The sequence below is a fragment of the Winslowiella toletana genome (assembly GCF_017875465.1).
Classification (GTDB): domain Bacteria; phylum Pseudomonadota; class Gammaproteobacteria; order Enterobacterales; family Enterobacteriaceae; genus Erwinia; species Erwinia toletana.
The window spans coordinates 57,672-115,342 of the sequence record NZ_JAGGMQ010000002.1 but is presented as its reverse complement, the minus strand read 5'-3'; the positions used below and the strand labels follow the sequence as shown (position 1 = coordinate 115,342).

Genomic DNA, 57,671 nt, shown 5'->3' with positions numbered 1-57,671 from the left:
CCTATCATGGATGACTTCATTCGCCACCGGGATACTCATGCTTACGCCGCCCCTGAAAAATGCGCAGACGACGCTACGTGAATTTTCGGCCCCGTCACCCCGCCAGACATCTCAGATTTCGCACAGCGCGATCACGCCATCGATTGATTACCGGCTGGCGCTCGCCGTGCGTCGTGAGCTGGCCAGCGACGACTCCCTGCCCCGCTACCTGCTGGCGCCGGAGGTGGTGGTGCTGCTCGGTGCCGTTCCGGACCTGCACCGCCGTATGCTGTTTGAGTTCATCTGGAACACCGGCGCGCGCATCAACGAGGCGCTGGCCGTCCGTCCGGACGACATCGTGCTGGACAGTGTCCGGCCTCACGTGCGCCTGGTGACACTGAAGCGCCAGCGCAACCCCAAGCCCGGCAAGCCGCCCGCCAGTGCACAGCGGCGGGTACCGTTGCTCGATGAAGGATTCGTGGCACGCCTGCGCGATCACCTGGTAACCTTCTGCCCTAACCGCCGCCGGCCGGTGTGGGAAGGGCGTGGCGGGAAGCCGGTCACTGACGACACTGCGCGAAACTGGCTCAGCGGTGCCGTAGCTGCCATCGCCCGCCAGGGGATTTCCCTGTCGCTGCCGGACCCGACGCCCCACACACTCAGACACAGCTACGCTATGCACCTGCTGTACTGCGGGATCATGCCTGCCGTGCTGCAGGGCTGGTTAGGTCACGCCGACTTTCGCAACACGCAGATTTATATCCGCGTAATGCACATGGAAGCGGCTGCGGCAGGCAGCCGTCATGTCAGCTTTGGTATGGATGCGGCGGAAGCTGCGGCGCTGCTTGGCCCCTGAATCCCATTAGTCCAATACGGCGTAAATACATTTCTGTCTTTACGTTGTATTTGCGTCGCTAATTTTTCTTCTGCAAATTGATACCGTTCTGTTCTCGTACTTTCTCTATACATAGCTGTCATCACAAAAACGACAGTGCATAAATGTCATATGAATACACTGTAAATACAAAATTGTATTTACAGTGTAACACTATTGACTTTACGCAGGTCGCAGGTTATAAAGATGATGTTGGCTTTACGATGTAAATACGATGGTGTATTTACGGTGTGTGCATATTTAAGGGGCGAGTATGATTGTTGTTTTTGGTTCACCAAAAGGCGGCGTGGGAAAGACCACACTGATCGGCAACCTGACGTCACTGCTGCTCTCCCGGGGCCGGAGTGTGGTGGTGCTTCGCGCGGATAAAAATGAGGAGCTGTCTGACTTCTTCTCCCGTCGGGAGGAGGCCGGGCTGCCCATCTGCCCGCTGCACTCAGCCTGGGGAGACATTTCTGGTGAGATGAGGCGCCTACAGAAAATGGCTGACGTCGTACTGGTCGACACTGCCGGTCATGACAGCATGGAGTTCCGCAGTGCGCTTACGGCTGCAGACGTACTGCTGTCGCCGGTTCGTCCGTCTTCACAGGTTGAAGTGGACAACATGAATAAGGTAAATGAGGTTGTCCGGTATGTGCAGGCGCATGAGAATCCGTCGCTGAAAGGGTATTTTCTCTTTAACCGCTGTAAACCCAAAGCCACTGACGCCATCGAACTTGCCCGGTCTCTCAGCGCCAGCCCCGATTATATTCCGGCACTTCGTACTTGGATCAACCAGCTTGATGTATTCGAGTCTGCCTTTAACCTGGGAGCCGGTGTGCATGACGTCAGCAGTGCAAGTAGCCTCAGTAAAGCCCGGGCACTCATCGAATTGATGGCTGAAGAAATCGGGCTGTAAAGCATTTGTAAATACAATGCATTGATGTATGCTTTACGTTCTTAGCCCGTGTGTTCCTAATACCGCATACTGATACGACCTATAGGACTGCCAGTCTGGGCCGGGCAATGCCGGACTTTCCGGCAATAAAAATTCACTATTTTTACGTTGTATTTATTTTGTATTTACGTTGTAAACTAAAGCGGAGAGATGTGATGGTTAAACTCAAGATCCCCTCGAAGGCTGCGGAGCCCGCAGTAGCGCCACAGGTGGCTGTTCAGCCTGAAGAACCCCGTCAGCCGGCGCAGGTGAAAGGCAGCACTGCGCGCTTTATCCGTCAGGGTGATAGCCGCCCGGTCAGGCGCACACTTCCTACTAACTTCCGTCTTCCTGCAGATATTATTGACATGCTGGAAGAGGAGGCACTTCAGACGGGGCAGAACAAAACGACCATTCTGAAGGCCGCCATCCTGGCCTACTGCACAAGCATGGATCAGAACGAAAAAAACCGCTGGCTGCTAGAGGCACCCCGATACTGAGAGCTGCATTATTAGTATGTATGGTAAGTGTAAATACGAATATGTATTTACGTTGCATGTACAAACCCGTATTTACAAAGTATTGCTTTCAGAGTGAGGATGTTCGTAAAGGAAAGGTCGATGAAGCGAATGATATCGTTAGTAGCCGGATTTTTCGGCCTGAAAGTACTCAGCGCGCCTGAAAGAAAAAGCGCTGCTGAATGGGGGTTCCTGCTGAGCACACTGTTTATCGTGCCGCTTTTTTTCATGCATGATGCCAGTGAGCTTGTCAAAATCGGCATGCAACTGCTGTGGGGCGCCTGCGTTTCGCGCGCAGCCTTCCTGGCTAACGGCGGCTGGAAGAAAAAAAATCCTGATCAATGAATGAATAGCGCAAATGTAATGATGAAATTCAAGAATTACTGACACAGATGCGTGCGCCGGGGATTGTATTCAAAACGTTTACCCAGTCAGCAGCTATGTTTAGGGGCCCGTCCGCAGGCGCCATTCGGCCTTTGATGGCTGGCTTCATCAGCTTTCGCGTAAGGACAGGGTTCTGCGCGGACGATACTTCCGCGGAAAGCGCCCGGATATACCCCTGATCATTGTGGATGAGTTATGGCAGCAGCTTTCCTGAGAATGCAGGGTATCAGGCAGACGTAAAGTATGCTGTGCCCTGCAGGCCCCATCTACATTACGCGTGCCACCGGTATATCACTCCAGCGCGTGGTCCACGCCGGTGAGAGCATGTCCCGCTTCATTTTCCATTCCGTATTCACGCCCTGACCGGCAAACCACACACTGCCGAGCCCGGATTGATTGATCCCGTCCAGAACCTTCATCAACTGTGCGCTATTCGCACGTGGCTTATCCTCATCGAACAGGTTGAGCTGACTGACGCCGTTCGGCGTAAAGTCATCGAGCATTATCCCGGCCTTCATGTAACGTCGTCCTTCAAGCCATATGCGGTCGAGCGAACGCATGGCCACCTCAATCACATCGCGCGTGTCCTGCGTCGGAATAGTGAGGCTCTCGCCGGCACTATTGCCATAAAATATCTCCCCCTGCGCATGCGGCGAGGTGCGGATAAAGACGCTGATACGTCGGCAGAACTGACGCTCTTTTCTGAGCTTCTCCGCGGCCCGGGTTGCATACTGACACAGCGCCTCCTGCATCAGCATCTTTGACGTAATTCTCTCGCCAAAAGAGCGGCTGCAGACAATCTGCTGTTTCGCCGGCACAAACTCTTCGAGTGGAATACAGGATTCACCGTTAAGTTCCCGTACAGTACGCTCCAGCACCACGCTGAAATTCTTACGGATAAGGGCAGGGTGAGCGCGTGACAGCTGCAGGGCGTTTTCAATGCCCATCAGATTAAGGCGCTTGCCGATGCGCCGGCCGACGCCCCATATTTCCTCCACGGGCTGGTTCGCCAGCAGGGTGGCGGTGCGCTTCGGATTACCCGGCGTCAGCGCTAATACACCGCGGAACTGCGGCCACTCCTTGCTGGCCCACTGTGCTGATTTGGCCAGGGTTTTTGTCGGCCCCATACCCACGCCGACGGTAAGGCCGGTCGTAGCCAGCACATGTACGCGCAAGCGCCGGCCAAAATGTTCAAAGTCTTCACAGAAATCAATGCCGGTCAGGTCCAAGAACATCTCGTCAATAGAATACTGTTCCACGCGAGGCGTTATCTCTTCCAGCGCGGTCATTACGCGTTGAGACATACAGTAAGTTAAGTGGAATGCAACATTGAGTGAGTAAACTTTAATCAGTGATAATGCTGCCAGAGGTGAACGCAATGCTGATTCCACCGGATGAACATTTCCTGTTACTGGCCGAGCGCTGGCTGAAACTGTTATCCAATCTGGGACGAGCGCAGGCTACGCTCACAGCCTACCGCAGTGCCCTCTACCATTATTTTGCGTTCTGCAGCCAGCGCAGGATCGAACCTCTAAAGGCCCGGTTTGAAGATCTGGCCGCTTACATCAGCCCTCAGCTACCCGGTATGCCTTTTCCCGCGGCCAGCGCCACGCTCCAGCTCCGCCTGTCTGCGATTCGCCTCTGGTATGACTTTCTGATGTATCTGGATCTCTGCACCGTCAATCCGCTTCCCCGCTCCGGCACGCCTGGCATGCCGAGTGCCGGCCGGGGGCTGGTTCCCCGCCTCGTGAAGCTGCCGCATATTCCTGACGATGCGCAGTGGCAGTCTTTTCTCTTTTATGCCGCCGCTTCACCGCTCCGTGACCGCCTGATGCTGGCATTAACCTACTACGGCGCGCTGCGGCGGTCTGAAGTCACCTCGCTGAGTATCGAAGACTTCGATTTCGCGCACCGTCTTATCCGTATCCGGGCAGAAACCACCAAGAGCCGGCGCGAACGGATAGTCTGTTACAGCCCGGCAGTAATGCCCGTGCTGGCAGCTCACCTCATGCAGATGAAGCGGACCGGAATTGCCAGAGGTGCCCTGTTCCGTTCCTGGTCCGATCGTAATCAGGGTGCGCCACTTACCATCTGGACCTGGAGTAAAACGGTACGGAAATGGGCGCTGGAATCCGGGATGCCGGATATCTCAACGCATACTTTCCGACACCTGCGGCTTACACACCTGGCCCGCGCAGGCTGGAAGCTGCACGAGCTTGCCACCTATGCGGGACACCGCGACCTGGCCACGACACAGATTTATATTCATCTTTCTGGCAGGGATCTTGCTGCCAGAATGGCAGGCGCGATAGAAACGGCAGACCTCAGGATGGCGAACCTCATTTTCTGCGCGGAGAAATAGCATGAGCCCACGCACATCGATTGAAAGCAGCTGGCGTCCCTTCGACATGACTGAATACCGGCTTGAGACGTCGCTGACCTCCGCTGAACGGACGGCGCTGGTCAGCTCCCACAGCCGGTCCGGTATATTACGGATGAAGCCTGCGCCGGACCTCATCAGGCCCCTGACGGACATTGCTGCCGGAAGCGGATGCGGCAGCAAAATCACCGGGCTGGTGATGGCCGGATTGCTGCGCGAAATGCATGCAGCCGGCATGCCCTGCTGGTGCTGGCCTCAGGCACGGTGGCAGACGCTCTGCCGGGAAGTCAGGGAGGGGCGTCCGTTAATGGCCGCCTTTGCCTGGCATCTGGCAGATTTGCATGACCCGCTCAGCCTGCCCGATATCCGCAAACCCGCGCTTTATGCCTCTGCCATTTTTGGTCAGACTTTTTATCATCAGGAGCTGCAACGGCTTACCGATACGCTGACGGCGCTGGGTTATGCCCCGGCCAGCCAGAAAAATCACATATCAGGCATACTCGCAACACTGATGATAGTAAACAGGGATCCACGGCTTGAGACATTTACGCCGGACCTGTTGTGGCAGGTCCAGTCCGGCATGGACGCAGGGACCTCCCGGTATGTCGGGCGGGTTTCACACGGGCTCGCCGCGCTGGGAATTATCAGCGCCCCGATGAGGATGCGAAACTACACAAAATGGTATGAAAAACCGGTGGAAGGAATCGATCCGGCCTGGGTACACTGGTGCCGGCGCTGGCGGGAAACGTCGGTGCTCAGGCCGCGCACCTGTGAAAGCCAGTACAGCTTTATTCTGCGCTGCGGCCTCTGGCTGACGAAGGAGCATCCGCAGGTTCGGGAACCGGCAGACTGGACGATGGAAACGTGCGCCAGCTTCATCGCGGCGGTAGGCCGGATGAAAGTGGATGAACTCCAGCTGGGCACAGAAAGGGGCACCCGCAAATCGGTGCGCTCCGGCGAACCCATGATGCCGCATTCCAGGGCGCATTTTATCTATTCACTGCGCCGTTTTATGATTGATTACGAAAACTGGGGCTGGGGGCGTCTGCGCTTCAGCCCTGCCCGCCATCTTTCCACACCGGATACGTCCCTGTTCCGTCGCGGCGTCAACCCCCGTGTTATTGACGATCCGGTCTGGCTGAAGCTCATCTGGGCCAGCCTGAATCTGCGTCAGGAAGACCTGCTCACTGAAATACATTATCCACTTGCCATGCTGCAGGCGATGGCCGTCATCTGGACCCATGCGGGGGTGAGGAAAAGTGAACTGCTCCGCCTGACCACCGGGTGCATTGCGCCGCAGGCGGACGATATTGTGAAGGAAGACGGCAGTATCATCCCGGCCGGAACGCTGTGCTACCTGCATATCCCTGCCGGAAAAACTTCAAAAGCCTTTATTAAACCCGTGGCGGCCGTGGTGAAAAAATACGTCGATCTCTGGCTGGATGAGCGCCCGGCAGAACAGGCTATGCTAGCCGACGAGCGGACCGGTGAGAAAGTCCGGTTTCTGTTTCAGTACCGCGGTAAGCCAGCCGGCGGTGACATTCTTAACCGTACGGTGATACCGATGCTTTGCACACGGGCGGGCGTGCCTTCAGAAGACAGCGGCGGAACGATAACCAGCCACCGGGGACGGGCATCAGCGGTAACCGCACTGGCCAGCGTACCGCAGGGCATGTCGCTGTACGAACTGATGCAGTGGACGGGGCATTCAACGCCTCAGTCCACCATGCATTATCTGCGTATTCGCCCGACGCAACTGGCCGCCTCGTTCGTCAAAGCAGACAGGGTCGCTCACATGATCAGCGTGCTGATTGATCACGATCCTGAAGCCGCCAGCCTGACCGGACCCGCTACATATTATGATTTAGGCGATTCGTACTGCACGAATCCCTTCTGGAGCAGCTGTCAGCACCGGATGGCCTGTATCGGCTGCGATTTCAACCTGCTGAAGGACAGCGCGCGCGGGCTGATGCTGGAAAGCAAAGCCTCCGTCAGACGTTACCTTGAAGAAGTTCCGCTCACACCTGATGAGAGAGCCATCGTGGAACAGGACGCAGAGAAAATAGAACAGGCTCTTGAAAGACTGCCCCTTAAACCCGAAGGGTGAAAAGGGCCGCTTTGTGCTATGAGTTCAACTGATGGACGCAACACACTTATTGAACCGTTCTGCGGGTGATTCATAGTCTGGCGTTTTTCTCGGCCTTCCGTTGAGCTGTCTGGCAACACTGTCAAGTCTTTGCTGGCTGTGAACCGATAAGTCAGTTCCTTTTGGAAAATATTGTCTGAGCAATCTGTTCGTATTTTCATTTGTGCCACGTTTCCAGGGAGATTGAGGGTCACAGAAATAAATCTGAATGTCTGTCGCTACAGTAAATCGTGTGTGGCTGGTCATTTCAGCGCCACGATCCCATGTTAATGTTTTATAAAGCTCAGCAGGTAATTCCCGGGCTTGTCTGATGAGTGCAGATATAACCGTTATGGTCTTGTTGTCTCTGATCTTCGCCAGCATAACAAAACGGGAATGACGTTCTGCGAGGGTGATGATACAGGAGTTTTTCGAGCCCTGAATCAGGTCACCTTCCCGGTGACCTGGAATGGCTCTGTCAGCGGCCTCAGGCGGCCTTTCGCTGATAGGTATCGTGTTCGGGATTGACCCTAATCCTTTCCCTTTAAGCGATGACGTTCTGGATCTACGCACTGCTCTTCCGCTTCTGAGGCATTGCTGCAGCTCTTTTTTTAATGCTCCCCGGGTTTGTATAAAAAGCGTTTTATAAATTGTTTCATGTGACACATGCATTTCCTGATTATCCGGATAACAGCGTTTCAGCCAGCCGGCGATTTGTTCCGGCGACCAGTCCTGATGCATCTTCTCTGCAATGATTTTACACAATATGGGGCTTTCAATTAGTTTGCAGGGTTTTGGTCTCAGGGCACTTTCCCATGCAGTAGCATCCGCTTTTGCTGCACGATATTGTTTTGCACCTCCGTTCCTCTTGATCTCGCGGCTAATCGTTGAGGGAGCTCTTGATAATTTGGCAGCGATGTCCCTGATGCTGCGTTTTGCTACAAGCCCTCTGGATATCTCTTCTCTTTCATCTAGCGAAAGCGCTAACCGGTGTCGCTTTCGGACAGGGGGACGGTATCCACCAGTCTGGTGAATAGTGGGCATTACAGAAGAGTGGTATCTGTCGAACATTCTGGCGATATCATGCAGAGAATCACCTTGCTTATATCTGTCCCAGATAATCGCTTTCTGTTCGGGCGTGTAGTAAATGCGCGTTCTTCGTTTCATGGCAACGTCCCCCTTGATTAAGGATAGCGTTGCATCGACCCATTGAACTCACAGCCAGAAGCGGACATTGATAACAAGAATTGACCCAATCTACGTCACCATTCTTTGGCGATTAAGATTGTTAGTGAAATCTCCATCAGCAAAGAAAATCAATATCAACCTCCGCTTTAGGCCCTGAAAAATTCGACCGGCCTAAATGCTTTCAGTCAAGACAAATATCGCTTTGTCTTGATTCGGCTAAATAGCTGCTCGGAATAGTAGATCACTTTGAGGGAACTCAGTCCGGATTGTGCGATCTGATCAATCGCTAAACATCACAAATCACCAACCGGACTGAGCAATGCCGATCATAGCACCCATTCCCCGCGACGAGCGACGGCTGATGCAGAAAGCTATCCATAAAACGCGCGATAAAAATCATGCACGCAGACTCACCGCCATACTGATGTTGCACCGGGGAGACCGCGTCAGCGATGTCGCCAGAACGCTCTGCTGCGCACGTTCATCCGTCGGACGCTGGATTAACTGGTTTACGTTGTCGGGTGTCGAAGGCCTTCAATCCTTACCCGCAGGACGTTCCCGTCGCTGGCCGTTTGAGCATATCTGCGCATTGTTACGTGAGCTGATAAAACACTCTCCCGGCGATTTTGGCTACCAGCGTTCACGCTGGAGTACAGAATTACTGGCAATAAAAATCAATGAGATAACCGGCTGTCAGTTACATGCGGGAACGATTCGCCGCTGGCTGCCGTCAGCCGGGCTTGTATGGCGCAGGGCAGCACCAACCCTGCGTATCCGTGACCCGCATAAAGATGAAAAGATGGCAGCCATTCATAAAGCGCTGGACGAGTGCAGTGCAGGACATCCGGTATTTTATGAAGATGAAGTGGATATCCACCTCAATCCGAAAATCGGTGCCGGCTGGCAACTGCGCGGGCAGCAAAAGCGCGTAGTGACACCGGGACAGAATGAAAAATATTATCTGGCCGGGGCGCTACACAGCGGCACGGGAAAAGTCAGCTACGCAGGCGGGAACAGCAAAAGTTCGACGCTGTTCATCAGCCTGCTGAAACGCCTTAAATCCACGTACCGGCGGGCAAAAACCATCACGCTTATCGTGGATAACTACATTATTCACAAAAGCCGTGAAACACGGCGCTGGCTGAAGGGAAACCCGAAGTTCAGGGTGATTTATCAGCCGGTTTACTCGCCGTGGGTGAATCACGTTGAACGACTGTGGCAGGCCCTGCACGACACGATCACCCGCAATCATCAATGCCGTTCAATGTGGCAACTGCTGAAAAAGGTACGGCATTTTATGGAAACCGCCAGCCCATTCCCCGGAGGAAAACATGGTCTGGAAAAAGTGGAGCGGTATTAGGCGCAGCTATTTAGTATTTTCCCTCGCCGTAACTGTTAATGTTCTTTCGACAACAATAAATTACCATGACCCATTTCAACTCCAGTTCCCGGGTTGTAGACTGCTGAGACTTACCCTTCCATCTGCCCGTTAGAAGTTCTCATCTGCCCTACAGTCTGCTTTATTCGCCCAGGCACCAAAGCACGTACTTATCACAAAAATCAGAGATGACCTGACGATATATCCATAAAAAATGGTCATATCTTGACAAGATAGCGTGCTCATAAATATGGTGAACAAATGTTGAACATTTGACGGTGCCTACATGGATATTAACGCTGTAACTGACATGCTGTGTAAAAACGTGGCTATCATGGAGCCAGGTGATGGTCTGCAGGCAAAATTGCTTACAGCACTGAAAGAAGATCGCCGCCTCGTAATCAAATTGGGATTTGACCCTACTGCGCCTGACCTACATCTGGGCCATGCTGTCGTGCTTCGTAAACTCCGGCAGTTTCAGGATGCAGGACATCGCATTGTAATCATTATCGGTGATTTTACTGCGTCCATCGGAGACCCTACTGGACGGAATAAACTGCGCCCTCCACTTGGAGAGGACGATATCGTCAGAAACAGTCAGACTTATATCGATCAGTTGGGTAAAATACTGGATATCACGCGGATCGAAGTTCGACGAAATTCGGAATGGTTTAATGCGATGCAGTTTGCAGACATTATTAAACTCGTTTCCCGCGTGACTTTAGCGCAGATGATGCAACGTGACGATTTTAAACAAAGATTCCAGTCATCTTCACCGGTGCATCTGCATGAACTCCTCTATCCTGTTTTACAGGGATATGATTCTGTCATGATCCACTCTGATATCGAACTTGGTGGAACCGATCAGCTGTTTAATAATCTGGTCGGCCGGTCCCTGCAGGAAACCTTTGGTATGCCAGGCCAGGCAGTCATTACATTACCCCTTCTGCCGGGTCTCGATGGGCAGGATAAAATGAGCAAATCAAAAAATAACTATATTGCGCTCATGGACAGCCCCGAAGACATGTTTGGCAAGGTGATGTCACTGCCTGACACGCTGGTGCCAGATTATTTTCATCTTGCAACAAACCTCCCGGATGAGTCTGTTAGTCGCCTGCTGGCCGAGCGCGACAGCGGTCTCCACCCCATGACGCTGAAAATAACTCTGGCACACACGCTGGTCAGTGAATATTACGACGTGGAGGCGGCAGAACGAGCTAAAGCCCATTTCCAGCGCGTCTTCCAGCAGCATTGTCCAGCAGAGGAGGACCATGAGCCCCTTTACATCAGCGATACGCCGGACATCAGCTTGCTTGACCTCTGCAGCCGGGCCATCCTCGATGTCAGTCGTTCTGAGCTCAGGCGTCTCATCCGTGCTGGAGCGGTTCGGATTAACCAGGAAAAGCAAGCTGATGAACACCTCACTCTTGTTCCGGCCAAAGGCACGCTTTTGTGGGTGGGTAAACGTCATCGGTACATTATCCGCTAGGCTGGGTCAGACACCGTAGGGCGTCTTGGTGATTTTCACCAGCTTACCTTTTCGTATTCCCTCAAGATAGGGGCATGCAGACCCCAGTTCCGTTTCCCAGAAGTCTCTGTCCTCGAGAAGTCCAAGTATCAAAGGCAGGTGTCCATCCTGTGAGTAAATACTCCCTCCCGGTACCAATCTGGGATAGATAGCAGCCAGACACTGTCGCGTTGAGAGCAGAAGGTCCACATCCAGATACGCTGCGGCAACGGGTGAGGGGCAGGTTTTCATCGTGTCTTCAAACCACCCCGGAACAAAGGTGCAGGCGCCGATATCTCCGTAGGTGGCCACGTTGCGTCTGACTTCCTCAAGAGACCCGCTGAAATCGCCTTCCTGAAAAATGACCTCACGTCCTTCAATGCTCATGCCGTGCTTTTCATTATGTGCAGGCAATCCTTGAAAGGAATCAAACACCACAAGCTGCCTTCCCGCGAGTCCAGCAGCGATACTGAACTTCGCCGTGCTGGATCCTTTATAACACCCGGCTTCAATGATGCACCCCTCCAGGGTATCGGGAAGGGATAAAATCTCGGTGGCAAAGGCGATGATATCCTGCGTACTGTGCGGACTGATTAGCGCTTTGGTTATCAGATAATGCTGTTCAATAAAGGCTTGCTTCTCCTCTAATGAGCAGCGCACGGATGGATCCTTCAGGAAACGTTCAACCAAATTTGCGTGGGGATCAATCCCCTCACGCAACATGGCCTGGATTTCCTCAGGAAAGTAGGCCTGGTAGGGTAATGATGGCTCGTTATTCATGCAGAGTCCTTCATGTCATATTCCGCAAAAAGTCCCTGAGCTTCAACATAGGCCGACAGTTTCTGAGCACGCGTTCGCACCTCTGGTAGAGTTGCCGCACTGGCAAGCTCCCGAATTCTATTGCGCTGCAGGGCGCACCAGGATAAGGCTTCTTCCCGCCGGGATGGATAGACGTAGTGGTTGACCCGCTCAATGAGCTCAGGGCGGAGGATAAACTCACAGTTTACCAGCGCATACAGTTCATTAAGCTGATCCTTGGTTACGGCATCAGATACCGTAGGCAGGCCATAAGGTGCTGAGGTACCAAAAAGATCGGGACGGGGGCGGATGTTCAGCTTCGTGCCACCGTCACCCAGTTCCTGGAGCAGTGGGATGCGCCTAAGGGCCCTTTTATATTCGGTTGTGCCAATGTCAGGCGTAAGGATGGCGGTGGCCAGGAAGAAAATGGGTAACTGTAGCACGCGGTCTAAATCTTCCAGAATACTGGCCACAGTATCGTGTGGTGCACCAATTATGTAGCCGCAGACAACGCCAATGCCGGCCGCATCAAGAACGTTGACGGCATTGATGTTCATTTCCACCGTGGTGGCTTTGTTGTAATAGTCCAGGCTTCGCTGATCCATTGACTCCAGGCCCAGAAAGACTTTTCGGCACCCGGCACGGTACATCCTGGCAGCAAGCCCAGCATTCATGACTTCAGAACGGGCATTGCAAGTCCACACCATGTCATAGCCGGCGAGCATCTCGAGCAACTCATCCAGTTGTTCGTGTTGCAGGAGATCGTCATCATGAAACTGAATAGAGTCGTTGCCAAAACCAATCAGGTGCTTGATGTCTCCCTCAATCAGATCCACCGGCCGCGAAACGAGCTTACCATGGATCAGATAGGTAGAGCAGAAGGTACAGCGGGCCCGGCAACTCTGAGTGCAAATGTAAATCTGCTGCGAAATGCCCACGGCTTTCCACCAACGCTCACGTGATTCCCCGGCCAGACTGGTATCATCCTGTATGAGCTCATACGCAAAGGCAGGGGAAGGTATATCAGCAATGGATTTGTCAAAAACGGTGTCGCCCATGGTGGTTTTGCCGTCAGCTTTGAAACAGATCCCGCGCGCCTCTTCCCCTACGCCAAATCCTGGTTCCAGAAAATGACTTAGTATATGCCTGAGCGCGCCACCACCTTCTCCGCGTACAACGAGGTGCGCAAAATCAATTTCAGGTGCAACCGTCGGATGTGCCCCCCCCACCATGATGCAGTGCTCACTCGCATCCATCAGGCCAATCATCGCGCGCGTTCTTTCGAATGCCAGGGAATAAAGGCTGACCAGTACAAACCGCGCAGCGGCCGGTTTGAGCCAGTCGGAAATGGCCGCTGCGAGTGCGGCGTCATCCGCATAATTGTCTTCATCGAAATATTTAATATCAGGTTCAAAAGGAATTCGCCCTCGTTCAAAATCCACCTGTGCGGACCGGGCAAGATTTAGCAAACCCAGCGATGCATACCGGGCCGCAAATTTATCCTGCCGCTTGTCGGCCGCCCCCATCTGAGTGGTTCTGAAACCATGGTGCACAAGGGCAAGCCGAGGCGCTCCCCCGTTTACCGAGAAGCGTCCATTTTTGAGTAGCGAGATATCCAGCATGTTGGCCTCCTAGGCGCACAGCGGGCTGCGGTCGTTTTTGTCCCAGCGGTCGAATTTAGGATGTGGCTGACCAGCTAATTGCGAGCGGGCATTAAACCACTCCCTGACCCACTGGTGGTGATCCTGCATCACCGCCCCAGGCATCGCCCTGCTTCGCGCCAGGAACCCTGGAAACCATTCTCTTCCTGTAGGTTCTCCCGCCGGACAATAGCGCAGGTCAAAGCTCCAGCGTCCGCCGTTACTGACATTCGCGAGGGAGGCGTGCATGGTCAAAGGATGCAGGAAGATGACATCACCTGGGCTTACAGGCAGCGCCAGGAACGCTTCCCCAACGAGCGTATCGGGAATCCCCTGCAAATGAGGCTTATCACAGTGATGCACCAGCCCCTGCTTGTGGCTACCGGGCACAACAATCAGACAACCATTTTCAACGGTGGCTTCATTCACCGCGAGCCATACGCCGAGCATGTTTGTGTTATCTGCATCGGGGGTAACCACGGCCAGGTCTTGGTGCCAGAACGTTTTTCCGGTCAGCGTCAGCGTATGGCTCTGCGTCTCATCAGAAATGTTCTTCTGCGGCGGTTTAATACGCATATGCTGAACGGGGACTGAGTAAATTTCAGGGCCGATGATTTTTTCAATGGCATCCAGCAGTTCTGCATTTCGCAGCAGATTGAAAATGCTAACATCGAGATAGAGGGGAGAATCGTGAGTAATTTTGTCTTCAACGGGCAACGTAATATCAAGATGCTGGAAACAGTTGCCATCGGTCTGCTGCATGAGCGATAGCATCTTGTTCTCCGGTGTCTCATTCGCATCGTAATCGGTAATCACGCCAGCTTCCAGCCACTGTTTCGCCAGTTCGTCACAATGCCGGCTGTAGCCAGCCATTACGGGGCCCATGACCGCCGCAGGGGAAAACACGTTTCGCAGTACTGCAAATCCCTGCATTTCATAATCTGTCGCCAGACTGTCCCACGTTGAATGCACCATATCTGTTCCACCTGTACGTCATTTATTTTGTCTTCATCTCGCTGCGCGAGGCATCCTGAAGCTCATAGAGGGATTTAGGAAAGTCTTTCGGGGTATAAATTTCTGGCTCTGGCCCCCCGAATCTGGCGGTCCGTTTTTTTTCGCCGCAGAGGTGGTGCGTTAAGCGTTCCATCCCAACCAGTTGGCTACCGGTGTAGAGCGGAAAGGCATCCGCTGCTCGGTATTCAAAAATTAAGGTACTTCTGGGGGAGTCAGAGGTATTGGTCGAAGAGCGGTGAGGTGTAAAAGGGTGCAGAAAAATAGCGCTGCCCGCACCGGCTGGCAGACTTATGACGGGACCATGCTGGGCCTCATTGATCGTTTCGGTGATCATGCCTGCAAAGCTGCCATCCGGCAACGCGTGATTGAACGTCCTGTGATGCTGACCACTCAGGACCTGCAGGCATCCATTCTCCTCACATGCGTCATCAAGATATATCAGAACGCCTACCAGACTATCGTTGGAGTGCGGGAAGTAGGTATAGTCCTGATGCCATTCCACCACGGCCCCGACTTTTCTGGGTTTCATGTTAAGTTTGCTGTGCTGAAGTGCGATGTCCGGGCCAAGTAAACTGCGGACGTAATCCAGGATTTTGTCTGAGGTGGCTAAGTTTCGGAAGGCTTCATGCTGCTCAAAAGGGTTGAAGATACGGCGCGGAATGCGCCTGCCATCAACTGGCTCCTTTTCAAATTCCAGTAAACTATCATATTGCCCGGTGCGTTCCGCAGATTGCACAAGTCCGTCGATCACAGCTTTGATTTGTGCAATTTCTTGCGAATCAAACAGGGAATCGACCAGCATATAGCCGTTCTGCCTGTATTCACGGGTGTGTAAGAGTGTCTGAGGGAGTGTCATACTTAACATTGTTGTTCTCCTGACCGGGATTAAACGGTGAGCCGGTCAGGGTGACCAGCTCACAACCGGTCTTATCAGGAAACCGTACTGCCGAGGGTCAGCGTGACGCAGCGAATAAATTCAGTGGTAACGCCTTTGCGACCTTCAAGATCAACCACAGTGGTAGTACCGTATTTCGGGCAAAGCTCATAGAGCAGTTCAGGCGACACCTTCGCACCCAGCGAAGCCAGTACCGCGGATGCCGTTTCAGGTTTGAAGTTCATGCGCGCAGCATGCTCAGGCAGCGCATCACGAATACGCTGGAAGGTCCCCTGGTTGTCATTCAGCAGCTGCTGCAGATTTGTATCACTGACATGAGACAGGGCGTTGTCGAAATCCGTCACGCCTCTTAGTGCCAGTAAGCTGACGTCTGAAGCATGGTAAGTGGCAATTGCGGCCGGTCCGGTGAGGGACTGGGTTTTAGCATAGGCGAGTGAGCGGATTTCATGATGGATTTTCTCAGCCACATCCGGTGTAAATCCCAGCGCCAGGGCCATTTTTTCCAAATCGCCTGGGGGTAAGGCAAACATGACACCTTCCCATGAATCAGTGAGTTCCATCGCTTTTGCACGAATGGCATCTGCATTTTCTGCAATTCGGCTGAGTTCATTCTGGCTAACGATGGCTGCGTTAATGACGTTTGATGAGGTTGATGACTGACTGGTAACGTTATGCATATTTCTTCTCCTAAACGACATGCCCAAAAAGGGATTTCGGTAATGGATAATGAGACGGATTACGTTTACAGATGTTATGCAACTTAACAGCGTTTTCCGGCCACAGACATAACGGCAGACTGTCCTGGGCAAAGACCGTGTAAGGATCTTATGAGGTCAGATAAATAAATCGAGTTTCCGGAAACTAGTTCTAAGTAACTGTGTTAATGCGTGAGTGTCAATATGTATTTAAAAACAGTAATTTTTGTTGATGATATGTTTTTTATATGATGGGGAACTTATTTATGCAGATCAGCAAGATATCACAGCCCCTGCAGAAATAAGAGGTATTGGCAAAAAGTGCTTCTCACATAAATCCTTGATATTGTTATAAAGTATGATTATTTTCCCTCTTTGAGGGAATTCACAAAGGCTAAGCTTTCTGCTTGTAATTGCTTCATATTCAAGCTAAAAAACATGAGTTAATCTTCATGATCAGCGCCAGTTGTTGGAAAGATACAGGCCGATCGGTTTACAGCTTTTCAATGTGAGAATCTGCTATGAACAGTCAAGATAAACCTGAATATGGATCCACCTCTGCTTCTGCTCTTAAACACCAGACAGGCATTTACTTTTTCAGCGTGATTCTTTCTCTGTATCAGAGTACCGGACTTATTTATGGCTTTTGCGATGGACAGCCTTTCACAAAAAAAACTATAAGCGGGGAAAGCAGTGATGGCAGTAAGCGAGATTAGCAAAAAAGATCGGATAGCCGTTTTCTTTATTCTCACCTCTTTTTTATTAACCGTGGCCCGGGGGTGCGTGCTTCCGTACATAGTAGTTTATATCGCTGCTGTTTTTGAGAAGGATATCACTATATCGGGGATAGTGCTGACTGTCAGTTCTGTCGCTGGAATTATCCTCAGCTTATATTCAGGCAAACTGGCTTCTCTGAAAAAGGGCTATTCCGTTTTGCTTTCACTCAACCTGGGTTTTTTGGTTTCATTAATATTGATTCCTAAAGCCGATAAAATTTTTTCTTTCGCAATATTTCTTATCTCATTAAATTTATTTTATTCGTGCTATGAGATATTACTCAAAGTTTTTTTTGCCAATCAGACTAATGAAAATTATAAAAGACGCTATTTTTCAGCTAACTATCTGGCGGTGAATGTGGGCTGGGCCATCGGGCCTCTGCTGGGTGCTCTGGTGCAACAAATGGCCATGCAGGCGATCTTTCATTTAGCTGCCCTGATTTCCATTATTCCTGTGATAATTATTATTTTGAGTGCTCGAACATTATCCAGCCTGACATTTCGTCCTGCTGAGCATCTTCATGACGCCGGTATACACTCAGCAGGACAGAATAATGATCTTCCTTTAATTTGGCTAACTATCGCCTCTTTTCTGGGCGCGTTTGTATATGGCAATCCGATCGCATACCTGTCGCAATTTATGATTAAAATGTATTCACAGGAGACTGTTTCTCATATCATTGCGCTGATGATGTTTGTTAACGCTGCAACTGTCATGATCTTTCAGCACTTTACGATAAGGCTGCTCAGCCAAAAAAATATTCAACTTTTTATAGTCACCGGTACGGCCTGCTTTATTCTGGGCCTGACGTTGTTTTTTTATGCCGGCGACCGCATTGTTATCTGGTGCATAGGAATGTTCTTTTTCGCTTTTGGTGAGGTAATCTACGTACCTGCGCTGTTTATAATGACTGATTATCTGGCACCACCATCATCCAGAGGCAACTATTTTTCTGTACAAAACCTGGGCGCCACTGGCGCAGCACTAAGTCCGCTTGTAATGGGATTTATGTTCAGCGCACTCTCAGGCATGCCTCCCTTCATCATGCTTGCTGTTGGCGTTCTTCTGAGCTGCTTTATCATTACGCGGGTCAGCCTCGCACGTTCAGACGTATTGTGATAATTAGTGAGGGCACTGCCACTCTGCCTATTAGTCAATTATGATCACAAGTAACTTCCGCTTTTCGCTCATAGCAGCCATTCAAATCCGAAATAAGCCTGTAGATTTTCCATTCCACATAAACCATGACATGAGCCAGCGGGTGATGCGGGTGCTTGAGGAGCTGTCACCGGCCGTGGAGCAGTACAGCATTGATGAAATGTTCCTGGGCATCGCCGGCATCGACCGTGCCATGCCGTTTGAAGATTTTGGCCGACAGGTCCGCACCCGGGTCAGGGCCGTGACCGGCCTGACGGTGGGCGTGGGAATGGGCCCGACGAAGACGCTGGCAAAGAGTGCCCAGTGGGCCAGCAAGGAATGGCCACAGTTTGGGGGTGTACTGGCGCTGACGCCGGGTAACCCACTACGCACAGAGAAACTGCTGTCGCGGCAGCCGGTTGAGGAGGTATGGGGTGTCGGCCGGCGCATCAGTAAAAAGCTCAACGCGATGGGCATCATCACGGCGCTGGACCTTGCACGCAGTAACACCGCTTTTATCCGCAAAAATTTCAGCGTGGTACTTGAACGAACGGCCAGGGAGCTGGCCGGCGAATCCTGTATTGCGCTGGAAGAGGCGCCGCCGACAAAGCAGCAGATTGTCTGTAGCCGGAGCTTTGGCCAGCGGGTGACAACGCTGGACGCCATGCAGCAGGCACTGTGCAAACACGCCGAACGGGCCGCAGAAAAGCTGCGTCAGGAAGGCCAGTTCTGCCGGCATATCTCCGCTTTTATCAAGACCTCCCCGTTCAGCCCGGGTGAGGTGTATTACGGTAACGTGGCCGGTGAAAAGTTGCGGGTGGCCACCCAGGATACGCGGGACATTATCGCGGTCGCGATGCGCAGTCTGGAGCACATCTGGCGCGATGGCCACCGGTACGCAAAGGCCGGGATCATGCTTGGCGATTTCTGCCCGTCAGCACAGGCCCAACTAAGCCTGTTTGACGAGTACCAGCCGCGGGCCAACAGCGAAAAGCTGATGACGGTGCTGGATAAAGTGAATAATTCCGGGTTAGGCAAAATCTGGTTTGCCGGTCAGGGCGTTGATCCTGACTGGCAGATGAAACGTGAAATGCTCTCCCCTGCCTGGACAACGCGATGGAAAGATATTCCAACAGCCAGACTGGCTTAATTCGAAAAAACCGTCTTCTCAACAAAAGGGCTGTAAAAGATGGAATTGACTGCTGCAAATATTACTCTGTTAGGCATATCAGGTTCGCTGTTAGGAGTATTACTGACTTCCCTGATTAACTGGTTAATCGCCAGAGATGCACGCTCCAAATCTTTCCATGAGTGGAAACGGGAGAAACTTCTCGTAATGATTAACGGCTTCTTTGAGCAATTCAGAATGGACAGTATCACGGGTAGAGAGTCAGTATATGATTCTGATCCTGCCATTGCCTTTGACGCAGCTTACAAAAGCTACTCAGTCAGCGACACAAAAGCCTTGCAGCTTTGCCTGTTTATGAAAAAAAAAGACAGCAAAGTTTTTATGGAAAAATATGAAAAATTTAAAAAAGCCGCAGCCAGTGATATTCAGGATAATTATATGATCATGTTAAAGGGCGACCCTTACGAATACTTTGATAAAAGGGAAGATCATGAAGAGCTGACAGAAATCATTTTATTCCTGTCTTCTATAATTGAAAAGATGAAGTAAAAGTCTGAACTTAAAACATAGGTTAATACCTTCAAATCAAAATTGTAATACATATGCATTACAAAAAAACTACAAGGAGTTGATATGGGTAGTGTTAAGAATGAATGGATCGAGTGGGAAATGGAGCAGCCACGAAGAGACTGGATCATGGAGGAGTATGGTCTGGGGGAAGAAGAGGAAGGCACAGAGGCATGGCAAAAGGCAAGTGAGGACTACGACCGGCAACTTGAATCCGGAGCCTTAGATTTTGATGAAGACTGGTTCACGCCCGATGAGCTGACAAAGCAGGCTCACAGAAAATTTACCAGTACACATGACATATTTTTATTGCAGATAACAGATATTATTTCATTAATAAATAAACAGGACAGCCCACTCTTCAATAAAATGAGTATCTCTTATGCTGTTACGTTAATGGAGACCTGCCTGCAGGACATGCTGTTATCAGTAGCGGTGGCGTCAGACGATTACAGACGCAATGCGCTTAAAAATCTCACAGGCCTTAAAGACGAGAAAATACCTATATCAGACTTGCTGGACATGGACAATATCGCCTGGCTGGATAAAAAAATACTTGAGGACATCAGTAAGAGACTCTTCCACAAGATAACAAACGTTGTAAAAATATATGAGGCCGTATTAAATAAAACGATGGCCGCAGAGGTCAGGCTTACTGTACCTGAACTTAATGTCATCATGGAGTTGAGACACGATATTGTTCACCGAAACGGCAAAACTCAGGACGGTAAATCAAGAGATATATCAGCTGAAGATGCAAGGCTTGTAGTTGAGCGTATACGCGGCTTTGTTGAGAAAATTTACGGCTGGCTGATTATTAATGTTTATTTGGATGACATCTGAATAAACACCCGCTCGCGGCGGGTCTTCCAGTATGCGTCAGATTTTAACGTGGCGTTGCGCACCGGCCAGCATGCCATGGCGCCGTTCCAGCGTCGCATCAGGCGTCCACTGGCGATGGCTGCGGTTCTTCTGCGCAGACGCTATCACCATCCGCTTCAGCTTCGCCGGTGCCAGTTTACCCGCCTGCCCTGCCTGCACCAGACGTGTCATTTCACCCCGGATCAGCGCCTCGGTATTCAGGTTCGGTTTCATTCCGGCCAAACGTGACCGTCGGCGGTTAAACCTGACGGCAAAATCCAGCACGGCCCGGTATTCACTCTGCAGCTGCGGCACGTCAGGCATGACCTGCGGCTGCACGGGCTTGTGCGCGGCGCCGGTTTCATCAGCGTTAAAGTAGTGTCTGGTGGCCATAAGCCCCTCCGGATGTTGGACTGGTTTCATTATACCCTGCCTGCACAGAAAATGCGCGTTCTGCCTGTCACAGGGTTTTCACCAGAATTTTGGCCCGAATCGGGCAGCCGCGTTTCTCACGGCTGCGATCGGCCGCAGTCAGCTCGTAACCCTGCTGACGATAATGAGGTACAAGCGCGCGATCGGGTTGGCTCACGGTGACCTGCATGGCGCCATAAGCGTCCGCAAAACTTTCAGCAATGATGAGCGCCACCGGCAGAATGTAGCCGGCCAGCGGATGCGGATAAGGACTGCTTTCCACATAGCGCAGGTTAACGTTGATGCGCCGGCGACTGTGACGCGCCAGCATAATGCCGCACAGTTCGCCGAGACAGTGAATGGTCACATCAAGCCTGTCGCGACGTTTATTGTGATGGCGCAGCCAGTTGAACGTTATCTTCTGACGCTCAGGGTGACTGCGCCAGGACAGGCGCACTCTTTCACAGTCTGCCGGCGTGATGTGCGCCAGCTCAACGTCATCAACGGGCAGCACGTCACCAAAAACGATGGCGATTTGTACACGCGCCAGCGCCAGCGCTATCTCCCTGCGTTCCAGGTGCTCCTTCTCTGTGGCCATCGCTGACTCCCTGTTTATCCTGAAAAATGTAATACACTAAGTATATCAAATGTAATACACAAAGAATACACTTGAAATACTCTTGTATTACCTATTAAGTAACTCCGGTGCCCACTCCTGAGCATCAAGCGTGAAACGAATGCCCAGCTGCGGCGCCACATCAAGCGCAAACACCTTCAGATACACCTCGGTGCTTTCGTAGCGTTCATGCCCCATATAGGTCTGCACCACCTTCGGCGGCACATGATTGAGAAAGAGATGCATCGCGTAGCTGTGACGCAGCGTCTTCGGGCTCAGTGGCGACACCGCAAAGACCATTCCCGCATCGCGTGCACGCTCCTCCGCCTGCTTCAGCCAGCTCCAGGCCGTTTTGCGGCTGCTGGCGAACAGCGGCTGACGTCGGCCGGGACGAAACGTCGCCAGATAACGCCGCAGATCGCGCACAAACACGTCATCCAGTAACGGCACCACGCGGGCAATGCGCTCATCCCTCGCCGGCCGCCCGCGCCCGCGGTTACGCTGCTTGAGTGTACGCAGCCGCAGACAGGGGCGCGGCCCGTCCAGTTCGATGTCTTCCGGCGTCAGGGTCAGCGCCTCGGTAATGCGCGCGCCCGTGTTCCAGAGGGTGGCAAACAGCATCCGCTGACGTTCGTCGTGGATATAGCTGAGCAGGACCGCCACCTCCGGCGCCAGCAGGTAGTGGGGCAGGTGTGGCTGTAACAGGGCCATGCGCCGCAGCGCAATCGCCGTCTGCCAGCTCCGGGACGGCACCGCCGCCCCTTCGGTTGTCATCAGCACAAAGCCTCCTGAAATACAGTTGTATTACATACGTAATACTTTTGTCCGTCACACCGGAACCGCATTAGACAATCAGTGCAATACGTTTGTATTACATATGTATTCCCACGGTGCGCTGTGTGAATTCTGCAATCGTTACAGGGGTAAGAGGCCGCAGATTTCAATCTCCGCGTTATCGCGCTTTATGCCTTATTCTGACGTCCGCCGGCGCCCGGCGCCACCGGAATAATTCGCCACGGGCAGAAGGGCAGGGTAACAAAATCCAGTAAAGACCGGTATCCGTTACGCAGAAAAAACCACGTCAGGACAGTCTTGCGGGCAGGAAGAGGGAATAATGCCCGCACCAGGCCAGTACCGGTGCGGGCGGGCGGTGAAAAGAGGGCAGAGAGGGGAGGGCGGGTAACCGTATACCTGTTTTGTTACGTTGCACAGGAACAGGCCGGTCGGACGCTGTTTAAGCACGGTCAGGGGGTTAAGACGGTAAAGCCGGATGCTGCCAGGCGGATCTCTTGATATAGTGAAACCCTTCAGTACGGCAATCGAAACAGGGATGCACCTATGATAGAAAGATTTCTGAAAAGGGAAGGGTTAGTTATTGCTATCGGAACCATGATGATTTACGCCGCGGTCTATTTTTTTGAACGTGGATATTGCAGCGCTTTAAACATCCCTCTCGATTACATCGAAATATCAGTACCGACCGTAGCAAATGACCTGCTCTACTTATATTTGTTTATATTTCCTGTTGCTATAACGTCCATGGCGATAATGGCAAAAGCTGAAGACAAAAATAATAAAGGATTATATGCACTGGCTCCTTTTTCGTGCTGGCTTGTGTACTCAGTAGTGTTGTTCTTCTATGTGGAAAAAACATTACAGTCGGCGTTTATGTGCTGGTTTTTAGGCGGCCTTGTTTTTTGCCTTGTCAGATACAAAGATGATTTTAAAGAAGGTGATTCTCCTTTACGCGCTCAGACCGCGACAGTGATTTTGATTTCGATGGCTATGTTTTTGTTCAGCTTTACATTTACTATCATTGGTCGGTCGCATGCTGAAGCCGGTAACTTTGAGGTATACAAAAATAATGATAATAAATACGCACTATTGAAAGTATACGGAGAAAATGTATTCATGCAGGAAATAAAGGGTGGTAAGAGAGTCAGCGAGATAACCTACTTCAACGCGCAGAATATGACGGGAATGATAATAACGGGTAAATAGGCGCAGACTGTCAGTGCCCGACATCTGCAGGTATCAGCCCTTCAGCACACAAACCGGCTTTTATCGGGCAGGGTCAGACAGGCCGGAAACGCATTTGCTGCGATCCCGGCCGGTGACAGGTCAGAGATACTCTTTTACCATCTTTACCAGCTTCTCAGGTCCGGCCTGATTGGCAAGATAAAGGGCGGCGCGAAGGATAGTCGAATCGGTAATCGTCTTGCTGGGTGCCAGGTCCTGAACGGCGCCCGTCAGCTTTGCGCACATCAGCTTCTCATCCGCCGTCAGGCGTACCGTTTTCGGGGCCTCACTGGTCGTTCTGTTACGCCTGGTTCTGACATTGGTAAGGCGGCTTTCCTGTTCTGGCTTGGATGCTGCAGGCCTTTGTACCTGTGGTCGTTCAAGTTTTCCGGCCATCAGAGTGCTCCTTCTTTAATAGTCATAATTTCTTTTGCCATAGCCCGGTAGTCGTTCAGTACCAGAGCACCACGCTTATAAAAATAGAGAGGCTTACACACCACCTGGGCCTGGGCAATGTTCTCGTCGGCGCGTATACGGGTAGTAAGCACGTTATTTTTAAAGCGCTCGTTCCCTTCAAGTTCATCCTGCAGGAATGTATTCATCTTCTTCTTGGAACTGTTGAACTCGTTCCGGAACAGGCTGTAATTAGAGAACTTTTCTTCTTTAATCTCATCCAGATAATCCAGCACGGTCTCTGCACCAGTCAGCGAGAAAGAACCGCCATCTATTGGGATAATGACATGATCCGCGATATACGCTGCATTGGTTGAAGACAGGTTCAGCGCCGGCGAGCAGTCGATAAGGATAAAGTCGAACTCGCTTAACACCGGCTTGAGGTGGCGGAGCAGAATTTTTTCCCGATGTGGCCTGGCCATACTGTTTTCCATGACGCGCTCAAAAGAGGGGTCGGACGGGATCAGGAAGAGTCCCGGAATATCCTCCCCACCATTTTTGGCGGGGATAATGACATCACGTACGTTAAATTTCTGATTGCTGTACAAATCGCAGATTGTCGGCCCAAACTGAGCATAGAATTTTTTGCCATGCGTCAGCACCTCTGTCGCGTTCGCCTGCTGATCGGCATCGACAACCAGCACGCGATTTCCCATCAGGGCAAGGGCGACGGCAGTATTGGTAGTGGAAGACGTTTTACCAGGCCCTCCTTTATTACTCATTGCTGCAATGACGAATGCCTGCAAATCCAAAACTTTATCAGCCATTTACAACCTCACATGTAATTCAAAAGTAATACAGATGTAGTTCTACTATCTGCCTGAAGCAGAGAAAGGTCAAGCGATTTAAAATACAAATGTAATACATTTTGAATACATATATCGGCTGAGGGGCCTGCCGATTATGTGCGGGGGTTTACTGAGTGTTTTATGATGGAAGCCGGCAAAGGTAATGAGCGCCACGTTCTGACGTGCCCATGACTTCAAATCCCCGCTGCCTAAGCATTCTGTTCATCAGGGCAGAAGCGGGATAACACCTGGCTGTAATTCGGTGCTGTCCGTAACCCTCAATCGCCAGGGAAATCAGAAGTTGCCCCCCGCCTTTACCCCGCATGGGTTTTGCAACGTGTACCACAAATATCTCGATACAGCGTGTACCGGTAAGATCCTCCGCTGAACGCACCCACATAAACCCGGCCGGCCGTTCATCAGACGCACGAACCAGCACCACCAGGAAGTGTGCCGAAGGCTGACCGACGGCGTGCAATCTGAGCACCTCTCTGACGTCCTTCTCAAATGATTTGCTCCCTCTGGCCGTCAGCAGATCGCTGTGAAGGTGCCTGTCCCGGGCGCTTTCCTCACACTGCGTTATGAAGAACGGGATATCCTTGAGCGTCATGTTTCTGACGGCTTTGTTGAATAAATCGTGTTTAGATAAAAACTCCCCCTTTCAGTCACTTCCTCAGGCAATTCGTACACTTTCTGGCATACCTGCTCGCGTCATTTTGTTTAAGGCACGGATCATGGCCATCGCTTCTCCAACCTGCGCATCATTATCCCGCAGCGTAAGATGCCCACCGAACAGTTGTTTAACACGGTACATCGCCGTTTCTGCCACCGAACGTCGGTTGTAAGCCGTGTGCCATTTCCAGTACGCATTGCTCCCGGTAAGTCGTTGCCTCGCCACTGCCTGATTTCTGTCGGCATATTCCGGTGACCAGTAACCGGCGCCCGTTCGCGGCGGGATAAGCGCCTTAATTTTCTTGCGTCTTAGCTCGTCGTGGCAACGTTTAGTGTCATAAGCCCCGTCGGCGCAGGCGACCCTGATTTTCCGGTGCGTCAGACCGATCAGGCCCGGGAATGCCTCTGCATCCGTCACATTGTTCAGGGAAAGGTCAGCGCAGATAACCTCATGTGTACCGGCGTCTAACGCCAGGTGCAGTTTACGCCAGACGCGGCGCTTTTCCTGACCGTGTTTTTTCACCTTCCACTCACCTTCACCGAAGACTTTTAATCCGGTGGAGTCGATAACAAGATGGGCTATTTCGCCGCGGGTGGGGGTCTTGAACGGGATATTGACGGACTTCGCCCGTCTGCTGACGCAGGAATAATCCGGGCACCTGAGCGGAAGCTTCATCAGGGTAAAAATGGAGTCAATAAATCCCTGCGCGGCGCGCAGCGTGAGGTGAAAAACGCGTTTGAGCATCAGTACGGTAGAAATAGCGAGCTCAGAATAACGTTGAGGACGACCACGTGAAGACGCGTTGGGCTCGTCATACCAGGCCTGTACGGCCGACTCATCAAGCCAGAATGTCAGTGAGCCCCGGTTGACGAGCGCCTTGTTGTAGTCAGCCCAGTTGGTGATTTTGAACGTTTGTTTTGCCACGTGATACCGCTACAGGATCGGGAATGTGGTGATCTGATCCTGATTACGGCCAAAAGTTCGATTTATTCAACAAAGCCCCTTTTAATTATAAAAAGAGCATTTATCGGATATCCTTGTCTACTAATTGAATTTTCAGATGGTTATTTACCGCTTGCCGTACGTTCTCGTACGGTTGGCCCTCAAATCCCTAAACGGAGAAAACGATGAAAGCTGCAGTAGTGACTAAAGATAACCTGGTTGATGTTACTGACAGAGTGTTACGCCCGCTCAGGCATGGCGAGGCACTACTGACAATGGAGTGTTGTGGTGTCTGCCATACCGACCTGCATGTGAAAAACGGTGATTTTGGGGATAAAACCGGTGTCATCCTTGGCCATGAAGGGATCGGATTAGTTAAAGAGGTAGCAGATGGTGTTACGTCGCTGAAACCCGGCGATCGTGCTTCTGTGGCATGGTTCTTTCAGGGGTGCGGCCACTGTGAATACTGTAACAGCGGCAATGAAACCTTGTGCCGGGATGTTATCAACGCAGGCTATACCGCTGATGGTGGGATGGCTGAAGAGTGCATAGTGGTGGCTGACTATGCGGTTAAAGTACCGGATGGCCTTGACTCACCGGCTGCCAGTAGTATCAGCTGTGCAGGAGTGACCACTTATAAAGCTGTTAAAGTTTCCCAGATAAAACCTGGTCAATGGATCGCTGTCTACGGCCTTGGCGGGCTGGGAAACCTTGCGCTGCAATATGCAAAGAATGTTTTCAACGCAAAAGTCATTGCCATTGACGTTAACGATGAACAGCTCAAGCTCGCTGCGAGTATGGGCGCAGATTTGACAATTAATTCACGAAGTGAAGATGCCGCGAAAGTGGTTCAGGAAAAAACCGGGGGCGCCCATGCTGCCGTGGTGACTGCAGTCGCGAAAGCCGCGTTCAACTCGGCTGTTGATTCTGTAAGGGCCGGAGGGCGTGTTGTAGCCGTGGGTTTACCGCCCGAGTCTATGAGCCTCAATATTCCTCGTTTAGTGCTGGACGGCATTCAGGTACTGGGATCACTGGTTGGCACCCGTCAGGATCTTGCCGAAGCTTTCCAGTTTGCTGCTGAGGGTAAAGTGGTGCCTAAAGTAGCGCTACGTCCTCTGGAGGATATCAACACTATTTTTAAAGAGATGGAGCAGGGCCAGATCCGTGGTCGTATGGTTATCGATTTACGTCGCTGATTGCGACCTGGTTAACTTTATCAACCGGCGCAGCTATGAACCTTTCATTCTCGGAATGATGGTCGAAAAAACACCTGCATAGCTGCGCCCCAATCTCCTCCCAGCGTTGGCCGGAAAAACATAAAAATCACCCTGGCAACTTTTACGTTATTACCTTTTCTCTGTTGACAGCCCCGGTGAATGACATTTTTTATGGGTGACTTGGCAACCTGCAATAAGGTGCCCGTCAATCAGGGCTTCCTGACATTCTGGCCTGATGAACCGGACTTTCGGCCTGGTATTACGGGCCACCGCCTGAAGACGCTTACCTCCGGCGAGCTCGCGTGCTGTTAAACCACCAAGTGACCACACCGAGCAATTGCAGATCTTCAGGATAAATTACCGGGTAGGACGGATTCATTGGTAGCAAAGCGAGACATGGCTGCAATTGGAGACGTTTCACTGTGAACTCTCCATTCACTTCAGCTATAACGATATCGCCCTGAGAGGCCTCTTCAGCCCGATCAACAACCATAACATCACCGTCAAATAAGCCTAACTCCTGCATGCTGCTACCACTTGCACGAACGAAGAACGTTGATGCTCGCCGACGTATGCAGAGTTCATTTAGATCAAGCTCTGACTCGACGTAATCCTGGGCAGGGGAGGGGAACCCTGCGGCGCATGGGTCAGCAAATAGCGGTACTCTGAGCTGAGGGCAAGATTCCGGCGGGCACAAGATGGTGAGTGCGCTAAGTTTATCGCCGTTCATTTGTGAAAAGCCCTAAAATGATAATTTTTAGTAGTAGAAAGGTCATACATTCCCCCTTTTGATAAACACTGTTTTTATGTACAGTATTATATGAAGGAATTAGACTGGCAAGTGGTAGGGGATGTTAAAAGCTATTAGCAAAGCCAGCCCTATGAAACAGATGGAAATTTAGTCGGCGGGCTGGGTGGCCTTCAAAGATTCATGATGCTGAGGATTGGCACACAGATGCAAAGTGATTAGATTGTTGTAACTAAATCTGGGTAGGTTGTATCAGCTACTGAGTTTATTGATCGGAAATTGGGCAGCTATCTTCTTCACTTTGATGGCCTCTTCTTCAGGGATCCAAACACTTACGAAATGAAGTTTTCTACCCTCTGCATGTTCAAGTTCAGTGTAAAGGTCCCAGACTCTTTTCACGGCATTGCCTACATTTTGTTTTGATCTCGCTAAGTTGGTAGCTACGTCTGATTGTTTCTCATCTTTGACCAAGACCAGATAAGCTATCTGAGTTGTTATATCCGCAAAGGTTTCCATAGCCGGAAGAATACGATCCCATTCTTCCTGAGAAATCTTTCGTTTGTGCGCCATTTTCAAACCCTTTTATGTTCTTCAACTTAGGTTATTGCCCTTGCTCTACCAAAGTCAACGGTAGTCAACGATAGATGATAATCTGAAACTCTCTCGATCTAAATCTGAAACCGTGAGGCGGTACAAAACTTGTTTTTGTGCCGCTGAGGGGTTGACCGGCTGAGCGAAGCGAGGACGGTTACAGTGCTCAAGCGAAGTTATACACTTATCCACAGTGATAATTTTTAAAGGCTTTTTTGGGTTTTTTAAGTATTTTAAAGGCTTTTTAGGTCGCGTAACCTATTGATAAGATTATCAAAACTAACCACCTTTGTGGGTATTTGCCCTATATCATGTGGGAATTCGCATTACTTAATATGGGAACCAACCCTACTTGCTATGGGAATTAGCCCTAAACCGTATGGGAATCTGCCCTATATCAGGATGTCGAGATTTAATGTGTTGACTTGTGTGTATTCTTCGGTATTGTGGGGTATAAATATTTACCCATACAAGGTTAAGTATATGGCTAACCAATTGAAAAAAAAGATTAATGTCAAACAGTCAAATGAGTTGACAGAAGCAGCCTATCATCTCTCATTGAAGTCAAAACGTGTTCTTTGGTTATGCCTTATGCAAACATATTTTACAGATGATAATGATGATGCAAGCCCAGTATTCAACGTGGCAGTATCTGATTACGAAGACATTTTCAATATAAGTCGAAATCAGGCTAGTCGCGACGTGAAGGAGGGCGTGATTGAGCTATCGCGCGCATCTATTCTGTTTTACCCGAAGAATGGTCGCAATGACATCAGAGCTTTACCTTGGTTGATTGAAGCCGGTGGCCGCTCAAGTAAGGGGCAATGGGAAATCGAATTTAATCCCCGTGTAATGCCTTACCTTTACGTTTTAGGGAACCAGTTCACCACTTACTCGCTTAGAGATTGTGGAAGCCTTAAAAATCCCCGCACTGTCAGGCTGTATGAAAGCTTATGCCAGTTCCGTAGCACCGGGATCTGGAAGACTAGTCATGAGTGGTTGGCGGATCGTTTCATGCTGCCAGATTCGCAGCGCAACAATAGCGCAGAATTAAAAAGATCATTTCTTGAACCAGCCCTGCGACAAATTAACGATAAAACTCCGCTAAGTGTTACCTATCAAGCTGATAATAATGGAAAAATGATTTTCAATATTTATCAAAAGAACGGTGTTTAAATCATATTTCACGTCAAACGTTCCGGCCATTCACTCCTGCAAAAGTAGGGGGGATTCCCACTCAATGCCATTCTGCGCCCGGCCGTGCCCGCCGGTTAAAAGTAGGGCTGATTCCCATATGACGGCGCGCAGCTGACTGGCCGGCCGCTCAATCCTGCAAAAGTAGGGGGGATTCCCACACAATGCCATTCTGCACCCGGCCGTGCCCACGGGTTAAAAAGTAGGGGGGATTCCCATATGAAGGCGCGCAGCTGACTGGGTGGCCGCTCACTCCTGCAAAAGTAGGGGGGATTCCCACTCAATGCCATTCTGCGCCCGGCCGTGCCCGCCGGTTAAAAGTAGGGCTGATTCCCATATGACGGCGCGCAGCTGACTGGCCGGCCGCTCAATCCTGCAAAAGTAGGGGGGATTCCCACACAATGCCATTCTGCACCCGGCCGTGCCCACGGGTTAAAAAGTAGGGGGGATTCCCATATGAAGGCGCGCAGCTGACTGGGTGGCCGCTCACTCCTGCAAAAGTAGGGGGGATTCCCACTCAATGCCATTCTGCGCCCGGCCGTGCCCGCCGGTTCAAAAGTAGGGCTGATTCCCATATGACGGCGCACGGCTGACTGGCCGGCCGCTCGCTTCTGCAAAAGTAGGGGGGATTCCCACACAATGCCATTCTGCACCCGGCCGTGCCCACGGGTTAAAAAGTAGGGGGGATTCCCACTCGATATCATTCTGCGCCCGGCCGTGCCCGCCGGTTCAAAAGTAGGGCTGATTCCCATATGACGGCGCGCAGCTGACTGGCCGGCCGCTCACTCCTGCAAAAGTAGGGGGGATTCCCACTCGATATCTTTCTGCGCACGACCGCGCCTGCTGGCTCATAAGTAGGGCTTATTCCCATGTCAGGGCTCGCAGCTCATTTGCTGGCAGCTCTAGTTCTAAAATTAAATATAATTACAAAACTCAGCTATAAAGGTGCGTTAGGGTTGGCCTGAATATTTTGTTAGCCCCATATCTTTATCAACACAGGTTGTTAACGTTATAATTGATATTTAACATCAATAATACGTTATTGATTGATGTATTATTTTAATTCTACCAACATATATTTTGAGTTGTGCGTCTGTATTTTTAATAGAAAACCACAACATTTTTACGCATGTCAATTTCCAGCTTGGTGTGGTTTTTTATGTTATTTGTATTTTTTAATGGCTTTTGTATGAATTGAGTTCGTCAGTAAATTTTTTATGTTTCCTGTAATTCCATGGCGCTGGGTAGGATGCCTTTGTGAGCATCATTGCTATTAGCAGTGCGAATGACATGATTATTTGAATGCTTGCCCATAGATAATCCTTATCTGCAAGAGATGACAATCCAGAGAAGAGGAATGTTATATACCCTATAAGAAATGCAAATATGTAAATAGCGCCTTCTTTCGCACTTTTCTTATAGAGTTTTTTATTTAAATTAAATTTAACCTCAGCTATTTCCTCTTTGTTTAAATGCTCTGTTTCGCGGATTGATCGAATCAAAGATTTCAATCTTTTTATTTTAAATGAGTCTAGGTTTGGGTTGCAACTAAGGATTTTCATTAATCTTCTTGCGGGTGTGATCTCAACTATCCCGGTTACTTCTCGTACTATTAGTTTCTTTAACTCATCATCAATTACCTTTATCTCATAACCTTCCATTTCCAGTTCGGATGAAAGAGATTTCATGTCCTTGTAGACTGATATTCTCTCATTGTTAAAAGTTTTAAGTCTTGCATTTAAGCTAACAACTATAGCTATTAATGGGATGAAGAAACCTATATTTCTCAGCCAGTCCATAAATTCCATTTGCTCCATTTTTAGTATTTTCGACTATTCATAGTTGACATTTCTACAGTCTGATTGATACCTTTTCAACTGTTACAAGTCGTCTAATGACGGCCACCAATGGTCCGATAGCTTGAGAGGACCGCCTTCGGGTAGCTGAAAAAACACTCCTGCAGCCTGAAAGGGAGAACACATCAGTGTGGTACATCTGCTCACTCCTGGAAGCAGATATCGTCAACAATGCGCACCTACGACGCGACGATTGGGGTACTTGTTCACTCACCAAAGCCTGGGCTTTCACATACGCCTGGCGTCTTCAGACAAGGCATCCTCAACGATGCTTTATTCACTTACGTTATGAGATTTATCAGGGATACGCCCTGAGCTGCATACGACTTTTGCAATGACGCATAAGCCCATTTGGAACATTTGGGCGCTTGCGGAAGACGCATTAGGAGCATGAAGCTGCGCGGCGTCACTTTGGTTCGAGTGAAACGAGAACAAAGTGACGCGCGCAGCGCATAACGGTCAAACCCACGCACAGTGCGGTTTTCACCATGCCGGTACAATCTGACGTGCACGTATTACGTGTTTTCAGGTGCTCAGCTGGCTATTTATCAACCACAACGCGACGTTAACGATCAACCCGTTAAGGGCGTTTTATTAGAAGGAGAATGATCGACTCGGTATCGATGGCGACATCAGGAAACTGGTGTACGGAGGCAGACTGACTAACGTCAGCACGGCGCAAGCCGCAAACAGGTCAGAGACCTGGGGAGCCTCGCAAGAACTCAACATTTCGCCGCCCCGATGCACAGATACCAGTCGAGACGCAGGAAGCGCAAAAGCAACCGTGTCATCGGGGAAGATATGTACATATTCAGAGTCACACTGCTGTGGGGTTGCCGGCCTACAGCAGTGGGTTCTGAAAGGAGATATGCAGTGTCTGGAAAATTAGGTAAGCAACTCGTCACGCTCGCACGTCAGGGCGGAGGAAGTTTTAAAACGATTTCTGATCGTTCAAAGATTGCCAGTCGCTTTTCGGAGCGACTGGCAAACCTTAATATTCAGATTCGGGACGTAAGCCATATTAAAACAAAACATATCGAAAATTATATCCGCAGCCGTCAGGGTGAAAATATATCGTCCCGAACGCTGCAAAATGAAATGGCTGCGTTGCGATCAATTCTTACACAGGGAGGGCGTAATGTACTTGCTAATCCGACGCATGAAAAACTGAGTAACCAGGCGCTTAATATTTCAGGAGCCAGTAGGGAGGGAACTAAAGTTGCGATTTCTGATTCACGTCTTAAAGAAATTCTTTCATTGGTTTCAGAAAAGGATCGGGGGATTGCAATAAGTGTTCAACTCGCAAGGTATATTGGTCTCCGCGCAGAGGAGACCGTTCAGTCGGCCAAATCACTCAATACCTGGAGGAAAAGTTTACAGGCCGGAAATGATAATGTGCGTGTTGTTTTTGGCACTAAAGGCGGACGTCCACGCGATGCGACAATTTTTGAAAAAGAAAAAGTCATTGGTTTATTAAATGACGCTGTTCGATACGTTGAGGGAAATAACGGAAAGTTAATCGACAAGCCAACGCTTCATCAGGCGCTTGATCGCTATCATAACGTATTACGTGAAAGTGGAATGACAGGGATACATGCACCACACAGCCTCAGGTATGCTTATTCGCAGGATGCCGTAAATTATCACCTTGAAAATGGAATGAGTCGTAAAGAAGCTGAGGCCTTAGTTTCAATGGATCTAGGTCACGGTGACGGACGTGGCGCTTACGTTGCCCGGGTTTATAACAGAGTTGATGATGAAGATTAATAAATGGCTCTTGCCATTTATCTTATTTAGGCGCTATTATTAAAACGCTTCTTACGTTGTCTTCGGACAACCACCAATGGTCAGTGGCTTGAGATGACCGCCTTCGGGTAGCTGAAATAACACTCCTGTAGCCTGAAAGGGAGAACACATCAGTGTGGTACATCTGCTCACCTTTGGAAGCAGATATCGTCAATCACGGCTCCTACTGCCTGGCGATGAGGGTACATTTAACCATCCGGCTTCGGCCTTCGTCCTACGGGGAAACATTCCCGACAGGGCACATGTTTCTCTGTTTAATGGAGAGACTATGTCTATCACCCGCTCGTTCCTGAAAGAACTACGTTTGCCATTCGATCTGGTTCTGTCAGTTGCAACCCGTGTTGCGTCTGAATGTCCAGACCTTAAGGCTGCGCTCAGAGGAACTTCGTGGCTCGCTTCACCTTCCGGTCATTACGAGTTTCATTCCCGCGTCTGGTTTGATGATCAACGTTATCACGCCATAGTCATGGCAAGAACGTCGGTTAACGGCCAGCCCGGTGATGAATTCATTTTCAGCCGGCACGGTAAGCATTTTACGCATAAGGCTGCTGCGAAAGCCGCACAGCTTGCCACGTCTGACGCTGCATCTTTACGGGTGTTCACTGCTCAGATGTAACAGCACAGACGTCTGAACCATAACATTCGCTCTGCGAATGCCCATCGGGAAACATCTTCCCGACAGGGCAGGTGTTTCCCCCTCAACCGGAGAAACACCATGCATACCCTTTCACTAGCAACATCCTTTTCCATAAAAGCCTTTTTTTCTAGTTTGTCTGCTGCCGTTATATCCAAGTGTGATCGCGTCGCTGTCGCAAACAGTAAAGAGGAGTGGATAACGAATCGTGCCGGCTCACTGAGCTTTAAGATTCAGATTCATCAGTTACCTTCTGGAAAATGGACGTCGGGCATACTCACTCGGTCCGGCACTTTTTACGGCAATCACCGGTTTGGTTCACTCAACGCTCCAGGGGAAGTGTTTCGCTCGTATAGCCAGGCTCGCCGCTCAGCACTAAAGCTGGCGAATCAGGCAGCAACGCTGCGTTATGCGTATCAGTGAGGAGGAGTTACTGATGACTTTTTCGACAACCATAACCGACATGCTGCAGTTAGCTGATTTTGAGGGCGACATGCTCATGGCATTAGCTTACCAGACTCTTGGTTTAGATGACCTTGATGAGCAGGTGCAGATTAAAGCTGAGATGCCTTTTTCTATGGCCGTTCATTACGATGTTATTTATAGCCTCGAATTTGGCTGAATCGCCACGGATAATCTAGACACTTCCGAGCCGTTGATAATACTGGTTTTCATATTCTGTCGGTGACATCTGATTGCTCGAACCATGCCGACGCTTACTGTTATAAAACATTTCGATGTAATCAAAAATATCGCTGCGGGCTTCTTCCCGCGTTCCGTAGATCTTTTTCTTTATCCGTTCGCGTTTCAGCAACTGGAAAAAGCTTTCTGCAACCGCATTATCGTGACAGTTACCGCGACGGCTCATGCTCCCCTCCAGGCCGTGTGATTTCAGGAACGACTGCCACTCATGGCTTGTGTACTGACTGCCCTGGTCCGAGTGAACCAGCACCTGTTTTTGGGGATTACGCCGCCATACAGCCATCAGCAGTGCGTTCAGGACAATATCCTTTGTCATCCGGGATTGCATTGACCAGCCGATAATTTTGCGTGAGAACAGATCAACAACCACAGCAAGATACAGCCAGCCTTCGTGGGTCCTGATGTAGGTTATGTCCGTTACCCAACGCTTATCCGGAGCATCCGGATTGAACTGTCGCTGGAGCCTGTTGGGCGATACAATACTGGCCTCGCCTTTGCGTGCCCGCGGGCTCCGGTACCTGACCTGAGCCTTTATCCCGGCACGATTCATCAGTCGCCAGACTCTGTTCACTCCGCACTGTTGCCCGCTATCCCGCAAGTCTAGATGGATCTTGCGATAACCATAAACGCAACCGGACTCCAGCCAGAACTGTTTGATCTGTCCCGTCAGTCTCAGATCTACCTGGTGGCGCTGAGAATACGGTTGCTTAAACCAGGCGTAAAAGCCACTGGGATGAACATCCAGCACCCTGCAGAGCAGACGAACAGGCCAGCAACGGGAGTTGTCACGAATAAAGACGTACCTCAGTCGGACAGCTTTGCGAAGTACGCCGCGGCTTTTTTTAATATGTCCCGTTCGTCAGTAACCCGCTTCAACTCCTTCTGGAGTCGGCGGATCTCGGCCTGAGCATCTGACTGTTCTTTATTAGTGGATGAGTCCGGACCGTACTTCTTTATCCAGGCGTAAAGGCTGTGGGTGGTGATATCGAGACGTGTTGCAACGCTGGAAACAGAATGACCGCGATCAATAACCTGTTTGACTGCTTCAATTTTAAACTCTTCGGGATAACGCTTACCGCTCATGGGCACCTCTCTTTAAGCCATCTTAAATGACTCTGAGGTGTCTGTTAAACCCGTGGCGATTCAGTAAACAATTTAAATCAAAGAATGAATTGTTCGGAATGTTTGAATTTATAATTTACTCCGACAGCAGATTCACAGATGAAGTTAAAGGAGATTTGGTTTATTCCTTTCTAAATATGATCCCATTTGACACCGTGGGCGTAAAACCTACCTTAACAGTAAGAGCCTTGTCTGCTTTAGACACAGCAAAGATGTCTTTTATGGATGAAAAGGCAAATACTGATGACTTTCATGGCGGTTGGTTGAGTGATGAAATCGCAGCTTTGGTTAGCTTGAAATTAGGCGTAAGAGCACATGCAGGCTCAATTGTTAGAGAATATTATAATCATACACCTGATTATGGTAGTCCAAGAGCAGAGCAAAACCCGCCACCACCTTTAATGCCAAAAGGAAACTTAGTAGTTCCCTCAGCAAAAAAAAATATTAAAATCTCACAGTTGAGATTGATAAACGATATTTATAAGCTTTCAGAAAAAGATTTTAACTCACTAATTAAGTCAGCCCGCAACTTCCAAGATAGTCTTTGGATTTGTGAATCCTCACCAAATCTAGCGTGGTTGTTAATGGTTTCAGCGTTAGAAGTGGCTGCTGGAAATTGGGACACATCAAAGGGTGATAAGATTGAAAAATTTAAAGCATCAAAACCGTAAGCGTATCGTTCAGACCGTCTTTTATTTTTCCCCGTGTTTCCTACCATGGACATTTTCGCGAACATGGACACTACCGTGGACAGAAACACGCCTTACACCAGAAGGCCCTGGATCACAGCTGCACTCAGCCTGCGCTTTAACGACGCCCTGACTTACCGTGAAATCGCTGAGCAACTGAACATCAGTACTTCCTCTATGCATAAAATGTTCAAGCGTTTTCGCCGCACGGGTATTAACTGGCCGTTGCCGGAGGAATACACGCCTGAGCGCCTGGAGGAGGAGCTCTACGCCTTCAATCTTGAAACAAACCTGCCTGTCAAAAAACGCCGCCCGGACTGGCCACTGGAGTTCAAAATCCGTATGGCGGAACTGAGCCTGCAGCCGGGTGCCTGTGTGGCAGAACTGGCGCGGGAGCATGGTGTTAACGATAACCTGGTGTTTAACTGGCGTAACCTTCATCGACAGGGGCTGCTGGACCCTGCCAGCAGAGCCACTCTCATTCCGGTCACTGTGGAGCCTCTGCCGCCGCCATCCAGACACAACGGGGCCGTATCAGCAGACCTGCCACCGGTCATCAGTTGCAAGTTGACACTGCCGGGCGGCAGCCTGAGCCTGACCGGGCCACTGACGCCGGAGCTGCTGCGTGCAATGGTCAGCGAACTCAGGGATGGTGAGGCATGATTAACTTTCCGGCTGGCTCACGTATCTGGCTGGTCGCTGGCGTGACAGATATGCGCTGCAGCTTCAACGGGCTGGCGGCGAAGGTGCAGAACACGTTGCGAACGGACCCGTTCAGCGGGCACCTGTTTATCTTTCGCGGGCGGCGGGGCGACATGATAAAGGTGCTGTGGGCGGACCGGGACGGCCTGTGCCTGTTCACCAAACGCCTGGAGCGCGGGCAATTCGTCTGGCCGGTGACCCGCGACGGCAAAGTCCACCTGACGCCGGCGCAGCTGTCCATGCTGCTGGAGGGCATAAACTGGAAACATCCGCAGCGGACGGAACGCCCTGGCCTGCGGATATAACCTGCTGTAAAGTGGGTTCATGGACACCCCGCACCCTGATGAAAACGCCCGGCTCAGGGCGCAGCTGCAGGAGCAGCAGACCACCATTCGTAAAATGGCGGAGTATAACCGTCTGCTCTCGCAGCGGGTGGCGGCGTACGCCGGCGAAATTAACCGCCTGAAAGCGCTGGTTGCCAAACTGCAGCGCATGCAGTTTGGCAAAAGCTCTGAAAAGCTGCGTGAGAAAACGGCGCGCCAGGTGCGTGAAGCTGAGGAACGCATCGGTGCCCTGCAGGAGGAGATGGCAGAGGTGCTGGGTGAGCAGCATGACCCGGCGCTCCCGCAGCCGCTGCGCCAGTCTTCCGCCCGCAAACCACTTCCTGCCTCACTGCCCCGCGAAACCCGCATACTGTCCCCGGCAGAAACCGCCTGTCCGGCGTGCGGTGGGGACCTCAGCCCGCTGGGCAGCGACGTGTCGGAGCAGCTGGAGCTCATCAGCAGCGCCTTTAAGGTCATCGAAACGCAGCGGCCCAAACTGGCCTGCTGCCGCTGTGACCACATCTTTCAGGCCTCCATGCCTTCAAAACCCATCGAGCGCAGCTACGCGGGTCCCGGCCTGCTGGCCCGAATCGTCACGGCGAAGTTCGCAGAGCACACACCTCACTATCGTCAGTCGGAGATATACCGCCGTCAGGGCGTGGAGCTGAGCCGGGCCACGCTGGGGCGCTGGTCCGGCGCGGTGAGCGAACTGCTGGATCCGCTGTATGACCTGCTGAAACAGTACGTGCTGATGCCGGGCAAAGTGCACACCGACGATATCCCGGTGCCTGTTCAGGAGCCGGGCAGCGGCAAAACCCGCACGGCACGGCTGTGGGTGTACGTACGGGATGACCGCAACGCGGGTTCGCAACTGCCACCGGCGGTCTGGTTTGCGTACTCACCGGACCGTAAGGGAATGCATCCTCAGCAACACCTTGCCGGGTACAGCGGTATCCTGCAGGCAGATGCTTACGGTGGTTATAACGCGCTGTACGAAGACGGCCGCATTATCGAAGCCGCCTGCATGGCGCATGCCCGGCGAAAAATCCACGACGTTCATGTCCGTACCCCGACCGACATAACAACCGAAGCGCTGAAGCGCATCGGTGAACTGTATGCCATCGAGGCGGAGATCCGCGGCAGTCCGGCAGAGAAACGACTGGCGGTCCGGAAAGGGCGGACCGTCGCGCTTATGCAGTCGCTGTACGACTGGATACAGGCGCAGATGAAGGTGCTATCCCGTCACTCGGATACGGCGAAGGCATTCATGTATATGCTTAAGCAGTGGGATGCGCTGAACCTGTGCTGCCGTAACGGATGGGTGGAAATCGACAACAATATTGCAGAGAACGCTCTTCGTGGCGTAGCGCTTGGCCGCAAAAATTGGCTATTTGCGGGATCAGACAGCGGAGGCGAACGAGCAGCCGTATTGTATTCGCTGATCGGAACCTGCCGTCTGAACGGCGTGGAGCCGGAGGCGTGGCTTCGCTATGTCATTGCTCATATCCAGGACTGGCCGGTAAACCAGCTGCGTAATCTGTTACCCTGGAATACGAATCACCAGATTTGATCTTAGAAAGCCGGCGAAAAACATAAATTTAAATTCAGTCAGACGTTCGTGACTAAGACATTTTCTGCATCTTATTGAAAGTAAAACCTTGCTTGATAAGCTGTTTCTATTTCAATAGAATCCTCGCTTTCGGAGAAAGAAAATGTCTGTTTCAGATGCGCTTCTGGCTTACTCTTTTACCGCCCTTCTTCTGACACTTACCCCCGGGCTCGATACAGCATTAATACTACGAACCGCCTCTGCTGAAGGTGGTAAGAAGGCATTTCAGGCCGCTCTTGGTATAGACACAGGCTGTTATATCTGGGGGGCGATTGTCGCGTTTGGTCTCGGAGCCGTGCTTGCTGTATCGGAAGTCGCGTATTCTCTTCTCAAATGGTGCGGAGCTGGTTATCTGTGCTACATCGGAGTGTTACTGCTCTTCCGTCCCCGTTCCAGTTTTCGTCTGTCAGATGATCAAGTCCATGCTTCAGAAAACTGGTTTTTAAGAGGTATGCTCGGCAACGTTCTTAATCCCAAAATGGGCATCTTCTACGTGTCATTTTTGCCACAATTTATACCCTCCGGACACTCACCGTTTATCTGGACCTTTTTACTTGTATCCATACATGTTCTGATAGGTACATTATGGTCGCTCATCTTAATCATGACCACCCGCTTCGCTTCGAATTTATTAAAAAATGGAAGAGTTATCAGGTGGATGGATATATCGACAGGCGGATTGTTTGTTTTCTTCGCGGTAAGACTTGCCGCCAGTAGCAAATAAAAGTCTGAAATATAGAAATCAGAATTCAACCCGAATATATGGGTCTCCAGACTCCCCTTAATGTAATGGTAATGACCACATTGACTAATATTCATTAGTCAATGTGGTCTCTCAGACTGCAATCATTCCTTCCGGAATCTGACTTTTCAGGCATCAATAAGCCGGTTCAGTTGCTGGCTGAATACCATCAGGATGTATTACTGACATTCTATCTGAAGTCCACAGCCTCCCGGCAGGCAGCAGAAACTGTCGCGATATAGCCTGATTTTTTAAGCCCTTAACTCATCATAGGACACCATTACGTGTTCACGGAAAGCTGGTCGCTCTTTTAATCGAGAATAATAGGCATCAAGGTTTGGTAGTGGCATTCGGTCAATATTTATGTCGTAGTATCGATATAACACATGCCCAAACTGAATATCTGCGAGAGTAAATGCATCCCCGGCCAAAAATGGATGGGACATAAGTTGCTCTTCTGCAATCACAAGTTTCTTCTCTAAGGCGTTCACAGCGATTTTAATCGCGTTGTTGTCACGCTCATGAGAAGGAGTTCGAACAACCCGCCAGAAAATCGGCGCAGTAAAGAGAAGCGCAGCATTCAATTTCGACCACTCCATCCAACGATCAACATCCGCTCTGTCAAATACATCAGATGGCCAGAAGCTTCCTTTCGCGTAACAGTTAGCTAAATATCTCAGGATCGCGCCGGTTTCCCATAATGGTTTGTGATGACCATCCCTGAGGACAGGTATGGTCCTGTTTGGGTTGAGAGCGTAAAAATCGGGTGTATCTGTACCACCAAATCGGTGACCAATATCATACCGCTGATAAGGTAAATTGAGTTCACCTATGCACCACATCAATGCCTGCACATTGGACGAGGTCTTTCTTCCCCAGACTTCAAGCATGCTCGTTATTCCTTTCGCGGTTATTACGTATAAGGTTTTGCTGCAGCTCGTTAAGCGTTGCATCTACCTGCTCATTCAACTTACCAGTGCATTACTCACAAATTCAACGGCTACATGATGAACCACCATCTACCGTAAAAATGCAATACAAAACTTAATACGGTCTGTATGTGACGGTTACGCATATGAGATAAATCATGAAACAGACCCTTAAGATGGCCACCTTTGCGCTGGCCATGAGCACCTCGTTGTTTTCAGTACAGTCCGGCGCGACCGGCGCGGAAACTTTTAGCCCCGAACAACAGGCCCGTATCGGCGAGATTGCGGCGGACTATCTGGTCGCGCACCCGGACGTGCTCATAGAGGTGAGCAAAAAGCTACAGGCGCGGCAACAGGCAATGCAGCAGCAAACTTATGTGCAGTCAGCGCTGAAAACACACCGGCTGCTGATGCAGCTTGATGGCGTTCCCGTGAAAGGGCCGGCTGACTCAAAGGTTATCGTGACTGAGTTCTTTGACTATGAATGTATCGCCTGCAGCATGATGGCGCCGGTGATGGAAAAGGTGATGGCTGCAAACGCCGGCGTGCGCTTTGCATTCCGGGACTGGACCATTTTTGCCGCCCGTTATCCGGAATCAGAGCAGGCATCACGCCGCGGCCTTAGCATTTACAGGAAACACGGCGCAGATACGTACATGGCGTTTCACAACGGCATTTACCAGACCGGGCATAACGAAGGGAAACTGACGGCAGAAGATATTGAGAAAGCCGCCGTTGCTGCCGGTGCAGGTAACGCTTCAGACGATAGTAATGCTGCCTCCGACCAGATTATTGAGAACAATGCTGACCTGGCTGAGATGCTGGGCCTTACGGGGACGCCGGGCATTATCGTGATGCCTGCTGAGAACGCCACACAGGATAACACCACGGTTATCCCGGGCGTGGTCAGCGAACAGGTTATGCAGCAGGCCATTGCCCGGGCAGAGAAAGGATAAAAAAGACCGGCCTGAGTCATAAAGGGCCAGTCATAGTATCCACAACGGAAAAGGCAAGGCCATCGGATGTACTTACAATCGCGCCGACAGTATCAGTGAGTATCGGCCATACCGCCAGAACCTTTACCCCATGACGGCCACGCCGCTCAGGCTGTTCGTTCCTCGCTCTGACCGCCCTGCCCATTGTATTGTTAAAGCGATCATTCGCGGTCGAAGGTAAGCATCGCATTTAGACCGTATTAACGTTCAAGCCGAGGTAAGGTCTACCTTCAATGGCAACAGATCGCGGACTCGGTTTTACGGACCGCCAGTCTCTCCTTTGCAGGGCTGCCACGTATCTCCGCTTCGATGGAGTACAGCTCACCGATGCGCTTCAGCGCCTCGGTGGTAATATCAGTTGGGGTGCGGACGTGAACGTCGTGGATTTTTCTACTGGCGTGCGACATATAAGCCGCTTCGATATAATGTAGCCGCGGCGACCACGGAAAATGAACAGGTGGCCGCCGAACGTGTCAGTGCTAAGCGTGTTCTGCACCTTATGATGCCAGGCCGTTGAAGCCGTTTTTCATATCAGTGATGCCGGAAACCAGCCAGATAAGTGAGCATGTGGGGAGATATCATCGGCTCCCTCCTTTCATTTCACGGATGAGCACCTGAAGCATTTCCGGCGACAGCTGGCTTTTTATTCAGCAGATACTGGATAACACCAGCATAGTCTTTCTCAAAACTCTCATCTGTGGAAGTGTCGAGCGCCATATTATTCACCAGATATTTTCCCCTAACGAAGAAGGCTGGCACGAATCTTAAGCCCAGTTGTTCAGCCAGCCTGTCCTGGCGGTTTACAGAGGCAGTAATTTCTGTGGAATTCCATAGCGTTTTTATTTTATCAACAGAAATACCTTGATCAATAAATAATTTCTGAAGGTCAGTTTCACTTTGTACAGAGTGTGACTGCTGCATCGCCCTGAACAGAATAGGTGTCATTTCAGTCTGTTTATGAAGGAAAACTGCTACGGCCCAGGCACGGGTCAAATCACGGCCTGAAGCGCCAATTCTTGATGCATGATAACGTTCAAAGGTCGTACCATTAGGGAGTGAAGCAACAATAAAATTGTTAATATTGGATTTCATTTCGAAATAATAGCAGTGCGGACAGTTGAAAGAAAAATAGCTCAACACGTCAGGTACGCCCGTAACAGTATCAGGCAGTTCGAAATAATCTTTATCAGCGACGTATTCTCTTGCCTGTCCCGGCATCACCCAGAACATGCACATCAGCATCAGAATGCTTCTTATATCGGTGAGAAGGCGCATTATGTCAGGCCACTTCATCATTTTTATCTTCTCCAAACTTATATTGTTCCCTTTGCAACGTCAGCAGAGAGTAATATTCCCCGCGTGCTTGTTCCAGTTCTGCCGGTGTTCCCCGTTCAACGATCTCACCTTTTCTGAGAACAATAAGGAAACTTGCGTGCTTCACTACGCCAAGACGATGAGTGACCATAACAGCTGTTTTGCCCTGAACCAGGGAAGAGAACTGACGGAATATTTCTGCTTCAACACGGGGATCCATCGCGCTTGTGGGCTCGTCAAGAATAACCAACTCTCCAGGAGAATACAGGGCACGGGCGAGAGCCAAACGCTGCCACTGGCCGCCCGACAGTTCCGTGCCAGCATATTCCTTACCGATCAGGGTGTCTGGTGTTGTCCCCGCATCAAGTAAAAAACGGGCTTTTGCACAGGCATTTTGAAAATCCCGCTCTGTTTCCGGGGTAGTAATATGAGTGAATGTGACATTTTCTTTTATACTGAGATTATAGTGTCCAAAATCCTGAAATACAGCACTGAGGCGGCGGCGCCACTGCTGAATATCAATTCCGGCGATGTCCTTGCCGTTGCAGGTGATGCGCCCCGAGGTTGGACTATAAAGTCGGCAAAGCAATTTCATCAGCGTGCTTTTACCCGCGCCGTTTTCACCCACTATAGCGAGATGGTCGCCAGCGCGAAGAGTGAGATTAATGTTTTTCAGTACGAAATTGCCTGGCTGATATGCAAATGACACGTCTTCAAACCGAATCTCTTTTATCGGCTCCAGCCATTCTTCTTTTATGCCCAACTTAGGTATGTCAGCTACGGCCTCGAGAGACTTTAGCCGAGCAAAAAAACCAAAACAGACACCCACACTAGCAAAAGAGTACACCATCCATTGACAGGAAAGACCAAAGAAGGAAATGGACTGGATAGTCCCCAGTAACCCTCCTACAGTGATTTTCCCGGTTGTGAGATAATTTACAAACCAGAACATCATGCCCAGTGCACAGATCAGGTAAAGCAGATTCCAGGGCTGCGGACGCATCAACTGTTTCTTTCGTACCTTATTGAGTTCGTCTTCAAGTTCATTGAAAGCTTGTTGATGTTTATCAAGGAAAAAAGCGGAAAGGTTAAAGAGCCGTATTTCTTTTGCAAGTTTCACGTCCAGCAAAACGGAGAGAAAATATTTGATCCTCCTCGCAGGCATCCCTTTCCCGAGCATCGCTTTGAAGATATCTATCTGCGAATACGCTACAGCGAACGTCACGGGAATGAGCGGGAGCAGGAACGCCAGCGGCAACCACCATACTACTGAAGCCAGAACCAATGAAAGGCTGAGCAGCGTCAGGGTCCCTCTAAATATATCGATCAGATTGACCAGCAGGTTGAGCGGGCGGTGCGCCGCTTCACGGGACAGTACTTCCAGGTCGTCATGAAGTTCAGGAGATTCAATCAGCATTAAATCATCAATGCGGCAGGCTGCCTCCATTATTTTCCTTTGTGTCAGAAAAGTAGCTTTGGAGTTAAGGATACTCTGTAGTGTGCTGATAATCGGCGAGAGAATCCCGGGGATGACGAAAGTCAGCGCCCACAATATGGCAATGGTTGTTAAACCGGTACGATCATCACTGCTGATGACGTTTCCAAGATGGATACTTGTCATCACACTCAACGTCGGCAGGAGACCCTGAATTGTGATTAAAACCATAAAAAGCAAAGAAAGCTTCGGAGACGAACGAAGCAGCAGAGAGACCGAATATACTACCAAGATTATCTTATCTTTTATCTTATACATTATAATTCTCCACTGTAATGGGGTTACCAGACGCGTACACAATGATTTCATCAAAATGCAGAGGTGCACATATATTCATTAATAGGGCATCCTGTTTCTCATTTCGGTAGTAAGATGAGATCATTTTTACACGGTAATAGTCGCCTCTATGCACACACGCATTACTTATTTGATATGAGTCGAGTGTTTTTCCATCGGGTGTGGCAATAAATTTCATCTCTTGAGAAAAAACACTAAGTGATTTAACAGATAGATTGAACTGATTCAGCCCGATTATCCTCTGACATAGAGATGGATATGTTAACCAGGAATGGCGACTAGCATGAAAGTTATGACAGATGACAATTACTTCCGGATAGTTATTACTGAGAATGACGCAAAGCTTATCTGCCATGGCTTTTTCCCGCTGTTCGGGCGTAGCACTGCTTAAGACCTCATTGTTAGCCGCATCAGATTTCAGCAACTCAGATAAAACCGATCCGGCAGGACTGTTCAGTATACTCAGCGCAGAGATATAGCCCCTCTGTCGCGTTGTCGTAAGCGGCAGATCAATGCCGAAAATATCTGCATCTGGAGGCAGATTCATCAGCAACATCCTGAATTCAAGAGATCTCATCCACCAATAGGTTGATGAAGCAAGAAACTTCGCCATTGCAGTACTGCTCAGAGAATGTCGTTTCAGTGCAAACAAAATAAGATCAATAGTAGGACATTCAACAACCACTGCCACAGGCCCACGCTGAGACATTAAGTTTATATATGTTTTTCTCATCAGCCAGGATTCATCAGAACCATGGCTGTTCTGCCCAAGGAAAGTAATCGTACGATTATCGTGTGCCGAGATGAGCATGCATGCTCCTGACGATAAGTTCACGCTGCCTGATAAGATAAGAGGCAGGCAGAAGAAAATTGGACTTAATCTGCTCAAGTGGAGTCTGAGTCAGGAAATCTTTAATAACTTTACCATTAGAATCGAATAAAGACTTAGTATTGCAACGAATATAAAATATAGGAATGTCGAAGTTTTTAAGGCATTGAGCTTCATAATTAACAAGTGACTTAAAGCGTGGGTGCGCACTTTCATAAAGAAGATACTCATTAATAAGTGACGGGAAAGCAGTATCAATGGTGCGGCTTACATCAGGATGTATGATCTTATTGATCACCAACATATAATAGGCTGTCGTCCTGATTAAATATCTGGGTTTAATTTCATCATGTGCCGTAATACAGGCAAGAATATCATCTGACTTTTGTTTAATTTTCTCATAGGACTCTTCATATCCTTGGATAACATCCGGGACATATTTCAGGGACTGGACAGGCTTCCCTTCAAAGTGAGGATAGTTTTGGGTTTTTTTAATGAAACCGTGTTCATAGCGTACCTGAATGCGTTCACTGGCGTCGTTAAGTGCATGGGGATGTGTATAAGACTGAAATATGTTAGTGGCCGCCGTCAGAGCCGATGTGTGTCCGATGCCGTTAATTACTACCTCCTCGCTCTGAAGTAAGCCACTCTGATATACTGAACGCTCAAGGTCAGGGTTATCTTCAAAGTAATACTGAAAGCTGGTTTCTGCATCTATCAGGAAAACACGATTTTGATCAACAATGAAATTGTCGAAATGACAGTCATTGATATTTAGCAGATCGACTAGTGCCAGGATATTTCCATACTGCCGGTAAACATCCCGGGCTTCACCCAGAGAATGAAGAGGGCGATTATCTATGTAAGCCTGCCACAAATGTGTGTTCCTGCTCAGAGTCTCAGGGCAGACTCTTTTCATGCCGATAATCTCACAAATCTCATTGAGTACTGACTCTATACACGAGTCTCTTGGTTTATATATAATACGTTGATCATTCAGAGTTAAAAGAATCGGCTGCTGCCCATTTTCATGGCGGTCTCCGCCAAGAATTTCGATTGAACTTGCACAGGTAAGGGCTTGAATACCGAAAATTTTCTCAAGTAAGCTGAAATCAGCATCAAGACGGTCAAGAAAAAGGGACAAGTTACCGAGGGTACTTGCACAAATATGTGCAGCGAGTTTCTCAATGTATGCATTTTGTTTTGAGATTGACGAACGCCAGCTTCCATCACTGTTCTTGAAGTAATGAGTATAACGGTCAGTTACTGAGGCAGGCTGTAAGCTCAGCCAGATATCGAAGGAAATAACAAAATCTGGTAAATAAATCTGATCTAGAGTTTCACCGATGTGAGTTAGAACAGCGCTGTAATCAACATGAGTCAGATTGTGCGCTGATAATAGCTCATTAATTTTCAAATGAAAATTTTCAAGATGAGGAAAATACAAATATGCTCTATGTGGCTCTGTGACATTATATTTCATCTGAGATTCCCAAACGAAAAGTGGCACTGCATAGAGTGCCACTTGTTGTGCCATCACTCAGCTAAAGAAATCTGCTGAAACTTCTTCCAGTTCCTTGATGAGGAAATCCTCTGCACTGATGAAGCCACCACCACCACCACCACCGCCACCGCAGTCACAGGTACCACTGGCGCAGTCCCGCCCGCTGTTTGCCATATAACCACGGATTTCTGAAATTTTATCAGGTGCTACTTCTACGATACGTTCCATTTAAAACCTCACTTTAATAAGTTGAAATGGTGAATTAAATTACCTTTCGCGAAGTACTGCATGTGTACACGGAAAATATAATTATCCGAATAACGATAATGGGTCATCTTTTTTATGCTTATTGAATCCAAATTAAACCGCAAAACTATTAATAAATCCTTTGTTGACAAAAGCTTACCAAATTGAAACTAAATGTAACGATGGCCCTAATGTCAATATTTTCTTAACGTTGAATACAAATATCAAAACCACTTGAGTGTTAAATTATATATAAATCAAGGTGTTATAAAGGAATCGTTAGCAGCGCTTGACGAGGCTACTATGTACCAAACACGGGAATTTACAGCCAAACCCCGACTCTCTCGTGCTCATAGCAAGTTTAGCCGCGAAGCATAAAAATAAGCCCCCTGTTGCTCTGTCCATTACCCGGATAACGCGACTTTTATTCAATACGGCTGACGCAAAATATATGGATAAAATAAGTGTGACGGACTATATAGTCCCAATCGCCACGTGGATGCTGACCAGGATAAAAGTCCATATCAAGTGTGAGTGACCGGCGGGTATGAACTGCGGCAATAAAGATACATGAAAAATACCCATTTTGGAATTGAGCACATACCCCCTTTGTTTATACGATTATTATCGATTAAGTGAATCTATGAGTCTGGATACATGCAATATCGTCAGCTTTTCGCTGTGAATTCAACCGATGGGTGAAACACACTTATTAAACCGCACTGCGGGGGATCCAATTCATCAAACCAGAAAATTGAAAAGCAACAAGCTAACTATCACTTCTCACCACTCAGATAATTATTGTTGAGCACCACCACCGGTTTACCGCGCAGGTCGGGACGGAACAGAGGCTCGCAACTCGCATAAAACGAGTTAACGTCCGCCAGTCAGAACATAGGCAGCGCCATAACTACCTCCTGCGCGCTTTATGTACTGTTGAAGAACCCGGTAAAGGCGCTCAGCAGCCGCAGCTCCTCCGGATAAATGACGGAGTATGCCGGATTCTTCGGCAGGAGAGCAGGGCGGGGATGAAGTTGCAGGCGCTTAAAGTAAATTCGCCGTTCACCTCGGCGATGACGATGTCCCCGTGCGAGGCCTCGTCTGCGCGATAGACCGCCATGACGTCGCCATCAAACAGGCCCAGTTCCTGCATGCTGCTGGCGCGTACAAAAAACGTGGAGGCGCGCCGGCGGATGCAGAGCTCGGTGAGATCACGCTCACTTTTAACATAGTCTGTGGTCGGCGAGGGGATGCCTGCCGCGCATGGATTTGCTTAGAGGGGGCACGCGTAACTTGAGCAGAAAACTGGGGGCCAGAGCAGCCTACGTGAAGTGACCGCAGCGATCGAACTGGCAGACAGGGCGCTGGATGCTGATATCAGCCTCAGCTGGGGATTTATGCGCGACTGAGCAGAAAGCGTAAAGTCCAGAAGGCCCGGAGGGAAACAGATTGAATGTCTGGCTGGCTGGTCAGTTATCAGGAGGAGGTGGGAAGCACCTCACACGAATATTGCCCCTCTCAGAGCGGTAGTCTGTCCGCTCAGGCTGCCCGCCGTAGCGGACACCGTCTGTACCAGTGTGGCATTCTGCTGGGTAACACGGTCAAGCTCCGCCACAGCCAGCGTGACCTGTGCGATCCCTTTGCTCTGCTCCCCGGAGGCGAGCGCTATCTGGCCGATCAGTTCGCTGACCCCGCTGACGCCATGCAGTACCTCATCCATGGTAGTGCCTGCATTGTCCGCCGCCTGGCGGCCGGCGCTGACGCGTGCCACGGTATCGGCGATCAGTTCTTCAATCTCTTTTGAGGCGATCGCACTCCGCTGCGCCAGCGAACGCACTTCGGCTGCCACTACGGAAAAACCCCGGCCCTGTTCACCGGCACGGGCAGCCTCGACCGCGGCGTTCAGCGCCAGAATATTGGTCTGGAAGGCAATCCCGCTTATCGTTGTGGTGAACTGACGGATTTTTTCAGACCCCTCTGCTATTCCGCCCATGGCATCAACCACTGCGCGAACCAGATGCTCGCTGCGGCGCGTGGTTTCCGCGGTCTGTACCGCCAGCTCCCTTGCCTCACGGGCGTTAGCGGCGTTGTGGCTGACGGTGGCGGTAATCTCTTCCATGCTGGCCGCAGTCTGCTCCAGTGCGGCAGCCTGGGTGGCGGTCCGGTCGGACAGATCTGCGTTACCGCTGGCAATGTCGCCGGCCTCGCGGTGCAGTATGACCGCGTTGTCGCGGATCGATTTTACCGCATCGAGCAGGCTGTGCTGCATCTCCCTGACCAGCGGTACCATCTGCCCGACGCAGTTGCGGCCGAGATCTTCCGGCTCACGTGTGAGGTCGCCATTCGCGATAGTCTTCAGGTGCGCACGGATTTTAGCAACAGGGCGGACGAGATGTACCACGAGGTAGCGGTCACAGAATGCCAGCAGCGCAGTGGCGGCCAGCAGGGCGGTAAAAAGAATCACCTCAAGACGGTGGCATTCGGCCAGCACTGGCGCATCGTCTGCGGCCAGCTGCTGCGCCAGGGCACTAAGGCGTTCGCGTGCCGCGGCTGGATAACCTGCCGGTGCCGACAGCGTTGCGCGGTAAGCGTCCCATGACGGGGCCGCCGGAACGGCGGTCAGCAGCGCCGTTTTATCCGCTGCGCTGCCGTCCTGCATGACGAGGCCCGCGCGGGTCAGAAAGGTCAGCTGCTGCGTCAGCGTGTCGGGCGGTCGGCATGACGGTACATCTCGCGCAGCGTCAGTGCGCCATAGCCACCGGCAAGCGCCACCACGGCCAGTGAGAGGATCATTATCCACAGCACCACGCGGCGGATGGTCAGATGTCTGAGTAACTGCATAAGGCTTTCCCTGGTGTCAGATTGTTATTAAATAATTATTAGTTTTTTATTTTTGCGCGTAATTAATTACGCGCTGCGTTTATTAAGAAGAATTGTGACAGGAATAATCAGAAAAGAATATGTTTTGACGATAAGAGAAAAGAATCGTGATGCAGTATATAATTTGCTAAAGAAAATAATTGATGACACCGGACCTGATGGTACCTAGAATGCCGGATATATTATAACTTTAATCGCTTCTTCCTGTTGCAGTTATTACCTTTCGTGCCGGCCCGTTATTGTACATTTTTCCTTTCTTATTTCGCACCGGAACCAGGCCGGGGCGGAGGACTCCATGCTGATAAACCTTACCGGCGATGATGATCGCCGCGCCCGGGCGCTGAAGGCGCTGCGCAGCCCCGACGAAAGCCGGGACGACGTGCTGCAAAAATTTGTCCGGCTGGCCAGCCAGGCACTCGGCATTCCCGGAAGTTTTATCTCCGTGCTGGACGATAAGCACCAGTATGTGCAGGCCGCTCACAATTTCGGGCTGAAGCAGTCGTCGCGTGAGGACTCCCTGTGCCGCCATGCGGTGGACAGCGACAGTGAAGTGATTGTACCTGACACCTGGCAGGATACCCGTTTTTCGTCACATCCCCTCATTACCGGCGCGCCCTACATACGTTTCTATGCCGGCGTACCGCTGAAAAATCACGAGGGTATCGTGCTTGGTACGCTGTGCGTCACGGACACGGTGCCGCATCCGTTTGGATCCGGGCAGGTAACCACCCTGAAGCTTCTGGCAGCGCTGGTGATGTCGTTTCTGGAGGCCTGGCACTCCGCCGGGCTTGCCGACCCGGTCACCGGCCTGCCTAACCGCCAGTGCCTTATCCGCGACCTGCAGGTGCTGGTCGCATCGGGTGACAGCGCGTCACGCCGTCTGGTGCTGATTGACTGCATTGACATGCCTCGCGCCTACGAACTCGCCCGCTCGATGGGAATGGGGCCGGTGGAAAGCCTGCTCAGGGACGTTGCCATCCTACTGCCGCTTCGCCTGCGCCCGGCCGCCGGTGAACCGCTCTACACCGTCGCCACCGGACGATTTGCCGTTCTGACGTGCGATGACAGCCACATGAATGCAGAATGGGTCGCGGGTCGTCTGGAGGGGATCCGTGCCGATCTCGGGGACGGCATCGCCGTGGCGCTCAGCACCTATGCCGGCGAAGTTACCTTTGCAACCGGCAGCATAACGGCACAGGAAGCGCTGCGCCGTGCGGTCAGCGCGCTTCATGAGGCCATCGGCCGGGGTATGCCCGCCATGCGCTTCAGCGCGGCAAGCGACGCGCGTCATACTCAGGACTTTACGCTGATGAACAACCTCGCCGCCGCGTTACGGGAAGACAGGGGCCTGTGGCTCGCCTTCCAGCCTAAAATCTGCCTGCACAGCGGCATGCCCGTCGCACTGGAGGCGCTGGTCCGCTGGCACCACCCGGTCCGCGGCGAACTTTCTCCCGCGCTGTTTGTCCCTCTGGCCGAGCAGACTTCGCTGCTCAGCGACCTGACGACCTGGGTCACGGACCGCGTCATCAGCCGTCTGGCGCGTCTGCGCAACAGCTGCATTCAGCTTCCCGTCACGGTGAACGTCAGCAGCCAGGACTTTGCGCGCGAGGACTTTGCCGACGCGCTGGAGCTGAAGATGATAAGGGCAAAGCTTCCCCCTTCGCTGCTGGGCATTGAGTGTCTGGAGACCGAGCGTATTATTGAAAATCCGGCGGCGATGCACGGGCTTGAAATGCTGAAGCTGCGGGGGTTCGGGATTTCGCTGGATGACTTTGGTACCGGCTACAGTAACATCAGCTACCTTCGCCGCATGCCGATTGACGTTATCAAGCTGGACCGCTCGCTCATCCGTGAAATTGCGACTGACACCGCCTCGCGCATCATTGCACGCAGTATCATTACCATGCTGAAGGACCTTGATTATACCGTGCTGGCCGAAGGCGTTGAGGATGCCGAAACGGGCTCCGCGCTCGCGGAGTACGGCTGCGACCAGGTGCAGGGGTATTTCTATTCACGGCCCCTGCCGGAAGGTGAACTCGACGAGTGGCTGAGCTGGAAGCTGCGCGGCCACTGCTGATACCGTCCCCGCACCAGTATCGTCCCTTTGGCGGGTCATGTCTCTGCGAGTGTAAAATGCCCGCCTCAGGTATGCGGATCATCCGGTGTATAACCGGCAACCAGCTGCTGCAGGCTCAGGAGCGTGGCCTGCCGGTTTTTGTCAGTCGCGGCCGCCTGTTCATCTTTGAGTCTGAGGATAATGGCCTGATTACTGACCTGTCTCCCCTCGCTGTACAGGGCACGGATTACCGCTTCAAATTCCTCTGATTCACCTGTGAACCGGTGACCGGAACCCAGCAGGTATGCGCGGATATGTGCAACCGTATTTGTGTCTGCCATGATTTTCATCTTTTCCTGCTCTCTGCGATTCATCCATTTCAGCGGCTGTAAATGGTGTAAGCGATTTATTTGCGGGTGTCACTGACTGTCCCGTCGCCGGCCCGTGCGGGTCAGCATAGCATGGCCTGACCTTGTGACTGACCTGCATGGCAGTGCTCCGGGTACGCTTAACGATGTCCCCTGCTGTCCTCTCGGGCCGGTATGCTGCTGCCGGACCGGGTGACCTCAAAGCGATACTCCCGCGCCAGCGGGAGAGAATATTTCAGCGCTTTTTTATCCTGTTCCGGAAAAAAGCCCGGAGAATGTCTTCCGCATGTGTCATCCCTTCCTGAGATATACTCCGGTCTTACTCCCCGGCACACAGATACTGTCAGTGCAGAAAAATGCTTATTGCCCGGTCCCACGATACAGGCGGAAGGTCTCTGCTCCGGCGATAACCACCACGTTACGTCCTGCACCCTTCGCTTCATAAAGGGCCTCATCCGCCCGCCGAAGCATCGCTTCCCGGTTTCCGCAGTCCGCCAGCGAGGCCACCCCGGCAGACACGGTCAACGCTCCTGCAAAGGGAAACGTCGCGGTGCTGACAACTTCGCGGATGCGCCCGGCTGTCCGGGCTGCATCCTCCACATCGGTCTGCGGCAGCAGGAGTATAAACTCCTCGCCACCAAAACGGCTGACAATGTCTTCTGCACGACACGTCTGCCGCAGCAGACCGGCCAGGTTTATCAGCACCGCATCGCCCGCATCATGACCATGGCAGTCGTTTATTTTTTTAAAGTGGTCAATATCAATCGCGATGACGCACTGTGCCGCGCCATCGCCTGACCGGTCCGCCATGAGGGTAAAGCCGCGGCGGTTCCACAGGCCGGTGAGCGGATCGGTCATGGCTTCGTCGCTGAGCGCAGCCATGCGGCCAGCCACAGCATAATGGTATTCCTGTACGGCCTCCTTCAGGCGGCCGGCCTCATAATACCAGGCCGGTACCGACGCCAGCGACATATCACTGTCCTCATTCCGTACCATATCAGCCAGCTTTTCCAGGGGTAATGCGATACGTCCGGCCATCAGGGCTACGACGGCAGCCGTCAGGATGATAATCCCCAGCAGAAACCACAGGGCGTTTTCTGCGGTGCGCACGAGAATATGCCGGACCGTCTCTGCGGTACCCGCAATAAAGATGTTCCAGTCCGTTTTGTGCAGGCTGGCGTACCCCGTCAGAAACTGCTGCCCGTTTGCTTGTGTGCTGAACCGGCCGCTGTCCGTCGTGGCCAGCTGTTTGACCAGTGCAGAGCCCAGCGTCATTTTTGTGCCCACGAGATCCGGCTCGTGGCTGAAAACAATCAGGCCATCATTGCTGACGATGCTGACCGTAGATCCGCGGGCGTAGAAATGCTGGCTCAGGATATCGCTCAGCATGCTCTGCTTTTTGAGATAAATGGTGCCGCCGATGTAACCCAGATAATCGCCGCCGGTCGTAAACAGCGGCTGGGAGAGGAATACAACATAATTACCGGAGGCCGAAATAAAGGGCGCGGAAATAAACGGCTTCTGAGTGGCGATAGCCTGGCGGCTCGCATCGGAGTGCAGTTTAACACCGACCAGACTCAGGCTTTCCGGGGAGGTCGCGGCGATAACGGCGTCGCGGTTAACAACTACGACCGTGTTGAAAAAGCCGGACTGCAGCCGGAGGCGGTCGGTCTCCTCTCTCAGCGCCGCCGGGTCGGTGAGACCTTTAATCTGTGTGGCGCTCCACGCAAGCTCACGCTGCGCCGTGCCGAGATAGCGATCGGTCGTGTCAGCCAGCTTGCGCGCGTAGGCAATATTGCTTTCCAGAAGGCTGTCCTCAATGTTGCCCTTCTGAAAAATCAGAAGCGCCACGAGCAGCAGGCAGGAGGTCAGGATCACCCCGCCAACGGAAAGCGACAGAAGCAGGGTGCGGAGACGGAGCTTTTTAAGCAGCATGGCGTGAAGGACCTGGTTGAGGTGTCATCTGAGTGTAACTGTTCAGGAGCCGGTTAAAAGAAGATCAGCGCGCCTTTTACGCTATGCATAAGGGCGGCGGTGCCTGGCGATGTGTCAGCTTAGAGTATTTTATCTGCCTGCTCGCAGCCTAATCTGATGAATTTCGATTCTGACGTCATTCTCGTGGATATTAAGTCAGCGGGTATGTTCAGTGAAGGGAGAGTCTTATCACAGCATGAGAGTGCCCTAAGCATCTGCAATGTAAGCAAAGCTGATAAAGCGCAGGTATTTATGCGCAGACTGCCCAATACAGACATCTCCCGGTGTTATCCACAAAAATTGTGGATAATTTATGTACAACTCATTCACGCTCCTGCTGATGGCATCAGACCCGGTGCCGCCCGCATGCGGGACAATGCGCGCGCTTTGCAGCTTACAGCGTCGGTTAATAGCAATATGCCTTCCACGTTACATCATACAGAGGTTCCTGCAACATTCTGAATAGGCTGAAACCCTTTTCCTGGCATACTCACCGGCCATAGCACGGGCCGCCTGTCATCAACTGCCGGTTACTTCATGCGATAGCGGATTCGGTGATTCCACTGCACCTGAAAGGCAGGACAGGCAATGCCTGGTTGAAGGCATACGCGCGGCACCCGTTTCTGGTCCTGTCTGTCAGGGGGAAAGATACACTGCTTTAAGCAAACCGTAACGTGTCTCAGGACCACGATCTCCTGACAGATAAGCAATTGTGCCTTTGCTTTTTCAAGAATACAGAATGATGTGGCAGGTTAATCCTCTTGCTGCACTGATTTCAGGATTGCCGGAATGGATATTCAGATCGTCACTATAGGCAGCGCTGGCATGGGGCCAAAGGTACGGGATATCACTGCCGTGATCGAAAGCATCGCCTTCCAGACCAACATTCTCGCCCTTAACGCGGCGGTGGAGGCTGCACGGGCTGGCGAAGAGGGGCGGGGTTTTGCCGTGGTAGCCGGAGAAGTGAGAACGCTTGCCCAGCGCAGCGCTACTGCCGCACGTGATATCAAGCAGCTGATCGAGCAGGCCGTGGAGCAGGTGGAAAGTGGCGTGGCGGTCGCAGCAGGTACGGGTCACAGCATCCTTAAAATCGTCGGTATGGTGGGTGAACTGGCGGAGGCCATGGATAACATTTCTCTGGCTTCATCCGAGCAGATGCAGGGTATTTCTCAGGTCAGTATTGCGGTCAGTCAGATGGATGGCGTCACGCAGAAGGGGTCAGTTTGGATATCGAAAATTATTGTACTATAAGGGCTTCCCCGGCATGTCAAAGCCGGTATTTATGGTTTCTGTCTGCTCTTCAGTAAAAATAAAGGGGAGAGACTGCGGTACTATAAACGGCCATGATGAATCGTCATCGATTCGGGCCCTGATGAAAGACGCGCGTGAGGTTCTTGTTCGTTAAGCGGATACGTATATCCTGTACAATAGCCAGATAGGCCTCACGGGGTCTAACCCTTTATCATCAACGAATTGCAGGTCAGATGGTTATACTGCTTCGAGCTTTAGTTGGCTGAGTACAGCCGGAAATCATCACCGTAATGTAGTGATGCCCAACATAGCCGCGCGTTTTTGGCGGCGATGGCCACAACAGCCCGCCAGTACCCTCTGCGCTCAACCAACATACAAACCCAACGGCTGAATGAGTCAGTCCTTTTCCCTGCGCCAATAAGCACTGAACGAGCCCCCTGAACCAGAAGCGTTCGCAGATACGAATCACCGGCTTTTGTGATCCTGCCGAGTTTCGACTTTCCGCTGCTGCTGTATTGTGATGGCGTCAGCCCCAGCCAGGCTGCCAGTTGACGTCCATTTTTAAAATCATGTGCATTACCGATACTGGCCACCAGTGCACAGGCCGTTGTGGGACCAACGCCCTTTAGCTCCATCAGCCGCTGACTGCGATGATCTGTTTTGGCTATGCGGGATAAAATTCGGTCATATTCAGTGATGTTAGCTTCAATGCGATCAACGTGTACCATCAAATCATCAACACATTGCTGAACCTCAAACCCCGTATCTGACGATTGGTAGAGAAGTGACTAAGGCCACCTAAGCCAGCATCAGAATGTGATTGCTATTTTTAATATTAATTTAGGTTTTTTTTGCGTGTTATCGATGCGCAAAAGACATCTTATCTGGCTGCCACTATCTCAATATGGAAAAA

Annotated in this window: 51 protein-coding genes and 9 pseudogenes; 27 read left to right on the top strand and 33 right to left on the bottom strand. The window is 50.9% G+C overall.

What is annotated here, in order from left to right; genetic code table 11:
• The first annotated feature begins 37 nt into the window (after positions 1-37).
• The 4 genes from J2125_RS24760 (at position 38) to J2125_RS24745 (ending at position 2,653) form a co-directional block, all read left to right on the top strand.
• Positions 38-835 (top strand): tyrosine-type recombinase/integrase, encoded by a 798-nt coding sequence (locus J2125_RS24760; RefSeq protein WP_017802656.1) that lies wholly within the window; start codon positions 38-40, stop codon positions 833-835.
• A gap of 292 nt (positions 836-1,127) precedes the next feature.
• Positions 1,128-1,772, top strand: a complete 645-nt coding sequence (locus J2125_RS24755; protein WP_050680633.1) for a ParA family protein — start codon at positions 1,128-1,130, stop codon at positions 1,770-1,772.
• Between the two features lie 107 nt (positions 1,773-1,879).
• A complete protein-coding gene (locus tag J2125_RS24750) occupies positions 1,880-2,290 on the top strand; it encodes a hypothetical protein (RefSeq protein ID WP_017802654.1) in 411 nt (136 codons plus the stop codon).
• Positions 2,291-2,389: 99 nt separating this feature from the next.
• The gene (locus tag J2125_RS24745; RefSeq protein ID WP_241764010.1) at positions 2,390-2,653 is read left to right on the top strand and encodes a hypothetical protein; all 264 of its coding nucleotides are present in this window, start codon (positions 2,390-2,392) and stop codon (positions 2,651-2,653) included.
• A 305-nt stretch (positions 2,654-2,958) separates the two neighbouring features.
• On the opposite strand, the pseudogene umuC (J2125_RS24740) reads toward J2125_RS24745, so the two are convergent.
• Positions 2,959-4,041 (bottom strand): annotated as a pseudogene (umuC, locus tag J2125_RS24740) (translesion error-prone DNA polymerase V subunit UmuC); the annotation flags it as partial.
• A 29-nt stretch (positions 4,042-4,070) separates the two neighbouring features.
• On the opposite strand from umuC (J2125_RS24740), the gene J2125_RS24735 reads away from it, so the two are divergent.
• Together J2125_RS24735 and J2125_RS24730 are read left to right on the top strand one after the other, a co-directional pair.
• Entirely contained in the window at positions 4,071-5,054 is a 984-nt protein-coding gene (locus J2125_RS24735; RefSeq protein ID WP_017802651.1) for a tyrosine-type recombinase/integrase, read from the top strand.
• A 1-nt stretch (position 5,055) separates the two neighbouring features.
• A complete protein-coding gene (locus J2125_RS24730; RefSeq protein WP_017802650.1) occupies positions 5,056-7,179 on the top strand; it encodes a tyrosine-type recombinase/integrase in 2,124 nt (707 codons plus the stop codon).
• A 24-nt stretch (positions 7,180-7,203) separates the two neighbouring features.
• Here the strand turns inward: J2125_RS24730 and J2125_RS24725 are convergent, their stop codons facing one another.
• The gene (locus tag J2125_RS24725) at positions 7,204-8,364 is read right to left on the bottom strand and encodes an IS30 family transposase (protein ID WP_209499584.1); all 1,161 of its coding nucleotides are present in this window, start codon (positions 8,362-8,364) and stop codon (positions 7,204-7,206) included.
• A gap of 340 nt (positions 8,365-8,704) precedes the next feature.
• On the opposite strand from J2125_RS24725, the gene J2125_RS24720 reads away from it, so the two are divergent.
• Positions 8,705-9,745: an IS630 family transposase gene (locus J2125_RS24720; RefSeq protein ID WP_209499583.1), complete on the top strand. Its 1,041-nt coding sequence runs from the start codon at positions 8,705-8,707 to the stop codon at positions 9,743-9,745.
• Positions 9,746-10,049: 304 nt separating this feature from the next.
• A complete protein-coding gene (gene tyrS, locus J2125_RS24715) occupies positions 10,050-11,252 on the top strand; it encodes a tyrosine--tRNA ligase (RefSeq protein ID WP_209499582.1) in 1,203 nt (400 codons plus the stop codon).
• Between the two features lie 6 nt (positions 11,253-11,258).
• On the opposite strand, the gene J2125_RS24710 is transcribed toward tyrS, so the two are convergent.
• The 5 genes from J2125_RS24710 to J2125_RS24690 form a co-directional block, all read right to left on the bottom strand.
• Complete coding sequence (locus J2125_RS24710; RefSeq protein ID WP_209499581.1) at positions 11,259-12,050, bottom strand: TylF/MycF/NovP-related O-methyltransferase; 792 nt, start codon at positions 12,048-12,050, stop codon at positions 11,259-11,261.
• On the bottom strand, positions 12,047-13,690 hold the full coding sequence (locus tag J2125_RS24705) for a B12-binding domain-containing radical SAM protein (protein ID WP_209499580.1): 1,644 nt from the start codon (positions 13,688-13,690) through the stop codon (positions 12,047-12,049). Before J2125_RS24705 ends, J2125_RS24710 begins: the two co-directional genes overlap by 4 nt.
• 9 nt (positions 13,691-13,699) lie before the next feature.
• Positions 13,700-14,683, bottom strand: a complete 984-nt coding sequence (locus J2125_RS24700) for a phytanoyl-CoA dioxygenase family protein (protein ID WP_209499579.1) — start codon at positions 14,681-14,683, stop codon at positions 13,700-13,702.
• A 22-nt stretch (positions 14,684-14,705) separates the two neighbouring features.
• Positions 14,706-15,587: a phytanoyl-CoA dioxygenase family protein gene (locus J2125_RS24695; RefSeq protein ID WP_209499578.1), complete on the bottom strand. Its 882-nt coding sequence runs from the start codon at positions 15,585-15,587 to the stop codon at positions 14,706-14,708.
• 65 nt (positions 15,588-15,652) lie between these two features.
• Positions 15,653-16,294 (bottom strand): hypothetical protein, encoded by a 642-nt coding sequence (locus J2125_RS24690; RefSeq protein WP_209499577.1) that lies wholly within the window; start codon positions 16,292-16,294, stop codon positions 15,653-15,655.
• 714 nt (positions 16,295-17,008) lie between these two features.
• On the opposite strand from J2125_RS24690, the gene J2125_RS24685 reads away from it, so the two are divergent.
• The 4 genes and pseudogenes from J2125_RS24685 to J2125_RS24670 all read left to right on the top strand — a co-directional run bounded on the left by J2125_RS24685 (position 17,009) and on the right by J2125_RS24670 (position 20,765).
• The gene (locus J2125_RS24685; RefSeq protein ID WP_209499576.1) at positions 17,009-18,208 is read left to right on the top strand and encodes an MFS transporter; all 1,200 of its coding nucleotides are present in this window, start codon (positions 17,009-17,011) and stop codon (positions 18,206-18,208) included.
• Positions 18,209-18,332: 124 nt separating this feature from the next.
• Positions 18,333-19,376 (top strand): annotated as a pseudogene (gene umuC / locus J2125_RS24680) (translesion error-prone DNA polymerase V subunit UmuC); the annotation flags it as partial.
• A 39-nt stretch (positions 19,377-19,415) separates the two neighbouring features.
• Entirely contained in the window at positions 19,416-19,904 is a 489-nt protein-coding gene (locus J2125_RS24675) for a hypothetical protein (protein WP_209499575.1), read from the top strand.
• Positions 19,905-19,988: 84 nt separating this feature from the next.
• A complete protein-coding gene (locus J2125_RS24670) occupies positions 19,989-20,765 on the top strand; it encodes a HEPN domain-containing protein (RefSeq protein ID WP_209499574.1) in 777 nt (258 codons plus the stop codon).
• A gap of 36 nt (positions 20,766-20,801) precedes the next feature.
• On the opposite strand, the gene J2125_RS24665 is transcribed toward J2125_RS24670, so the two are convergent.
• From J2125_RS24665 to J2125_RS24655, 3 genes are all read right to left on the bottom strand, one after another.
• The gene (locus tag J2125_RS24665) at positions 20,802-21,176 is read right to left on the bottom strand and encodes a hypothetical protein (protein WP_209499573.1); all 375 of its coding nucleotides are present in this window, start codon (positions 21,174-21,176) and stop codon (positions 20,802-20,804) included.
• A 67-nt stretch (positions 21,177-21,243) separates the two neighbouring features.
• On the bottom strand, positions 21,244-21,792 hold the full coding sequence (locus J2125_RS24660) for a hypothetical protein (RefSeq protein ID WP_209499572.1): 549 nt from the start codon (positions 21,790-21,792) through the stop codon (positions 21,244-21,246).
• Between the two features lie 87 nt (positions 21,793-21,879).
• Positions 21,880-22,584 carry a tyrosine-type recombinase/integrase gene (locus J2125_RS24655; RefSeq protein ID WP_209499596.1) on the bottom strand — a complete coding sequence of 235 codons (705 nt, stop codon included), beginning with the start codon at positions 22,582-22,584 and terminating at the stop codon, positions 21,880-21,882.
• A 564-nt stretch (positions 22,585-23,148) separates the two neighbouring features.
• Between J2125_RS24655 and J2125_RS24650 the strand changes: the two genes are divergently transcribed.
• Positions 23,149-23,811: a hypothetical protein gene (locus tag J2125_RS24650; protein WP_017802808.1), complete on the top strand. Its 663-nt coding sequence runs from the start codon at positions 23,149-23,151 to the stop codon at positions 23,809-23,811.
• A gap of 120 nt (positions 23,812-23,931) precedes the next feature.
• On the opposite strand, the gene J2125_RS24645 is transcribed toward J2125_RS24650, so the two are convergent.
• The 4 genes from J2125_RS24645 to J2125_RS24630 all read right to left on the bottom strand — a co-directional run bounded on the left by J2125_RS24645 (position 23,932) and on the right by J2125_RS24630 (position 26,667).
• Complete coding sequence (locus J2125_RS24645) at positions 23,932-24,225, bottom strand: hypothetical protein (RefSeq protein WP_017802809.1); 294 nt, start codon at positions 24,223-24,225, stop codon at positions 23,932-23,934.
• Positions 24,225-25,049 carry a ParA family protein gene (locus tag J2125_RS24640; RefSeq protein ID WP_026111934.1) on the bottom strand — a complete coding sequence of 275 codons (825 nt, stop codon included), beginning with the start codon at positions 25,047-25,049 and terminating at the stop codon, positions 24,225-24,227. The genes J2125_RS24645 and J2125_RS24640 overlap by 1 nt, the downstream gene beginning before the upstream one ends.
• Positions 25,050-25,209: 160 nt before the next feature.
• Positions 25,210-25,557, bottom strand: coding sequence for a GNAT family N-acetyltransferase (locus J2125_RS24635; RefSeq protein ID WP_338116596.1), 348 nt, complete (start codon positions 25,555-25,557; stop codon positions 25,210-25,212).
• Between the two features lie 186 nt (positions 25,558-25,743).
• On the bottom strand, positions 25,744-26,667 hold the full coding sequence (locus tag J2125_RS24630; protein ID WP_017802812.1) for an IS5 family transposase: 924 nt from the start codon (positions 26,665-26,667) through the stop codon (positions 25,744-25,746).
• A gap of 203 nt (positions 26,668-26,870) precedes the next feature.
• Between J2125_RS24630 and adhP the strand changes: the two genes are divergently transcribed.
• On the top strand, positions 26,871-27,881 hold the full coding sequence (gene adhP / locus J2125_RS24625; protein ID WP_017802813.1) for an alcohol dehydrogenase AdhP: 1,011 nt from the start codon (positions 26,871-26,873) through the stop codon (positions 27,879-27,881).
• Positions 27,882-28,185: 304 nt separating this feature from the next.
• Here adhP and umuD read toward each other — a convergent pair whose 3' ends face one another.
• Together umuD and J2125_RS24615 are read right to left on the bottom strand one after the other, a co-directional pair.
• Positions 28,186-28,632 (bottom strand): translesion error-prone DNA polymerase V autoproteolytic subunit, encoded by a 447-nt coding sequence (gene umuD / locus J2125_RS24620; RefSeq protein ID WP_050491335.1) that lies wholly within the window; start codon positions 28,630-28,632, stop codon positions 28,186-28,188.
• Between the two features lie 270 nt (positions 28,633-28,902).
• Positions 28,903-29,220 carry a TrfB-related DNA-binding protein gene (locus J2125_RS24615; protein WP_013199811.1) on the bottom strand — a complete coding sequence of 106 codons (318 nt, stop codon included), beginning with the start codon at positions 29,218-29,220 and terminating at the stop codon, positions 28,903-28,905.
• A 504-nt stretch (positions 29,221-29,724) separates the two neighbouring features.
• On the opposite strand from J2125_RS24615, the gene J2125_RS24610 reads away from it, so the two are divergent.
• Complete coding sequence (locus J2125_RS24610; RefSeq protein WP_017802815.1) at positions 29,725-30,417, top strand: replication initiation protein; 693 nt, start codon at positions 29,725-29,727, stop codon at positions 30,415-30,417.
• Positions 30,418-31,610: 1,193 nt separating this feature from the next.
• Here the strand turns inward: J2125_RS24610 and J2125_RS24605 are convergent.
• Complete coding sequence (locus J2125_RS24605; RefSeq protein WP_017802816.1) at positions 31,611-32,243, bottom strand: hypothetical protein; 633 nt, start codon at positions 32,241-32,243, stop codon at positions 31,611-31,613.
• 921 nt (positions 32,244-33,164) lie between these two features.
• Here J2125_RS24605 and J2125_RS24600 point away from each other — a divergent pair.
• From J2125_RS24600 to J2125_RS24585, 4 genes are all read left to right on the top strand, one after another.
• On the top strand, positions 33,165-34,058 hold the full coding sequence (locus J2125_RS24600; protein WP_017802817.1) for an integrase domain-containing protein: 894 nt from the start codon (positions 33,165-33,167) through the stop codon (positions 34,056-34,058).
• 307 nt (positions 34,059-34,365) lie between these two features.
• Positions 34,366-34,713, top strand: a complete 348-nt coding sequence (locus J2125_RS24595) for a hypothetical protein (protein WP_017802818.1) — start codon at positions 34,366-34,368, stop codon at positions 34,711-34,713.
• Between the two features lie 99 nt (positions 34,714-34,812).
• Positions 34,813-35,154, top strand: coding sequence for a hypothetical protein (locus tag J2125_RS24590; protein WP_013199806.1), 342 nt, complete (start codon positions 34,813-34,815; stop codon positions 35,152-35,154).
• A 13-nt stretch (positions 35,155-35,167) separates the two neighbouring features.
• Positions 35,168-35,353, top strand: a complete 186-nt coding sequence (locus J2125_RS24585) for a hypothetical protein (protein WP_040462535.1) — start codon at positions 35,168-35,170, stop codon at positions 35,351-35,353.
• Positions 35,354-35,368: 15 nt separating this feature from the next.
• On the opposite strand, the gene J2125_RS24580 is transcribed toward J2125_RS24585, so the two are convergent.
• A protein-coding gene (locus J2125_RS24580; protein WP_209499570.1) for an IS3 family transposase occupies positions 35,369-36,516 on the bottom strand; the annotation gives its coding sequence in 2 pieces (ribosomal slippage) (positions 35,369-36,279 and positions 36,279-36,516; 1,149 coding nt in all).
• Between the two features lie 98 nt (positions 36,517-36,614).
• Here J2125_RS24580 and J2125_RS24575 point away from each other — a divergent pair.
• From J2125_RS24575 to J2125_RS24555, 5 genes are all read left to right on the top strand, one after another.
• Positions 36,615-37,226, top strand: coding sequence for a hypothetical protein (locus tag J2125_RS24575; protein WP_235421340.1), 612 nt, complete (start codon positions 36,615-36,617; stop codon positions 37,224-37,226).
• Between the two features lie 63 nt (positions 37,227-37,289).
• Positions 37,290-37,907 (top strand): IS66-like element accessory protein TnpA, encoded by a 618-nt coding sequence (gene tnpA, locus J2125_RS24570; RefSeq protein ID WP_235421162.1) that lies wholly within the window; start codon positions 37,290-37,292, stop codon positions 37,905-37,907.
• Positions 37,904-38,251 (top strand): IS66 family insertion sequence element accessory protein TnpB, encoded by a 348-nt coding sequence (gene tnpB / locus J2125_RS24565; protein WP_034947605.1) that lies wholly within the window; start codon positions 37,904-37,906, stop codon positions 38,249-38,251. The genes tnpA and tnpB (J2125_RS24565) overlap by 4 nt, the downstream gene beginning before the upstream one ends.
• A 19-nt stretch (positions 38,252-38,270) precedes the next feature.
• Complete coding sequence (tnpC, locus tag J2125_RS24560) at positions 38,271-39,839, top strand: IS66 family transposase (protein WP_034947609.1); 1,569 nt, start codon at positions 38,271-38,273, stop codon at positions 39,837-39,839.
• A 142-nt stretch (positions 39,840-39,981) separates the two neighbouring features.
• Complete coding sequence (locus J2125_RS24555; RefSeq protein WP_072016886.1) at positions 39,982-40,602, top strand: LysE family translocator; 621 nt, start codon at positions 39,982-39,984, stop codon at positions 40,600-40,602.
• Positions 40,603-40,871: 269 nt separating this feature from the next.
• Here J2125_RS24555 and J2125_RS24550 read toward each other — a convergent pair whose 3' ends face one another.
• Entirely contained in the window at positions 40,872-41,510 is a 639-nt protein-coding gene (locus J2125_RS24550; RefSeq protein ID WP_034947615.1) for a glutathione S-transferase family protein, read from the bottom strand.
• A 197-nt stretch (positions 41,511-41,707) separates the two neighbouring features.
• Here J2125_RS24550 and J2125_RS24545 point away from each other — a divergent pair, with 197 nt between their 5' ends.
• Entirely contained in the window at positions 41,708-42,505 is a 798-nt protein-coding gene (locus J2125_RS24545) for a DsbA family protein (RefSeq protein ID WP_034950090.1), read from the top strand.
• 287 nt (positions 42,506-42,792) lie between these two features.
• Here J2125_RS24545 and J2125_RS24540 read toward each other — a convergent pair.
• The 11 genes and pseudogenes from J2125_RS24540 to J2125_RS24495 form a co-directional block, all read right to left on the bottom strand.
• Positions 42,793-42,963 (bottom strand): annotated as a pseudogene (locus J2125_RS24540) (IS66 family transposase); the annotation flags it as partial.
• A gap of 11 nt (positions 42,964-42,974) precedes the next feature.
• Positions 42,975-43,074: pseudogene (gene tnpB, locus J2125_RS24535) on the bottom strand (IS66 family insertion sequence element accessory protein TnpB); the annotation flags it as partial.
• Positions 43,075-43,144: 70 nt separating this feature from the next.
• Positions 43,145-43,840 carry a DsbA family protein gene (locus tag J2125_RS24530; RefSeq protein WP_052118539.1) on the bottom strand — a complete coding sequence of 232 codons (696 nt, stop codon included), beginning with the start codon at positions 43,838-43,840 and terminating at the stop codon, positions 43,145-43,147.
• Positions 43,824-45,611: an ABC transporter ATP-binding protein gene (locus J2125_RS24525; protein ID WP_034950091.1), complete on the bottom strand. Its 1,788-nt coding sequence runs from the start codon at positions 45,609-45,611 to the stop codon at positions 43,824-43,826. The genes J2125_RS24530 and J2125_RS24525 overlap by 17 nt, the downstream gene beginning before the upstream one ends.
• Positions 45,604-46,461: a hypothetical protein gene (locus J2125_RS24520; protein WP_034950094.1), complete on the bottom strand. Its 858-nt coding sequence runs from the start codon at positions 46,459-46,461 to the stop codon at positions 45,604-45,606. Before J2125_RS24520 ends, J2125_RS24525 begins: the two co-directional genes overlap by 8 nt.
• Positions 46,439-47,962 carry a type 2 lanthipeptide synthetase LanM gene (locus tag J2125_RS24515; protein WP_160279922.1) on the bottom strand — a complete coding sequence of 508 codons (1,524 nt, stop codon included), beginning with the start codon at positions 47,960-47,962 and terminating at the stop codon, positions 46,439-46,441. Before J2125_RS24515 ends, J2125_RS24520 begins: the two co-directional genes overlap by 23 nt.
• Positions 47,963-48,019: 57 nt before the next feature.
• A complete protein-coding gene (locus J2125_RS24510; protein ID WP_034950099.1) occupies positions 48,020-48,211 on the bottom strand; it encodes a hypothetical protein in 192 nt (63 codons plus the stop codon).
• Positions 48,212-48,571: 360 nt separating this feature from the next.
• Positions 48,572-48,835: pseudogene (locus J2125_RS25095) on the bottom strand (LysE family translocator); the annotation flags it as partial.
• Positions 48,836-49,026: 191 nt separating this feature from the next.
• Positions 49,027-49,116: pseudogene (locus J2125_RS25165) on the bottom strand (Y-family DNA polymerase); the annotation flags it as partial.
• Positions 49,117-49,187: 71 nt separating this feature from the next.
• Positions 49,188-49,481 (bottom strand): S24 family peptidase, encoded by a 294-nt coding sequence (locus J2125_RS24500; protein WP_407637870.1) that lies wholly within the window; start codon positions 49,479-49,481, stop codon positions 49,188-49,190.
• Between the two features lie 246 nt (positions 49,482-49,727).
• A pseudogene (locus tag J2125_RS24495) lies at positions 49,728-51,070 on the bottom strand (methyl-accepting chemotaxis protein).
• A 334-nt stretch (positions 51,071-51,404) separates the two neighbouring features.
• Here J2125_RS24495 and J2125_RS24490 point away from each other — a divergent pair.
• A complete protein-coding gene (locus J2125_RS24490) occupies positions 51,405-53,186 on the top strand; it encodes a sensor domain-containing diguanylate cyclase (RefSeq protein WP_017802602.1) in 1,782 nt (593 codons plus the stop codon).
• A 65-nt stretch (positions 53,187-53,251) separates the two neighbouring features.
• On the opposite strand, the gene J2125_RS24485 is transcribed toward J2125_RS24490, so the two are convergent.
• Positions 53,252-53,515 carry a biofilm development regulator YmgB/AriR family protein gene (locus tag J2125_RS24485; RefSeq protein ID WP_017802603.1) on the bottom strand — a complete coding sequence of 88 codons (264 nt, stop codon included), beginning with the start codon at positions 53,513-53,515 and terminating at the stop codon, positions 53,252-53,254.
• 378 nt (positions 53,516-53,893) lie between these two features.
• Positions 53,894-55,468 carry a sensor domain-containing diguanylate cyclase gene (locus tag J2125_RS24480; RefSeq protein WP_017802604.1) on the bottom strand — a complete coding sequence of 525 codons (1,575 nt, stop codon included), beginning with the start codon at positions 55,466-55,468 and terminating at the stop codon, positions 53,894-53,896.
• Between the two features lie 873 nt (positions 55,469-56,341).
• Between J2125_RS24480 and J2125_RS24475 the strand changes: the two are divergent.
• A pseudogene (locus tag J2125_RS24475) lies at positions 56,342-56,743 on the top strand (methyl-accepting chemotaxis protein); the annotation flags it as partial.
• Between the two features lie 269 nt (positions 56,744-57,012).
• Here the strand turns inward: J2125_RS24475 and J2125_RS24470 are convergent.
• Positions 57,013-57,513 (bottom strand): annotated as a pseudogene (locus J2125_RS24470) (IS110 family RNA-guided transposase); the annotation flags it as partial.
• Between the last annotated feature and the right edge of the window lie 158 nt (positions 57,514-57,671).

Bases quoted from the DNA above. Each gene is read 5' to 3' on its own strand.
- J2125_RS24590 (WP_013199806.1), top strand. From the start codon at position 34,813: ATGCATACCCTTTCACTAGCAACATCCTTTTCCATAAAAGCCTTTTTT.
- J2125_RS24720 (WP_209499583.1), top strand. From the start codon at position 8,705: ATGCCGATCATAGCACCCATTCCCCGCGACGAGCGACGGCTGATGCAG.
- J2125_RS24745 (WP_241764010.1), top strand. From the start codon at position 2,390: ATGTTCGTAAAGGAAAGGTCGATGAAGCGAATGATATCGTTAGTAGCC.
- J2125_RS24670 (WP_209499574.1), top strand. From the start codon at position 19,989: ATGGGTAGTGTTAAGAATGAATGGATCGAGTGGGAAATGGAGCAGCCA.
- J2125_RS24730 (WP_017802650.1), top strand. From the start codon at position 5,056: ATGAGCCCACGCACATCGATTGAAAGCAGCTGGCGTCCCTTCGACATG.
- J2125_RS24520 (WP_034950094.1), bottom strand. From the start codon at position 46,461: ATGCTCATCTCGGCACACGATAATCGTACGATTACTTTCCTTGGGCAG.
- tnpA (WP_235421162.1), top strand. From the start codon at position 37,290: ATGGACACTACCGTGGACAGAAACACGCCTTACACCAGAAGGCCCTGG.
- J2125_RS24725 (WP_209499584.1), bottom strand. From the start codon at position 8,364: ATGAAACGAAGAACGCGCATTTACTACACGCCCGAACAGAAAGCGATT.
- J2125_RS24575 (WP_235421340.1), top strand. From the start codon at position 36,615: ATGTTTGAATTTATAATTTACTCCGACAGCAGATTCACAGATGAAGTT.
- J2125_RS24605 (WP_017802816.1), bottom strand. From the start codon at position 32,243: ATGGAATTTATGGACTGGCTGAGAAATATAGGTTTCTTCATCCCATTA.
- J2125_RS24675 (WP_209499575.1), top strand. From the start codon at position 19,416: ATGGAATTGACTGCTGCAAATATTACTCTGTTAGGCATATCAGGTTCG.
- J2125_RS24490 (WP_017802602.1), top strand. From the start codon at position 51,405: ATGCTGATAAACCTTACCGGCGATGATGATCGCCGCGCCCGGGCGCTG.
- J2125_RS24555 (WP_072016886.1), top strand. From the start codon at position 39,982: ATGTCTGTTTCAGATGCGCTTCTGGCTTACTCTTTTACCGCCCTTCTT.
- J2125_RS24705 (WP_209499580.1), bottom strand. From the start codon at position 13,690: ATGCTGGATATCTCGCTACTCAAAAATGGACGCTTCTCGGTAAACGGG.
- J2125_RS24650 (WP_017802808.1), top strand. From the start codon at position 23,149: ATGATAGAAAGATTTCTGAAAAGGGAAGGGTTAGTTATTGCTATCGGA.
- J2125_RS24690 (WP_209499577.1), bottom strand. From the start codon at position 16,294: ATGCATAACGTTACCAGTCAGTCATCAACCTCATCAAACGTCATTAAC.
- tnpC (WP_034947609.1), top strand. From the start codon at position 38,271: ATGGACACCCCGCACCCTGATGAAAACGCCCGGCTCAGGGCGCAGCTG.
- J2125_RS24755 (WP_050680633.1), top strand. From the start codon at position 1,128: ATGATTGTTGTTTTTGGTTCACCAAAAGGCGGCGTGGGAAAGACCACA.
- J2125_RS24735 (WP_017802651.1), top strand. From the start codon at position 4,071: ATGCTGATTCCACCGGATGAACATTTCCTGTTACTGGCCGAGCGCTGG.
- J2125_RS24595 (WP_017802818.1), top strand. From the start codon at position 34,366: ATGTCTATCACCCGCTCGTTCCTGAAAGAACTACGTTTGCCATTCGAT.
- J2125_RS24760 (WP_017802656.1), top strand. From the start codon at position 38: ATGCTTACGCCGCCCCTGAAAAATGCGCAGACGACGCTACGTGAATTT.
- tyrS (WP_209499582.1), top strand. From the start codon at position 10,050: ATGGATATTAACGCTGTAACTGACATGCTGTGTAAAAACGTGGCTATC.
- J2125_RS24485 (WP_017802603.1), bottom strand. From the start codon at position 53,515: ATGAAAATCATGGCAGACACAAATACGGTTGCACATATCCGCGCATAC.
- J2125_RS24615 (WP_013199811.1), bottom strand. From the start codon at position 29,220: ATGGCGCACAAACGAAAGATTTCTCAGGAAGAATGGGATCGTATTCTT.
- J2125_RS24545 (WP_034950090.1), top strand. From the start codon at position 41,708: ATGAAACAGACCCTTAAGATGGCCACCTTTGCGCTGGCCATGAGCACC.
- J2125_RS24480 (WP_017802604.1), bottom strand. From the start codon at position 55,468: ATGCTGCTTAAAAAGCTCCGTCTCCGCACCCTGCTTCTGTCGCTTTCC.
- J2125_RS24585 (WP_040462535.1), top strand. From the start codon at position 35,168: ATGACTTTTTCGACAACCATAACCGACATGCTGCAGTTAGCTGATTTT.
- J2125_RS24710 (WP_209499581.1), bottom strand. From the start codon at position 12,050: ATGAATAACGAGCCATCATTACCCTACCAGGCCTACTTTCCTGAGGAA.
- umuD (WP_050491335.1), bottom strand. From the start codon at position 28,632: ATGAACGGCGATAAACTTAGCGCACTCACCATCTTGTGCCCGCCGGAA.
- J2125_RS24530 (WP_052118539.1), bottom strand. From the start codon at position 43,840: ATGATGAAGTGGCCTGACATAATGCGCCTTCTCACCGATATAAGAAGC.
- J2125_RS24700 (WP_209499579.1), bottom strand. From the start codon at position 14,683: ATGGTGCATTCAACGTGGGACAGTCTGGCGACAGATTATGAAATGCAG.
- J2125_RS24685 (WP_209499576.1), top strand. From the start codon at position 17,009: ATGGCAGTAAGCGAGATTAGCAAAAAAGATCGGATAGCCGTTTTCTTT.
- J2125_RS24610 (WP_017802815.1), top strand. From the start codon at position 29,725: ATGGCTAACCAATTGAAAAAAAAGATTAATGTCAAACAGTCAAATGAG.
- J2125_RS24510 (WP_034950099.1), bottom strand. From the start codon at position 48,211: ATGGAACGTATCGTAGAAGTAGCACCTGATAAAATTTCAGAAATCCGT.
- J2125_RS24695 (WP_209499578.1), bottom strand. From the start codon at position 15,587: ATGTTAAGTATGACACTCCCTCAGACACTCTTACACACCCGTGAATAC.
- tnpB (WP_034947605.1), top strand. From the start codon at position 37,904: ATGATTAACTTTCCGGCTGGCTCACGTATCTGGCTGGTCGCTGGCGTG.
- J2125_RS24640 (WP_026111934.1), bottom strand. From the start codon at position 25,049: ATGGCTGATAAAGTTTTGGATTTGCAGGCATTCGTCATTGCAGCAATG.
- J2125_RS24750 (WP_017802654.1), top strand. From the start codon at position 1,880: ATGCCGGACTTTCCGGCAATAAAAATTCACTATTTTTACGTTGTATTT.
- J2125_RS24550 (WP_034947615.1), bottom strand. From the start codon at position 41,510: ATGCTTGAAGTCTGGGGAAGAAAGACCTCGTCCAATGTGCAGGCATTG.
- J2125_RS24660 (WP_209499572.1), bottom strand. From the start codon at position 21,792: ATGGCCACAGAGAAGGAGCACCTGGAACGCAGGGAGATAGCGCTGGCG.
- J2125_RS24665 (WP_209499573.1), bottom strand. From the start codon at position 21,176: ATGGCCACCAGACACTACTTTAACGCTGATGAAACCGGCGCCGCGCAC.
- J2125_RS24515 (WP_160279922.1), bottom strand. From the start codon at position 47,962: ATGAAATATAATGTCACAGAGCCACATAGAGCATATTTGTATTTTCCT.
- J2125_RS24645 (WP_017802809.1), bottom strand. From the start codon at position 24,225: ATGGCCGGAAAACTTGAACGACCACAGGTACAAAGGCCTGCAGCATCC.
- J2125_RS24525 (WP_034950091.1), bottom strand. From the start codon at position 45,611: ATGTATAAGATAAAAGATAAGATAATCTTGGTAGTATATTCGGTCTCT.
- J2125_RS24655 (WP_209499596.1), bottom strand. From the start codon at position 22,584: ATGACAACCGAAGGGGCGGCGGTGCCGTCCCGGAGCTGGCAGACGGCG.
- adhP (WP_017802813.1), top strand. From the start codon at position 26,871: ATGAAAGCTGCAGTAGTGACTAAAGATAACCTGGTTGATGTTACTGAC.